The organism is Nostoc sp. (genome assembly GCF_036917275.1).
GTDB lineage: Bacteria > Cyanobacteriota > Cyanobacteriia > Cyanobacteriales > Nostocaceae > Nostoc.
On sequence record NZ_JBALDF010000011.1, the window covers coordinates 1 to 57,671 of the forward strand.

Annotated in this window: 49 protein-coding genes, 1 tRNA gene and 1 pseudogene (1 of these 51 running past the window's edge); 23 read left to right on the plus strand and 28 right to left on the minus strand. The window is 42.2% G+C overall.

Annotated features, from left to right (window positions below; all coding sequences use genetic code 11):
- Together V7K35_RS04705 and V7K35_RS04710 are read left to right on the plus strand one after the other, a co-directional pair.
- Window positions 1-2,782: HEAT repeat domain-containing protein (locus V7K35_RS04705; RefSeq protein WP_335076798.1), on the plus strand; the 2,782-nt coding region annotated here is incomplete at its 5' end.
- Between the two features lie 140 nt (window positions 2,783-2,922).
- Window positions 2,923-3,939, plus strand: a complete 1,017-nt coding sequence (locus V7K35_RS04710) for a sulfate/molybdate ABC transporter ATP-binding protein (protein WP_335076800.1) — start codon at window positions 2,923-2,925, stop codon at window positions 3,937-3,939.
- Window positions 3,940-4,346: 407 nt separating this feature from the next.
- On the opposite strand, the gene V7K35_RS04715 is transcribed toward V7K35_RS04710, so the two are convergent.
- The 6 genes from V7K35_RS04715 to V7K35_RS04740 all read right to left on the minus strand — a co-directional run bounded on the left by V7K35_RS04715 (window position 4,347) and on the right by V7K35_RS04740 (window position 9,777).
- Window positions 4,347-4,931 carry a Uma2 family endonuclease gene (locus tag V7K35_RS04715; protein ID WP_335076802.1) on the minus strand — a complete coding sequence of 195 codons (585 nt, stop codon included), beginning with the start codon at window positions 4,929-4,931 and terminating at the stop codon, window positions 4,347-4,349.
- A gap of 40 nt (window positions 4,932-4,971) precedes the next feature.
- On the minus strand, window positions 4,972-5,706 hold the full coding sequence (locus V7K35_RS04720; protein WP_335076804.1) for an HAD family hydrolase: 735 nt from the start codon (window positions 5,704-5,706) through the stop codon (window positions 4,972-4,974).
- Window positions 5,707-5,844: 138 nt separating this feature from the next.
- Entirely contained in the window at window positions 5,845-7,002 is a 1,158-nt protein-coding gene (locus V7K35_RS04725; RefSeq protein WP_335076806.1) for a 30S ribosomal protein S1, read from the minus strand.
- A 295-nt stretch (window positions 7,003-7,297) separates the two neighbouring features.
- Window positions 7,298-7,405, minus strand: a complete 108-nt coding sequence (locus V7K35_RS04730) for a photosystem II reaction center protein T (protein WP_084227385.1) — start codon at window positions 7,403-7,405, stop codon at window positions 7,298-7,300.
- 83 nt (window positions 7,406-7,488) lie between these two features.
- Complete coding sequence (psbB, locus tag V7K35_RS04735; RefSeq protein WP_334795136.1) at window positions 7,489-9,018, minus strand: photosystem II chlorophyll-binding protein CP47; 1,530 nt, start codon at window positions 9,016-9,018, stop codon at window positions 7,489-7,491.
- A 432-nt stretch (window positions 9,019-9,450) separates the two neighbouring features.
- Window positions 9,451-9,777, minus strand: coding sequence for a hypothetical protein (locus V7K35_RS04740; protein WP_335076808.1), 327 nt, complete (start codon window positions 9,775-9,777; stop codon window positions 9,451-9,453).
- A gap of 777 nt (window positions 9,778-10,554) precedes the next feature.
- Here V7K35_RS04740 and V7K35_RS04745 point away from each other — a divergent pair.
- Together V7K35_RS04745 and V7K35_RS04750 are read left to right on the plus strand one after the other, a co-directional pair.
- Complete coding sequence (locus V7K35_RS04745) at window positions 10,555-12,207, plus strand: ABC transporter substrate-binding protein (protein WP_335076810.1); 1,653 nt, start codon at window positions 10,555-10,557, stop codon at window positions 12,205-12,207.
- 194 nt (window positions 12,208-12,401) lie between these two features.
- Complete coding sequence (locus V7K35_RS04750; RefSeq protein ID WP_335076812.1) at window positions 12,402-13,427, plus strand: ABC transporter permease; 1,026 nt, start codon at window positions 12,402-12,404, stop codon at window positions 13,425-13,427.
- An 824-nt stretch (window positions 13,428-14,251) separates the two neighbouring features.
- On the opposite strand, the gene V7K35_RS04755 is transcribed toward V7K35_RS04750, so the two are convergent.
- Window positions 14,252-15,367 (minus strand): ABC transporter permease, encoded by a 1,116-nt coding sequence (locus V7K35_RS04755; protein WP_335076813.1) that lies wholly within the window; start codon window positions 15,365-15,367, stop codon window positions 14,252-14,254.
- Window positions 15,368-15,536: 169 nt separating this feature from the next.
- Window positions 15,537-16,418, minus strand: coding sequence for an Npun_R2479 family HD domain-containing metalloprotein (locus V7K35_RS04760; protein ID WP_335076815.1), 882 nt, complete (start codon window positions 16,416-16,418; stop codon window positions 15,537-15,539).
- A 264-nt stretch (window positions 16,419-16,682) separates the two neighbouring features.
- Here V7K35_RS04760 and V7K35_RS04765 point away from each other — a divergent pair, with 264 nt between their 5' ends.
- From V7K35_RS04765 to V7K35_RS04775, 3 genes are all read left to right on the plus strand, one after another.
- Complete coding sequence (locus V7K35_RS04765) at window positions 16,683-16,946, plus strand: hypothetical protein (RefSeq protein WP_335076817.1); 264 nt, start codon at window positions 16,683-16,685, stop codon at window positions 16,944-16,946.
- A 211-nt stretch (window positions 16,947-17,157) separates the two neighbouring features.
- Entirely contained in the window at window positions 17,158-17,634 is a 477-nt protein-coding gene (locus tag V7K35_RS04770) for a hypothetical protein (RefSeq protein ID WP_335076820.1), read from the plus strand.
- Window positions 17,635-17,814: 180 nt separating this feature from the next.
- Window positions 17,815-18,033: a hypothetical protein gene (locus V7K35_RS04775; RefSeq protein ID WP_335076822.1), complete on the plus strand. Its 219-nt coding sequence runs from the start codon at window positions 17,815-17,817 to the stop codon at window positions 18,031-18,033.
- An 83-nt stretch (window positions 18,034-18,116) separates the two neighbouring features.
- Here the strand turns inward: V7K35_RS04775 and V7K35_RS04780 are convergent, their stop codons facing one another.
- Entirely contained in the window at window positions 18,117-18,440 is a 324-nt protein-coding gene (locus V7K35_RS04780; RefSeq protein WP_335076824.1) for a hypothetical protein, read from the minus strand.
- 49 nt (window positions 18,441-18,489) lie between these two features.
- Between V7K35_RS04780 and V7K35_RS04785 the strand changes: the two genes are divergently transcribed.
- Together V7K35_RS04785 and V7K35_RS04790 are read left to right on the plus strand one after the other, a co-directional pair.
- Window positions 18,490-18,957: a DUF29 domain-containing protein gene (locus tag V7K35_RS04785; RefSeq protein ID WP_335076825.1), complete on the plus strand. Its 468-nt coding sequence runs from the start codon at window positions 18,490-18,492 to the stop codon at window positions 18,955-18,957.
- Between the two features lie 621 nt (window positions 18,958-19,578).
- Complete coding sequence (locus V7K35_RS04790) at window positions 19,579-21,249, plus strand: MBL fold metallo-hydrolase (protein WP_335076827.1); 1,671 nt, start codon at window positions 19,579-19,581, stop codon at window positions 21,247-21,249.
- 47 nt (window positions 21,250-21,296) lie between these two features.
- On the opposite strand, the gene V7K35_RS04795 is transcribed toward V7K35_RS04790, so the two are convergent.
- The 8 genes from V7K35_RS04795 to V7K35_RS04830 all read right to left on the minus strand — a co-directional run bounded on the left by V7K35_RS04795 (window position 21,297) and on the right by V7K35_RS04830 (window position 27,721).
- A complete protein-coding gene (locus V7K35_RS04795; RefSeq protein WP_012408115.1) occupies window positions 21,297-21,608 on the minus strand; it encodes a DUF6679 family protein in 312 nt (103 codons plus the stop codon).
- 218 nt (window positions 21,609-21,826) lie between these two features.
- The gene (locus V7K35_RS04800; RefSeq protein ID WP_334795121.1) at window positions 21,827-22,024 is read right to left on the minus strand and encodes a hypothetical protein; all 198 of its coding nucleotides are present in this window, start codon (window positions 22,022-22,024) and stop codon (window positions 21,827-21,829) included.
- Window positions 22,025-22,195: 171 nt separating this feature from the next.
- Window positions 22,196-22,405 carry a hypothetical protein gene (locus tag V7K35_RS04805; protein ID WP_273763352.1) on the minus strand — a complete coding sequence of 70 codons (210 nt, stop codon included), beginning with the start codon at window positions 22,403-22,405 and terminating at the stop codon, window positions 22,196-22,198.
- Between the two features lie 290 nt (window positions 22,406-22,695).
- Window positions 22,696-23,484: a Nif3-like dinuclear metal center hexameric protein gene (locus tag V7K35_RS04810; RefSeq protein WP_335076829.1), complete on the minus strand. Its 789-nt coding sequence runs from the start codon at window positions 23,482-23,484 to the stop codon at window positions 22,696-22,698.
- Window positions 23,485-23,573: 89 nt separating this feature from the next.
- Entirely contained in the window at window positions 23,574-24,323 is a 750-nt protein-coding gene (locus V7K35_RS04815; RefSeq protein ID WP_335076831.1) for a hypothetical protein, read from the minus strand.
- Window positions 24,324-24,618: 295 nt separating this feature from the next.
- On the minus strand, window positions 24,619-25,032 hold the full coding sequence (locus tag V7K35_RS04820; protein ID WP_335076834.1) for a secondary thiamine-phosphate synthase enzyme YjbQ: 414 nt from the start codon (window positions 25,030-25,032) through the stop codon (window positions 24,619-24,621).
- 205 nt (window positions 25,033-25,237) lie between these two features.
- On the minus strand, window positions 25,238-26,344 hold the full coding sequence (locus tag V7K35_RS04825; RefSeq protein WP_335076836.1) for a glycosyl transferase: 1,107 nt from the start codon (window positions 26,342-26,344) through the stop codon (window positions 25,238-25,240).
- A 186-nt stretch (window positions 26,345-26,530) separates the two neighbouring features.
- Window positions 26,531-27,721, minus strand: a complete 1,191-nt coding sequence (locus V7K35_RS04830; RefSeq protein WP_335076838.1) for an aminotransferase class V-fold PLP-dependent enzyme — start codon at window positions 27,719-27,721, stop codon at window positions 26,531-26,533.
- A 164-nt stretch (window positions 27,722-27,885) separates the two neighbouring features.
- On the opposite strand from V7K35_RS04830, the gene V7K35_RS04835 reads away from it, so the two are divergent.
- The 10 genes from V7K35_RS04835 to V7K35_RS04880 all read left to right on the plus strand — a co-directional run bounded on the left by V7K35_RS04835 (window position 27,886) and on the right by V7K35_RS04880 (window position 40,663).
- Entirely contained in the window at window positions 27,886-29,349 is a 1,464-nt protein-coding gene (locus V7K35_RS04835) for a TM0106 family RecB-like putative nuclease (protein ID WP_335076840.1), read from the plus strand.
- Between the two features lie 131 nt (window positions 29,350-29,480).
- Window positions 29,481-30,665, plus strand: a complete 1,185-nt coding sequence (locus V7K35_RS04840; RefSeq protein ID WP_335076842.1) for an esterase-like activity of phytase family protein — start codon at window positions 29,481-29,483, stop codon at window positions 30,663-30,665.
- A 395-nt stretch (window positions 30,666-31,060) separates the two neighbouring features.
- Complete coding sequence (locus V7K35_RS04845; RefSeq protein ID WP_335076843.1) at window positions 31,061-32,683, plus strand: serine/threonine protein kinase; 1,623 nt, start codon at window positions 31,061-31,063, stop codon at window positions 32,681-32,683.
- Between the two features lie 101 nt (window positions 32,684-32,784).
- Complete coding sequence (locus V7K35_RS04850; RefSeq protein ID WP_335076936.1) at window positions 32,785-34,311, plus strand: serine/threonine protein kinase; 1,527 nt, start codon at window positions 32,785-32,787, stop codon at window positions 34,309-34,311.
- Between the two features lie 114 nt (window positions 34,312-34,425).
- Window positions 34,426-34,499: transfer RNA gene (locus V7K35_RS04855), tRNA-Asp, on the plus strand.
- 138 nt (window positions 34,500-34,637) lie between these two features.
- Window positions 34,638-36,080, plus strand: coding sequence for a glutamate--tRNA ligase (gltX, locus tag V7K35_RS04860; protein ID WP_335076845.1), 1,443 nt, complete (start codon window positions 34,638-34,640; stop codon window positions 36,078-36,080).
- Between the two features lie 223 nt (window positions 36,081-36,303).
- On the plus strand, window positions 36,304-36,798 hold the full coding sequence (locus V7K35_RS04865) for a hypothetical protein (protein ID WP_334792840.1): 495 nt from the start codon (window positions 36,304-36,306) through the stop codon (window positions 36,796-36,798).
- Between the two features lie 291 nt (window positions 36,799-37,089).
- Entirely contained in the window at window positions 37,090-38,976 is a 1,887-nt protein-coding gene (gene ftsH2, locus V7K35_RS04870; protein WP_334792841.1) for an ATP-dependent zinc metalloprotease FtsH2, read from the plus strand.
- 395 nt (window positions 38,977-39,371) lie between these two features.
- On the plus strand, window positions 39,372-39,917 hold the full coding sequence (locus V7K35_RS04875; RefSeq protein WP_335076847.1) for a hypothetical protein: 546 nt from the start codon (window positions 39,372-39,374) through the stop codon (window positions 39,915-39,917).
- Between the two features lie 77 nt (window positions 39,918-39,994).
- Window positions 39,995-40,663: a hypothetical protein gene (locus tag V7K35_RS04880; RefSeq protein ID WP_442939688.1), complete on the plus strand. Its 669-nt coding sequence runs from the start codon at window positions 39,995-39,997 to the stop codon at window positions 40,661-40,663.
- A gap of 30 nt (window positions 40,664-40,693) precedes the next feature.
- On the opposite strand, the gene V7K35_RS04885 is transcribed toward V7K35_RS04880, so the two are convergent.
- Window positions 40,694-42,004: an aminopeptidase P N-terminal domain-containing protein gene (locus V7K35_RS04885; RefSeq protein ID WP_335076849.1), complete on the minus strand. Its 1,311-nt coding sequence runs from the start codon at window positions 42,002-42,004 to the stop codon at window positions 40,694-40,696.
- A gap of 462 nt (window positions 42,005-42,466) precedes the next feature.
- Between V7K35_RS04885 and V7K35_RS04890 the strand changes: the two genes are divergently transcribed.
- Window positions 42,467-43,708 (plus strand): FG-GAP repeat domain-containing protein, encoded by a 1,242-nt coding sequence (locus V7K35_RS04890; protein ID WP_335076851.1) that lies wholly within the window; start codon window positions 42,467-42,469, stop codon window positions 43,706-43,708.
- A gap of 403 nt (window positions 43,709-44,111) precedes the next feature.
- Here V7K35_RS04890 and V7K35_RS04895 read toward each other — a convergent pair whose 3' ends face one another.
- From V7K35_RS04895 to V7K35_RS04925, 7 genes are all read right to left on the minus strand, one after another.
- A complete protein-coding gene (locus tag V7K35_RS04895; RefSeq protein ID WP_335076853.1) occupies window positions 44,112-44,879 on the minus strand; it encodes an MBL fold metallo-hydrolase in 768 nt (255 codons plus the stop codon).
- A gap of 3 nt (window positions 44,880-44,882) precedes the next feature.
- The gene (locus tag V7K35_RS04900) at window positions 44,883-45,482 is read right to left on the minus strand and encodes an anthranilate synthase component II (RefSeq protein ID WP_334955911.1); all 600 of its coding nucleotides are present in this window, start codon (window positions 45,480-45,482) and stop codon (window positions 44,883-44,885) included.
- A gap of 416 nt (window positions 45,483-45,898) precedes the next feature.
- Window positions 45,899-46,354: a diacylglycerol kinase family protein gene (locus V7K35_RS04905; protein ID WP_335076855.1), complete on the minus strand. Its 456-nt coding sequence runs from the start codon at window positions 46,352-46,354 to the stop codon at window positions 45,899-45,901.
- 153 nt (window positions 46,355-46,507) lie between these two features.
- Entirely contained in the window at window positions 46,508-47,035 is a 528-nt protein-coding gene (gene ybeY, locus V7K35_RS04910; RefSeq protein ID WP_335076940.1) for an rRNA maturation RNase YbeY, read from the minus strand.
- Window positions 47,036-47,074: 39 nt separating this feature from the next.
- Window positions 47,075-47,230 (minus strand): DUF3285 domain-containing protein, encoded by a 156-nt coding sequence (locus tag V7K35_RS04915; protein ID WP_104904774.1) that lies wholly within the window; start codon window positions 47,228-47,230, stop codon window positions 47,075-47,077.
- 328 nt (window positions 47,231-47,558) lie between these two features.
- Window positions 47,559-48,681, minus strand: a protein-coding gene (gene prfB / locus V7K35_RS04920; protein WP_335076857.1) for a peptide chain release factor 2 whose coding sequence is annotated in 2 segments (ribosomal slippage) — window positions 47,559-48,608 and window positions 48,610-48,681 — 1,122 coding nt in all. Because the reading frame shifts where the segments join, the coding sequence is not laid out codon by codon here.
- A gap of 299 nt (window positions 48,682-48,980) precedes the next feature.
- Window positions 48,981-49,709 (minus strand): Bax inhibitor-1/YccA family protein, encoded by a 729-nt coding sequence (locus V7K35_RS04925; protein WP_229467698.1) that lies wholly within the window; start codon window positions 49,707-49,709, stop codon window positions 48,981-48,983.
- Between the two features lie 337 nt (window positions 49,710-50,046).
- Between V7K35_RS04925 and V7K35_RS04930 the strand changes: the two genes are divergently transcribed.
- Window positions 50,047-50,841, plus strand: coding sequence for an RNA polymerase sigma factor SigF (locus tag V7K35_RS04930; protein ID WP_335076859.1), 795 nt, complete (start codon window positions 50,047-50,049; stop codon window positions 50,839-50,841).
- Between the two features lie 51 nt (window positions 50,842-50,892).
- Here the strand turns inward: V7K35_RS04930 and bchD are convergent, their stop codons facing one another.
- Window positions 50,893-52,932 (minus strand): magnesium chelatase ATPase subunit D, encoded by a 2,040-nt coding sequence (gene bchD / locus V7K35_RS04935; RefSeq protein WP_335076861.1) that lies wholly within the window; start codon window positions 52,930-52,932, stop codon window positions 50,893-50,895.
- Between the two features lie 210 nt (window positions 52,933-53,142).
- On the opposite strand from bchD, the gene V7K35_RS04940 reads away from it, so the two are divergent.
- On the plus strand, window positions 53,143-53,751 hold the full coding sequence (locus V7K35_RS04940; RefSeq protein ID WP_335076863.1) for a hypothetical protein: 609 nt from the start codon (window positions 53,143-53,145) through the stop codon (window positions 53,749-53,751).
- Between the two features lie 459 nt (window positions 53,752-54,210).
- Here the strand turns inward: V7K35_RS04940 and V7K35_RS04950 are convergent.
- Both V7K35_RS04950 and tftA read right to left on the minus strand, forming a co-directional pair.
- Window positions 54,211-54,312 (minus strand): annotated as a pseudogene (locus tag V7K35_RS04950) (IS4 family transposase); the annotation flags it as partial.
- A gap of 255 nt (window positions 54,313-54,567) precedes the next feature.
- Window positions 54,568-55,920, minus strand: coding sequence for a hormogonium tapered terminus morphoprotein TftA (tftA, locus tag V7K35_RS04955; RefSeq protein WP_335076866.1), 1,353 nt, complete (start codon window positions 55,918-55,920; stop codon window positions 54,568-54,570).
- A 141-nt stretch (window positions 55,921-56,061) separates the two neighbouring features.
- Between tftA and dnaG the strand changes: the two genes are divergently transcribed.
- A protein-coding gene (gene dnaG / locus V7K35_RS04960) for a DNA primase (protein WP_335076868.1) crosses the window boundary here: on the plus strand, window positions 56,062-57,671 show its 5' portion. Its footprint extends 331 nt past the window's final position; 1,610 of the gene's 1,941 nt are visible here — the first part of the coding sequence; the start codon lies at window positions 56,062-56,064; its stop codon lies beyond the right edge, outside the window.

Consider the following 57,671-nt stretch of genomic DNA (forward strand, 5'->3'; position numbering starts at 1 on the left):
TGTCCGTAATGCAGCAGCACAGGCATTAGGGCAGATGCAAGCCAAGGAACAAGCTCCACAAGTTGCAAAACTGCTTACAGATTCTAACTTTGATGTCCGTAATGCAGCAGCACAGGCATTAGGGCAGATGCAAGCCAAGGAACAAGCTCCACAAGTTGCAAAACTGCTTACAGATTCTAACTTTGATGCTCGTTATGCAGCAGCACAGGCGCTAGGGCAGATGCAAGCCAAGGAACAAGCTCCACAAGTTGCAAAACTGCTCACAGATTCTAACTTTGATGTCCGTAAAGCAGCAGCACAGGCGCTAGGGCAGATGCAAGCCAAGGAACAAGCTCCACAAGTTGCAAAACTGCTCACAGATTCTAACTTTGATGCTCGTTATGCAGCAGCACAGGTACTAGGGCAGATGCAAGCCAAGGAACAAATTCCAAAACTTCTCCCCCTGCTTAATGATTCTGACCGTGATGCTCGTTATGCAGCAATACAGGCACTAGGGCAGATGCAAGCCAAGGAACAAGTTCCACAACTTGTCCAGCTGCTTGAAGATTCTCAACCGTCTGCCCGTTATGCGGCAATACAGGCACTATGGCAGATGCAAGCCAAGGAACAAGCTCCACTAGTTGCTAAACTGCTCCAAGATGCTGACGTTGGTGTCCGTTATGGAGCAGCAGAGGCATTAGGGCGGATGCAAGCCAAGGAACAAGCTCCACTAGTTGCTAAACTGCTCCAAGATCCTAACTCTGATATCCGTTATGCAGCAGCAGAGGCACTAGGGCAGATGCAAGCTAAACAACAAATTCCACAACTTGTCCCGCTGCTCATAGATGATTCTCACCCTACTGCCCGTAAAGGAGCAGCACAGGCATTAGGGAAGATGCAAGCCAAGGAACAAGTTCCACAACTTGTCCCGCTGCTCAAAGATCCTGACTCTGGTGTCCGTGGTGCAGTAGTAGAGGCACTCATGAAACTAGGGCAACAAGATTTGCCAGTTGTTGTACAAGTTCTAGATTCAGTTCATTCTTATCTTTCTGAGATTGGTCAAATGAGGTTTTTAGCTCATTTTTTGGGAGGTGGTGAACCACAAGTAGAAACTCTTATGCAATGGGTTGGTAAACCTAAAATGCCACCACAGAAACTGACATATAACCAGGGAGTCGAAACAATGAAAATTTTCGAGAAAGCCTGGAAAGATTGTGATTCTCTGCCAGACCTGCAAAGAGAACTAGCAGAACAAATTTCCGAAGTTGCCGCTAACAAAAACGTTCCTTGGAAATTACAAGATATTGTCTTACTGGAAAACCATTACAACAACCTCAAAAAAGTCTACCCTACTAATGCTAATGCTGTGCAGTCAGCAATAGATAATTTGGAGGGGTGGCGGTGGTTTATCCGTAGCAGAAACACCATCTTCATTCATGCTCTCCTTTGGCTAGCCCTAATATTCGCCTACCCCAAATTCCCCCAAGTCCAAGCCATCTTCTTCTGGAACCCTTGGGTACGCCGGATTCTCGGTGTCGGCTATGTCGGCTTTCTCCTCACTTGGGTTCCTTTCTTCCGGCGCAAATTATTTGAACCATTCAAACCTTCCCTATTAGCCGATGCCGGGTTAGATAATTTTTATGAGCAATCATACTTCCCAGAATCTAAAGTCAAAGTTCCCACTTCAGGAGACATCCTGCCGATTACTCCAGCCTTACCCAGTATTCAAGGACAAATTATCTTAGAAGGAGATTCCGGCTTAGGCAAGTCGATGTTTCTCCGTCATCTGTTGAAAAACTCCCAGCGCATCGTCGTTTATCTCCCCGCCCAGAAATGTCATAAAGGCGTAATTGAAGCCATCCAAGACAAGCTACACGGGCAAGCCCAAGATGCCGGCTTCCTAAAAAACCTGATTTACAGTGGCGCGATAGATATCTGCATCGACGGACTCAACGAAGTCACCGCCGAAACACGGGCAAAAATTACCCAGTTTGTCGAAAGCTATTTCCGGGGCAACATTATCATGACTACCCAGCCTTTAGAGTGGACACCACCCTCAACAGCAAAAACCTACTACTTGCAGCCCCTTGAACAACAACAAATTCAAGAGTTTTTGATATCCCGTCAGCCGCGACTCCCCAAAGATGCCAAAATTCAAGGTGCTGATTACGCCCAAGCTTGCACCAATTATTTAACAGAAGTCCTCAAAGAGCAACAAGCCAAAGAAGAGTTAGATGCTGTCCGCCGAATTCTTTCCAATCCAATGGATCTAACAGTAGTAGCGCTGATGCTATCACAAGGTAAACAGCCAAACTTGTTTCGCCTGCAAGAACAGCAATACAACCTGATGGCAACAGAATACCAGCAAGAATGGAAACAAGAATTTCCCTTAAAAAAATTCTGCGCCGCCGTCTATGAAATGCGACTCCAAGACGAACAAGCCTTACCCGCCGATAACTTCTCTAAAGTTGTCATGTCTTTAGCCGACGAAAAATACAAAATGGTAGTCAGCCGTCAATGGCAAGATGACAAACACGAAGCCAAGAAAGAATGGTCTTTCCGCCACGATAAAATCATGGACTTCTTCTTAGTGCAGAACTTTCTCGGTAAAAGTGATGAAGCGAAAAGACTAAGAGTTGATGTAATGAGCGACTCCCGATTTCGTGGTATTTACTTCTTGTTAGCAATCTTGCTGCCTTTAAACGAAGCCCAAGAACTGCGAGAAAATTTGATTCAATACGCCGCCGACACCAAAGACAATACGGTGAGTAATACCTTTGTGCAGTTGTTGCGAACTAGGTAAGTTTGCATGGAGCATTTATTTAGTGCGGGCTGAAAAGTGAGTCTAAATCTTGTTCATCTATAAATAATTATGTATGGTATATGTAAGACACAGTAATCCTACCAAGGATCTGTAGATTTAGTTGTAGAGGTATAGCAGCAGTGGGCATAGTAGTTGAAAATGTCTCCAAACAATTCGGGAGTTTCAAAGCAGTTGATGAGGTTAGCCTGGAAATTAAAAGTGGTTCGCTAGTTGCGTTGCTTGGGCCATCGGGATCAGGTAAATCTACGCTATTACGGTTAATTTCAGGTTTAGAAATGCCAGATAGCGGCAAAATCCTGCTTACTGGTAAGGACGCTACATACCAAAGCGTACAACAGCGCAATATTGGCTTTGTGTTTCAGCACTATGCCCTATTTAAGCATTTGACCGTCAGGCAGAATATTGCTTTTGGCTTAGAAATTCGTAAGGCACAGCCAAAGAAGATTAAGGGGCGGGTAGAACAGTTACTAGAATTGGTGCAATTGACTGGACTAGGCGATCGCTATCCATCACAACTTTCTGGTGGTCAAAGACAACGGGTAGCATTAGCAAGGGCACTGGCAGTAGAACCGGAAGTATTACTGCTAGATGAACCCTTTGGCGCACTTGATGCTAAAGTTCGCAAAGATTTACGAGCATGGTTACGCCGCCTCCATGATGAGGTTCATGTTACCACGGTTTTTGTCACGCACGACCAAGAGGAAGCAATGGAAGTCTCCGATGAAGTTGTGGTGATGAATAAAGGGCGTGTGGAACAAGTGGGCACACCAGCAGAAATTTACGATAATCCTGCCACCGCATTTGTAATGAGCTTCATTGGCCCGGTGAACGTGTTACCCAGCACCTCAAAGATTTTTCAAAGTAGCGGGTTTGATACGCCACACCCACAAGTATTTTTACGCCCGCAAGATGTGATTTTGGAAAAAGTTGCCAACGGTACCACTACACCTGCGACAGTCAGCCGATTAGTACATTTAGGTTGGGAAGTCCAAGTAGAATTAACTTTCGATGATGGACAAGTATTGACGGCGCATTTAACACGCGATCGCTTTAATGACTTAAAGTTAGAACCGAAACAGCGAGTGTATGTGAAGCCAAAGGATGCGAAGTCTTTCCCACTGTCTTATTCAATTTAAACTTTTGTCAGTTTCTCAAGGTTCAGAACCCTTAGTTAATCGCTGTTTAATTCAGCTATTCGCTAGAGATTTTAATCTTAAGTGGGCTAGAGAGAGCGTCACTTCACAATGCTAAAATTGCCTAAAATTGTGATGGAATAAAACAGCAGAGGCACAAATAACTACAAAAGAATAAATCCAAGCCGAGATAGACAGCCCTAACTAAAGAAGAGTATCTTGATGAGTTATATCTTGTAATTAAAGATTTAGCCCAATCTAAACAACAGCCTAAAAAGGCTAGCTTCATGTCTAGAAACAGATAAAAATAGAAGCGCCAGAGGATTCTACCGCCTATGTTGATTTAATATGTAACCGGGGAAAAGGTTGTCAAATAAGCTATTTGTTGATGTTGAAAAAATCGCTTTCAACTAAGATTCAGTTACAGGCGGTAATATTTCCAAAACCGCAATGCTCAAATCAGGAAACTTTAAAGGTGAAATAGTCGCATCTGCTGCCAAAATTACTTTGCTTTGATAGCCATCCTGAGTCGGTTCCCGGAAGACATGTAATTGACGACTAACTACATCTAGCACCCAATAATCTGTAATTCCCGCTTGGGAGTAGGCTTTAGCTTTGGTTTGGCAGTCTAATTTCAGGCTGCTATCTGCTACCTCAATAATCAGATAAACTTCTGAAGGGGTGGGATGATGGTCAGCATAATCTAGCGGATCTACTTTAACGACAGCAATATCCGGTTCCGGTTCAGATCGTTCATTTAACTTTACTGGGTCTTGAATAGATACCCAAGCCCTATTTGCTAATGTGTTTTTCAGTAAGTAATCTGTTCTCCCAACTGCTGACCTATGGGCTGTGCCTTTGGCAATCATCCAGATTATCTTCCCTTCTAAGAGTTCTACACGTTCATCTGCACCAAATATCCCAGCTTCAGCCATCCGGTGGTATTCTTCAACTGTCCACAGGCGAAGTTTTAACGTCGATTCTGTGTTTTGCATGGCTTGTTTAGCAAATGTGAGGAGTAATTAATATTTTAGGTTAATCTTCTAAAATCTGGATTTCATCAAGTTGATTAATCACCACATCCGCACCCCGAACATTATCTGACTTACCCACCCAAGTGATACCAATACAACCTGCGGCTTTGGCATTACGCGCCATTTGCATATCACCAACTGCATCACCCACCATCAATGTAGCGCCCGGTTCAACTCCCAAAGCTTGGCAAGCTTGCAAAAATAGAATTGGATCTGGTTTACTCGGCCCCTCATCTACTCCCATTTCCAACTGGATATAATCATTTAATTGGTGATTCGCTACAAACTTATTTACTTCATCAGTTGTTGCAGCTGAGAGGATACCAAGTTTCAAGCCCGCTTTCCGTAAGTATTTCAACAAGTCTAAGCTACCCACAAATAACGGTGAAGGAGTTTTTTCAATGTATTTCTCCGCTTCATCCAAAGCTTGACGGGCTATTTTTAACGATTCAAACCATCCTTTTCCGGTTTCGGCAATATATGCAGCAGCTGCAACTTCTGTTTCACGGCGACTCGCTACCGATATCAAACCCGCAGGATCTAGAAAGTTGCCATTGATGCCAAATGCCATTAATAGGGGTTCGCCAGTTCCAGGGATTTGAGCATCTATTAATCTTGTTGCCTTTTGTGCCAGCGATCGCAAATATGTTTCTGAATCTTCCAGAGTACCATTTTTGTCAAATAAAATTGCCTGGATATTATCAAAAGTGATGTTTCCACATTTAATAATTGCCACAATATTTCACCCCACTTATTTAGTTATGAGTTTTTATCCCTAACTTTGCCCAATTCTCCACATAAAAAAAGAGGGAAAAACCCTCTTTATATAATGATTTAATACTCTTACTTAAAGACAAGTAAAACTATAAATGTATTATTGTTCAATCGCTGCTGGAATTTCCTCTTCAGTTTCCGCCGCTGATGGAATCTCTTCTTCAAGTTCTGCAACTGGTGGAATTTCCTCTTCAGTTTCCGTCGCTGGTGGAATCTCTTCTTCAAGTTCTGCGGCTGGTGGAATATCTTCGTCAAGTTCTGCTGCTGGTGGAATCTCTTCTTCAAGTTCTGCTGCTGGTGGAATATCTTCTTCTGATACAACTTCCGCAGTTGCAGCCGCCGCAGCAGTAGCACCTTGTTGCTTGGCTAAGAGCTGTTCACGATACTTAGCAGCCATTTCTTCTGCCTTATCGTAGACCAAATCCCGGTTTTTAATCATGTCGCCGGGTTCGGGTTCTAACTGCTTGGTTGATAGGGAAATCCGACCCCTTTCTGCATCCAAGTCAATGATCATAACTTTCACTTCATCATTGACATTGAACACGCTATGAGGTGTATCAATATGTTCGTGAGAAATCTCAGAAATGTGCAGTAGGCCACTGACGCCGCCAATGTCGATGAAAGCACCGTAAGGTTTGATGCCACGAACTGTACCAATTACTACTTCACCAACTTCTAAGCGGTTCATCTTCCGCTCAACCAGCGCCCGACGGTGAGATAGAACTAGGCGGTTACGTTCTTCGTCCACTTCTAAGAATTTCAATGGCAGATCTTCGCCTACCAATTCTTCCTTAGGTTTGCGGGTACTGATGTGGGAACCAGGGATAAAGCCACGTAATCCCTCAATCCGTACTAATGCTCCGCCACGATTGGTTGCAAACACACCAGAACGGACAGTAGCATCTTCTGCTTGCAGCTGTCGCACGCGCTCCCAAGCCCGCATATATTCAATACGGCGAATGGAAAGAGTTAATTGACCATCTTCGTTTTCATCGGTAAGAATGAAAAATTCCCGCGTTTCGTTTGACTGTAAGACTTCTTCCGGGCTATCTACCCGGTTAATAGACATTTCTTGTATAGGTATATATGCTGCGGTTTTAGCACCAATGTCAATCAGAGCGCCGCGCGGCTCTATACTGAAAACTGTTCCTGGGACAACATCACCAGGGCTAAAATGATAGTCGTATTTGTCAAGTAGAGCAGCGAAATCTTCGTGAGTGAATCCAATTTCTGTAGCGGTTAAATTCTGATTGACCATGCTTATTTGTTCCCGGTTCTAGTCTCCGTAAAGGTTGTGCCACGAGCGCGATTATATTATACAAGCAGTTTTATGGCAGCTTATATAACACATCCTTTTTCATCCTAGCGCAGAAAAGCTAGTATTAACATATATCTACTCCCAAGATTGGAAATTATATCACAATATTAAAATGGTTGGTTATTTACTTAGTAATTAAAACCAACAAAGGACAAAAACAATAATATCCGTTGCTACCACAATTAGTAACAACGGATACTAACATTAAATCCGCTTCCAGGTCTGGTAATAGGCTCTACTTATCTTTTGGTTTCTCAAAACGAGGGGGTTCGCGAAATGCGATCGCAAAGAAGAGAGTACCTATACACAGAGTAAAAATCAAGATGTACGCAACGCTTTCCATATTTATAAATTCCTGCCTATCCAGCTAGTAATGAGGGATTAGGGATTGGGAAAACTTTTTCCCAGTCCCCAGTAAAGAGTCCCTTAAAGGGCTTCCTTGCGGCGGGTTGACTTGTCACCCACTTTCTGGAACAGACCCCACTCAACTTGCTCTTCTAGATCCGCATCAACACCAGCAAACACGTCTCGGTAGATTGTCCGAGCGCCATGCCAGAGATGACCAAAGAAGAACAATAAAGCAAATACGGCGTGTCCAAAGGTAAACCAACCTCTAGGACTGGTGCGGAATACACCATCAGAGTTCAAGGTTTCCCGGTCAAATTCAAAGATTTCACCGCCTTGAGCCTTACGGGCATACTTCTTCACATCAGCTGGTTCTGTAAAGGTCTTACCGTTTAGATCACCACCGTAGAAACTGACAGTGACACCAGATTGCTCAAAGCTGTACTTAGATTCTGCCCGACGGAAGGGAATGTCAGCGCGGACAATTCCATCTGCATCGGTCAAAATCACTGGGAAGGTTTCAAAGAAGTTGGGGAGACGACGCACGGTCAATTCCCGTCCTTCAGAATCTTTGAATACGCCGTGACCTTGCCAAGACTGGGCAATCCCATCACCCTTGACCATAGGCCCTGTACGGAATAGACCGCCTTTAGCGGGGCTATTACCGACGTAATCATAGAAAGCCAGCTTTTCGGGAATCGCCGACCAAGCTTGTTCAAGGGTTACACCTTGGGCAACGTTTGTTTGGACGCGGCGCTGAATTTCTTGACGGAAGTAATTCTGATCCCATTGGTAGCGGGTAGGGCCAAACAATTCGATGGGAGTGGCGGCGTTACCGTACCACATAGTACCAGCAACAACGAAAGCAGCAAAGAAGACTGCTGCAATACTGCTAGAAAGTACTGTTTCAATGTTCCCCATCCGTAGGGCTTTGTAGAGCCGTTCGGGGGGTCTAACTGTGAGGTGGAATAAGCCTGCAATAATACCAACAACACCAGCAGCAATGTGGTGAGCCGCAATGCCACCAGGGTTATATGGGTTAAAACCATCTGGGCCCCATTCCGGTGCTACGCCTTGGGCAGCCCCAGTTATTCCATAAGCGTCAGAAACCCAAATCCCCGGCCCAAATAGTCCGGTGACGTGAAAAGCACCAAAGCCAAAACAAAGTAGACCAGATAAGAACAGGTGAATGCCAAACATTTTTGGCAAGTCTAAGGCGGGTTCACCAGTGCGGGGATCTCTAAAGAGTTCCAAATCCCAGTAAACCCAGTGCCATACGGCGGCTAGGAACAAAAGACCTGAAAGAACAATGTGAGCGGCAGCAACGCCTTCAAATGACCAGAAGCCAGGATCGGTTGCTGGGCCACCAGTAACGTTCCAACCACCCCAAGATTGGGTAACGCCCAAACGTGACATGAAGGGCAGGACGAACATCCCTTGACGCCACATCGGGTTAAGAACCGCATCGCTAGGGTCAAAAACAGCTAGTTCGTAGAGTGCCATCGAACCAGCCCAGCCTGCTACTAAGGCTGTGTGCATCAGGTGTACAGAAATCAGCCGCCCTGGATCATTCAGAACGACTGTATGTACTCGGTACCAGGGTAGTCCCATTGACTACGCTCCTCCTCGATGAGTTAGTTTACAAAGCAATTTTCTTACTGAGATTCTGAGAAACGAAAGTCGCCACTCAGAAAACTGTCTCTTATTTTTTGTTATTGCCAGAGCCAGAGTTTTACCACAGCTTAATCTTATAAGTCAGACAGCGTGGGTGCTTTGGCAATGCTTACTCGCTTCGGGAGGTTTACCTTGTAGGGTAGCCACCGCCAAGCAAAAATGAGAATGTTTTAAAAAGTGTAACTATTGATGGAATTGTTTGCAAGCGTGTAAATTGATGCGATCGCGTAGCATCTCCAAGTTTTTTCGCTACCAATACCCATCATAGATTAAATTTGCTTATTTTTTCTTTACGAAGAGGCGAACAGGGAGAGAGGTGGAGGGAATAGGGAAGACCCTAAGAAAGTTCCCCTCTGCCCCCCTGCTCTCCTACTGAACCACCAATTGGATGTTTTGCAGTTGACATTTCGTCTCAGCTGTACCCAGGCGTTCAATTACCTGTTCAGCGCTCATCAAACGCTTGAGTACTACTTGACCTATAGTCTTACTGGCGATCGCTGGTGTTGTTGGTTTAACTTCCACGGTTAAAACGGCTTCTTCAACTCGATAAAGCCATAGCAATTCGTTTTGTTCCACTATGCAAATATTCATTCGCTGAATATCTGGTTGGCGTCGCCATGCAGCGATTTGCCAGAGTCCATCAGATGCCCAGACTCTAGCAACTGTCCATCCCTCAGATAGAAAGAAATACTTCACGGTTTTAGTCTCACTATTAGACTTTCAATCTGCTGTTCACGATGTCGCGATCGCTTGATTTCGCTGATGTATAAACACTAGATTTGTAAGTAAAACCATGCAGCCAATCTCTAAGATAAACCGCTAAAAAGGTAGTTATGTCCAAACATGCTCGCGTCTTAATGTACATTACTTGGACTAAGGTCAAAACTTAACAAATTTATTCACTAGTAACTATGAATTTTACGACAAATTCAACCAATGTTTAAAATTTTAATTAAATAAAAATTTTTCAGTATTTAACAAATGTAAGTTTCTGTATTTTTGTCAATGATTTTTTGTAACAAATAATGCGATCGCACAGTAGCAATCAATTTAACCATGAAGTTGAGCATCCGCCACAAACTTTTGATTTAGAAGGTTACGTAGTCATAATGTAGAACAAGTTTTCTCTCACTTGGCTGTGCAAATTCTGTTTTTTACACATATATAGAACTTACGCAAAAATCGCCCAAAAGCTTAATTTGTCGAACCGCCAAGACGAGGCAGTGCGTTGGGCGGCTCTGCCGACTTGAAGCAACTGCCGTGCCAAGAACGCTAAGAATTCGTAAGTGTGCGTAAGTCCTAGTATATACTAAGCCATAGGCATGGCAACCAAAGCGGGTGTTCCATCCATAGACACGTGACAGCTTAAGGCAGGGTACAAGAACCGGGAACCATTATATTTCATGAAGATTCAGCACAAGAGTCACAAATGTAGTAAGATTGCTGACCGCTGATATCAAAAATATTATTGCCATGACCTGGTTTTCCTTGTCCGTGAAACGGTGGGGTCGGATTACACAATTCCTATCTTTGTTCTGTGTATGTTTATTTTTAGTTGTTAGTTGCGCTCCTCGTCCTCAGCTTTCTACGCCACCATCTGGTTCTGTAAATAGCCCTACAGGTGATGGTCGTATTACTATAGGTACAACAGCAAAGCCGAGAACTCTTGATCCGGCTGATGCTTATGAGTTAGCATCCTTAGGTTTGGTGTTTAATATGAGCGATCGCCTCTACACCTACGAACCAGGAAGTATAGAAATTAAGCCCCAGCTAGCGACAGCATTACCCAAAGTTAGTCAAGATGGCTTAACTTATACCATCCCCTTACGTAAGGGAGTGGTTTTTCACGATGGGACTCCCTTCAATGCCCAAGCGATGGCGTTTACTATCAATCGCTTTATTCAAAATAAAGGAAAACCCTCATTTTTACTAGCTGATATAGTAGATTCGGTAAAAACTACAAGCGAGTATGAGTTAACAATTAAGCTGAAAAAGCCCTTTGCAGCGTTTCCCTCACTCCTGGCGTTTCCTGGGGTGTGTGCAGTTTCACCAAAAGCTTACGAACTCGGTGCTGGTAAATTTAAGCCGAATATTTTTGTGGGGACTGGCCCTTACAAATTAGGACAGTATGGTACTGATTCAATCCGATTTGATCCGTTTGATAAGTATTGGGGAGAAAAACCAGCTAACAAAGGTGTTAACCTCCAAATTCAAACTAGTCCGGTTAATTTGTTTAATGCTTTCCGTACAGGTGCAGTCGATGTAGCTTATCTATCCTTACAGCCAGATCAAAATCGCAGTTTGTCAGAAGGTGGTAAAAAAGGGGATTGGCAAGCGATCGCAGCTGAAGGTAGTGTAGTAAGTTATCTGGTATTAAATCGAAATCAAAAGCCTTTAGATAAATTAGAGGTAAGACAAGCGATCGCGTCAATAATTGACCGTCCACTTTTAAATGAGCGGGCGTTACTTGGTCAAGCAGATCCGCTTTATAGTATGATTCCCACGACGTTCAATATTTCCCAGCCATTATTTAAAGATAAATATGGCGATGCTAACTTTGAGCAAGCTAAAAAATTGTTAACTACTGCTGGTTTCTCCAAAGAAAATCCCGCAAAAGTACAAATTTGGTATCCTTCTAGTTCACCTACTCGTACTTTGGCAGCACAGACACTTAAATCCCTTGTCGATGTCAAAATGGATGGAATCCTACAATTTGAAGTTACCCCCGCCGAAGGGCCAGCCTTCTTTAAAGACATTACTAAGGGATTATATCCAGCAGCTTTACTTGATTGGTATCCAGACTTTTTAGACCCAGATAATTACGTGCAGCCGTTTTTGTCTTGTGATAAAGGTTCAGTTGCTAAGGGATGTGAAGATGGAGGCAGTCAAAGTCAGGGTTCGTTTTACTATAGCGAAGCCATGAATAAATTGATTGATCAGCAACGCAAAGAACAAAACCCCGAAGCGCGTCAGAAAATTTTTACAGAAATTCAAACGCAAGTAACTAGTGATGTACCTTACGTTCCTTTATGGCAAAGCAAAGACTATGTATTTGCTCGAAAAGGTGTGAATAGCGTACAACTTAACCCCACCCAAATTTTGATTTACCAGACAATTAAAAAGTAGTTAAAAAGTCAAGGGGACAAGAAATTACTCTTTAACCTCTAATTTCTATGTTATCTGCGCCTCTGGAGTTAATTTAATTACGTTTTAACCACAGAGACGCAGAGAGCGCAGAGAGAATAAAGAGATTTTATAAGTCACTTTGAAAGGGTTATGTTCAATATTTTGAATTTTGAATTTTGAATTTTAAATTGCTTATGTCTCGCTCTAAAGCTTTACAATATTACATTGTTTCTCGGTTGCTTCTTGCACCACTTCAGCTATTAACGATTATCACCATTGTATTTCTCTTACTAAGAGCAACACCAGGAGATCCAGCGGATGCAATTCTCGGTGGACGTGCGCCAGAAGCAGCTAAAGAAGAATTGCGAAAACAACTCGGTTTAAACCTTCCCCTATGGCTACAGTACCTAAATTATTTGGGAAGCATCCTGCGTTTTGACTTGGGAAGTTCTTTGTTGAGTCGGGGAGAGAATGTTTGGGACATAATTGGACAATATTTTCCGGCGACGGTGGAGTTAGCAGTATGTAGTATGGCGGTTGCACTCATCATCGGAATTGCGGTTGGAACTCTTTCGGCTTCTCGTCCTGGAACATATTTCGATGTCGGTGGGCGCTTATTTGGAATCATCACCTATGCACTCCCCATGTTTTGGGCAGGAATGCTTTTGCAGTTAGTTTTCTCAGTCCAACTGGGTTGGTTTCCTAATTCCAACCGCTTTCCGCCCAATCTTCCGGCTCCCACTCCTGTGACTGGATTGTATACAATTGATAGCTTACTCGGTGGAAACTTCACCCAGTTTTTCACATCTTTGCACCATCTTGCTCTACCAAGTCTCACACTAGGAATTTTGCTGAGTGGGATTTTTGAGCGAATTGTGCGAGTGAATTTAAAGCAAACCTTACAAGCAGATTATGTAGAAGCGGCTAGAGCCAGAGGTATTGGTGAAAATAAGATTTTAGCCTCCCATGCCTTAAAAAATGCGCTAATCCCAGTAATTACAGTCTTAGGATTAACCTTTGCGTCTCTGTTGGGTGGGGCGATTTTGACAGAGGTAACATTTTCTTGGCCTGGGTTAGCGAATAGATTGTATCAAGCGATCGCCGATCGTGATTATCCCACAGTCCAGGGAGTGCTAGTATTTTTTGGTGCGATCGTTGTCAGTGCAAGTATTTTGATTGATATTTTAAATGCTTATGTAGATCCGCGAATTCGATATTAAATTTCTTGAGAAATACCACTGGCTAAAATCCCCAGAATTTTATTCACATCTTTGAGATAATATTCGCTTAAATCAACTCTAGCCAACATTATCAAGGTAATGTTTGGTAACGCTTATGCTCAACCCAACAAAGCTATAGCGCTTCTCGTTTATATGCAATACACTTTGACCTCTGTCCAAACCTCTCTCCTAAAAAGAGAGAGGCTTTGAATCTTACCCCCCTTCCCTTGTAGGGAAGGGGTTGGGGGTTAGGTCTGTATTGGACTCAACCGAGAAGCGCTATATTCTTCTTACAGCAGAATTCAAGTATTTGAACCACATCTATCGTAGGGGCACAGCATTGCTGTGCCCCTACCGCGTGGTCTATTTACCTGAAAATAGCTGTAACCCAAGCGTATTGTACTAAGACCAATTCTCTATGAAGATGCACAGAATATTAAACGAACCGCCAAGTACGCCAAGAGCGCCAAGAGCGCCAAGAATGGAGAGTTACTCATTTAATGCAGCTTCACATTAAATTGGTATAAGACTGCCATTGTTATTTGAGCCATACCTACAGCTGGCTACGCCTACGCATTTGTTATTTCGGCGTTCGCATTTGCTATTTCGGCGTTCGCATTTGTTATTTCGGCGTTCGCATTTGTTATTTCGGAGTTCGCATTTGTTATTTCGGAGTTCGCATTTGTTATTTCGGAGTTCGCATTTGTTATTTCGGAGTTCGCATTTGTTACTTCAGCGTTCGCATTTGCTACTTCGGAGTTCGCATTTGTTATTTCGGCGATCGCAATTGCTATTTCAGCGAGCGCATTTGCTATTCTGAGAGCCTATCTTCTCAAACTACGAGGGTCGAGGGCATCTCTTAATCCATCACCGAGTAAGTTGAATGCTAACACTGTGAAGATAATCAGCACAGCCGGCGGCCAGATTAACCAAGGTTGCAGTACCAAAATTGAAGCATTACTAGCCAGAGAAAGCATATTGCCCCAAGAGGGGTCTGGTTGTTGAATTCCCAAGCCGATGAGACTCAGTATCGCTTCTGATTCAATAAAGCTAGGAATTGCAAGAGTAGCAGAGATAACTATATAACTAGCCATTTGCGGCAAAACGTGGCGAAGGATGATATAAAGTGGGTTCCCGCCCATTGCGCGTGCCGCTTGCACAAATTCTCGCTCTTTAATTGATAGTACCTGTCCGCGAATCACCCGTGCTAAACCAGCCCAGCGAATAACCGAAGTAATCACCACAATCAGCAAAAAGCGCTGGGTACTGCTTAAACCAGGTGGTAAGACTGCTCCCAAAGTCACCAAAAGATAAATACTAGGGAAAGTCATTACTACTTCTGCCAAGCGCATAATGATGCTATCAGTCACACCGCCGAAATAGCCAGAAATTCCCCCGATGAGCAAACCGAGGGGATAGGCAATGATAATACCAAAAATCCCGATAAACATACTGATCCGACCGCCATGCAGCAGGCGACTAAATTCGTCGCGGCCTTGGTCATCAGTGCCCAAGATGTTGAATTTTGCCCCACTTGTTGTGCCAAACAAATGCCAATTTAAGGGAATACCAGGAAAGATTGTGACTTCATCCCACTTCGGGGGTAATGGCAAACTCATCTGCAACAATCGGTATTCTGGCCCGGAGACAAATAGACGCAGGGGTGAGGGTTTTTTGAAGTCTACAACGAGTTGGCGATCGCCTGTTTCTAAATTAGTATCTCCCTGAGTCGTCGGATAAACATGGGGCCCAATAAACTGTCCTGACTGAGAAACCCAGTGTATCTTAGTTGGTGGCAGCAGTGAACCATTGGCCTGTGAAGCATAGGGATCATAAGGAGCCACGAAATCGGCTGCAATTACTGCTATGTAGAAAACTAACAGCAAAATTGCCCCAAATCGTGCCAAAGGATTTTTCTTCAGTCGTCGCCACCAATCCATAGTAGTTAGGAGTTATAAGTTATGAGTTATGAGTTATTAAACTTTTATCTTAATTTATAACTGATGATTAATAATTCTCAACTTCAAACTCCAAACTCCTGTACAGACAGACGCGATTAATCGCGTCTCTACTTCTAACTCCAAACTCCTAACTCTTAACTCCAAACTCTCAACTCCCCACTCCTAACTTCTCTAAATACCGCTGCTGTTCTTCTTGTTGTTTTTCATGTTCTACAACAAACACATTTGAGTAAAGATTAGCGAGAATTTGTTTTCCCTGTTGTGTCAATGATAGATAATGTAGTCCGTCTTGGATATAGGGATAGACGCCATTCCAGTAAAATTTAGCGTAGTTATTCCGTAAATCGGCAGGGGTTTTATAGCCCAAAACTTTATTTACACCAGTTTCTTCAAACTCGTAAAATAAAGAAGTAATTTTCTTCAGGTAACGTGGGTCGCTTAGTTGACCAATTAAATCAGCAGCCCGGACTAATCCTGCAAAGCACTTTGTATCTTGATGATCTTCTGCCGCAGGCACGGGAAATCGAGTCAATTCAATATTGCTCTTAATTGCCTGAGCATCTATCAACTTGTGACCTCCAAAACGCTCATCAATAAAAAGCTTGGCTCTATCAACATGATACGGCGTCAGGCTGGCATCAGAAGCGCCAGGAGCTACAGAAATCATTTTGCCATTTTTACCCGTGGCATATAAGCCTGCTGTTTCTTGGTCTTGTCGGCAAACTCCCTTAACGTAGCCAATATCATGACTCAGTAAGGAAATGATACAATGCAACCAGTCTTCACTGGAAACACCGCCTTCTCTAATGTGTTTGCCACGTAAGATTTCTTGCCCTACCAGGGTGACAAGGACAGTGTGTTCAACATTGTGGTAAAGGGCGTCGCTATTAGCAATGTTTTCCAAAGCCATGTTACCAGCCCAGGCGATAATGTCCTGATAATCATTTTTGAAGCAGCCATAGGTGCGACGGTAGCCTTCTCGAATTTCATTTACAAAGGCATCAATTAAAATTTCAGTGGCATTAAACATATCTGGTTACTTTGGTAAATACCAATGGTGTGTGACCTAGAGTAGCTAAATGAGATTAGACAATTTTATGTATCATAATCTACATAAAACTTTTTCGCATTCTTTAAGTAATTACTCTTATTAAAAATGTTGTATTGTATACTATTTTATGTAAAGAACATTTACTAGAAAATGCGCCACAGTTGATATAAAGTAAATAAACTTCAAGTTTTCTTAAGAAAGTACCAAGATTGGTATGCATAGACAGAAAGTGGAGGTGGGGGTGTGAGCGATGAAAGTGTTTCAGAAGTCGAGGTGGAAGAACCTGTAACCTTTGAAAATACTAGCTTTTTGAGCAAACTAGAGCAAAAACCAACAATAATCAATTTTGTTTTGGGTACAAATAGCGATCGCACCACCAATGATGTCCGCAATGCGATCGCTCAAATTCGCCAAGACTTACCCCAAGATATCAACGATCCCGAACACCTGGAATTTTCCGGCGACTCCGTGATCACCTATGCAGTTCTAATTTTTCACGCCATCTGAAAAAGCCCACAAAAAACCTAACCCCTTTCCCGTGTTGGGAAAGGGGAAAGTTCAAAATCTCTCTCCTAAAAGGAGAGAGATTTAGAGAGAGGTTTTCCAAATACCGTGAAAAGTCAGGTTGACGTTGAGATGTGCGTAGGCGTAGCCCGTCGTAGACATCGCATTTACCAGTGGGAATCATAACAAACAGATTCACTACGGTAAATATCCAATGGCTTACCAAAACATCACCGCTTCCCTTTCTCCAGCAGATATCCAAGAAATTAAAGCAGCCTTTGCAACTATCCAAGCAAAGATGCCTTTTCTCGTAACCCTGAGTGTAGAAGAACGACGCAAGTTATTTAAGATGGGCGATAAAAGCCTAGCTTTCGTCAACACCAGCCTGACTGCTGCCCAGTCTAACCGAGAAATTCTCCCAGCCAGCTTTGATGTAGATGAGTTTGTCCAAGATTATCAACTAGCAGCGACGCTTACTGAGCTTTTGATTGGATTGCGACAACTGACAGAACAAGTAGATGATACCCTAATGGCAGTCGGCAGCGAAGCAATGGGCAGCAGTTTAACAGTTTATGATTACGTGAAGACTGCTGCTAAGAAAACTCCAGCGTTAAAAACTATTGCTGAACAGTTAGGCGATCGTTTTAAAGCTATCAAAAATAAACCTGCTAAAGCTGCTTCTGATTTATAGGCAAATTATTGCCAGAGGTTTATAGCCGTTCTCGCTTGCGTCAAATGCAAGCGTTCGTAGGGGCACAGCATTGCTGTGCCCCTACCGCGTATCTGGTGTACTGCATTCAAACAATAAGTGCTGTAATCTTTGAACTCCGTGAATGAGTAGTTAAACCTCATTAATGAGTCTTTTATACTCGTGAGCGAGTCTTTTATACTCGTGGACGAGTCTTTTATACTCGTGAGCGAGTCTTTTATACTCGTGCGAGAGTCTTTTATACTCGTGAGCGAGTCTTTAATACTCGTGGACGAGTCTTTAATACTCGTGGACGAGTCTTTAATACTCGTGAGCGAGTCTTTTATACTCGTGAGCGAGTCTTTTATACTCGTGAGCGAGTCTTTAATACTCGTCAATTAAAAATATTTAACTATTCTTGTGAGATGGACATCTCGCCCATCCTATGAACTGTAGAGGTTAGAAAGCTTGTCCCCTTGTCTACCTCATCTTTTGGATGTGCGATCTGCTTTCATCGCTATGACTCGTTCCCAGTCTCCGACTGGGAATGCCAGTTCGGAGGCTCCGCCTCCCTCTCCTAACGGCAGAGCCGCCAGGGTGTACATTTCCAGCCAGAGACTGCAAACGAGATTTTCCGAAGGTTGTAGCTTAAGTTGACACGTATGAGCATTGCTGTACCCATACAACATATGTGGTTCAATTAAATGAAAACTGCTGTAATTCTCTCTCACTCCCCCTGCGTGCCAAAACATGAGGTTGGCGTTGGATGTGCGATCGCTTTCATCGCTATGATCATTGAGTAAGTGCAAGATTTAGAGTCCAGCTGGAATGTTAAATAACTGGGAGTTGATCTGAGGAATGCCTAACACGCTATACGATCAAGATTTGCAATTATGGATTCAGCAAACCATTCAACAGCTACAAAATCATCAATTTGAGGCATTGGATATTGAGCATTTGATTGAGGAGCTAGTTGATTTGGGTAAGGCAGAGAAAAATGCGTTCAAAAGCAATCTGACAATTTTGCTGGCGCATTTACTCAAGTTACGGGTTCAGTATGATGTACCCGATAGCATGAAAGTCAGCTGGTATAGCTCAATACTTGAACATCGTCAGCCAGTTCTCAATAATTTAGCAGATACTCCTTCTCTAAAAAGTTTTCTGTTAGAGGCAGTGGAAAAAGCCTACCCAGATGCTCACAAGCTAGCGATTAAGGAAGGTAAGCTGGCTAAATTTGGGGTTCGGATACCTCAGGAAAGTGAGTATCCCACGGTTTGTCCTTTTTCCATTAACCAGATTCTAGATGAGGATTTTTACGGGCTGTAGAGGATTGCTCCTGTTGTCATATTGTTTCACATCTAGATGGATAGACAGGTGAACCGAAAAGTTCTACAATCTGACTGATTGCGGTAAATTTACCTATTGCCCAATCCACATAAGCATAGTGAAGATTTTCTAGTGATTGCATTTGATTGCGGAAGCACTAAATTAATATAGGAAAGTCTTTAAGTACGGGGCAGCAAAAAAATGGATGTAAAGCTGATTCTAGCCGGATTAACAGTTATATTTACGCTTTCGTGCTTATTTTTTGGCACGAAAAATGGATTCTATGATTCAGATAACTATCACGGCAATGGCTCCGCACATTGAGATAAATCTGTAGACGTTTGGGCGACTTTTCGTAGGATGAGTTGGCTAAGATAGCTCAGAATTTGCAAAGGGAAAACAAACAAGAGGCATCTTTAGCTTTTAGTTTGTTTGCTTTTCGTTAATCCACCTTTCCGAACCAGTGCGGGTTCGGTGGAGGCGTCCTCCCCAATCAAAAATCTGTATTCTCAGGGTTAGGGGCGCACAATAAAACTTACCCCTAAGTCACAAAACCAAAATTTGTGTAATTTTTGGATTTTGGGATATGTCTATGATGATGAGGTTTGAGGGGAGGAGAGCATGAGGAATAATCTGTCAGCATCCTCTCGCGTAGATGCTGGGGAAGCGGGTAGTGAATTAGAATGTTTGCCCTATAGTGTCCAGCATGACGATGAGGGCATGTGTCTATTGGTGAAAATGGGCCCACACCGCATCCTGTTAGACTGTGGTTTAGAGGATATTTCATCGTTAGCTAAGGGGCTTACTAAGTCGGGACGGGGAGCTAGTTCGCCTCTACCAGCAGATTTAGTTTTGATTAGTCACGCCCACCCAGATCACGCCAGAGGCTTACTGGCACTGCATAAAGCTTTTCCAAAGTTACCGATTTATGGTAGCGAAGTAACCAGCAAGTTATTGCCGCTGAATTGGCTAGACCAAGATCCTCAGGAGATTTCCCAATTTTGTCATGCTTTGCCGTTGCGATCGCCTGTGGAATTCCAAGATGGTCTGGTAGCAGAATTATTTCCCGCAGGGCATCTACCAGGGGCAGTGGCAATTCTGCTCACCTACACCACCCAGCAGCGTACTTACAAGCTACTCTATACAGGGGACTTTTTCTTGTCAAACTCCCGCCTGGTAGAAGGTTTACGCTTAGAGGAACTGCGGGGCTTAGATTTGGATGTGCTAATCATTGAAGGCAGTTATGGCACATCCCGCCATCCTCACCGCCGAAACCAAGAAAATCAACTAGCAGAGCGAATTAATCGAGCGATCGCTGACAATTGTTCTGTAATCCTTCCCACCCCGGCTTTAGGATTGGGTCAAGAATTATTAATGCTCCTACGGTCTCATCACCACTTCACCGGACGAGATTTAGATATCTGGGTAGATGGTGCTGTCGCCACTGGGTGTGATGCCTACCTAGAACTGCTAGCCCACCTTCCCCCATCCGTACAAAACTTCGCCCGTCATCAACCCTTATTTTGGGATGAACGGGTGCGTCCCCGCGTGCGTCGTTTGCAGCCAGAACATCGTGCTATTGTCGGCAAATCACCTTGTATTGTCCTCACTGACTCCACAACTGATTTGGGTAAACACTGCCAATTAGATACTGGCCCTTGGCTGATCCTTTTACCAGAAAAAATTGATATAAAAGTTAATAAAGAATATTTAGCACCCACTACTGTTGAAAGCTATCTCCTGGCTCAACATAGTGATGGCCCTGGTACTACGCAGCTAATTCATAATTTGCGACCCCAGCACGTTATTTTTGTCCACGGTTCTCCTGCCTACTTGGCAGATCTGACTAGCTTAGAGGAGTTGCAAAACCGCTACCATATACATTCTCCGGCTGCTGAGACTTTAGTAGAACTGCCTATCGGTGATACATTTTTACAACCGGCAGCACCAGAAACTAACTACGAAGGCGAACTCACAGAGTTGGGAACAATAATCACAATTACCCTACCTAATGTGATTACTACCGATCCTCGTTGGCGGCAATTTGCCGATACTGGTTTAATCGAAGCTCGTTGGCAAGGGGAAGAACTAGTCTTAAGGGGATTGTCTCAACGAGAACTGCTCAACCAAAATAGCGATCGCTATACATGGACAGATGTAGACTGTTGCGGTACTTGCCGACATCAAAGGGGGCAGCGGTGTTGGAACCCAGCTTCCCCGTTATATAACTTTAAGGTAACTCTAGAAGGTTACTGTCCTGCTTTTGAAGGTTTATCTAATCCTGAGTCTTGAGGACTGAGTTAGGATTTATTAACTCAGCCCTCAGCACTCAGCACTGATTATTCTGGATTCGAGTCAGTGTAACGGTTGTGGATGCGCTCTGCCTCGGGACAGTCTTCAGTCATCAGAGGTTCCACATTCCCGCGTGGCACTGAAGCTAATTTTTGCGTTACAGCACCAATGCTCTCAAGGCGAACCATTTCTTCCCAAGAACAAACTTCGTCCTCTTCTTCTGTTTCATAGCGTAGGGTCACTAAATCTCCCTCTATGTCTATGATGCGGGCGCGTTCAATCCAGCGTTGCTGGTCCCGCAAGAAAACACATACCTCGCGCCCATCGCAACACAGTTGATAAATCTTGCGGTGTAGCATGTACTGTTTCTGCCTTTTTAAACAACGTAGTTAAACCTTTCAAAATCTGGGTTCTACCCCATTACATTACACCTTTAAGAGGTTAATTTCACCGTTCAGAACAAGTACGCTTTATAAACCAATCCCAATACTTGCTTGTAGTTGTCAAAATATTGGGAAATTTTGGGTCATAAATCAGTGTTTGCTCTAGCAATGAACTCAATCTCCTCCGGCTCGTTCTAAGGAATGTCTGCTTCATAGAAGTCAAACAATTCGGGATCTGCCCTAACCAGATTCATATATGCTGATGAGTCATTATTACCATTATGTAATAAACGATACTCCAAAATAATCGTTGATTGCGGTTGTTTAATTTGCCTACTTTTAGTCATTGGCATTACTGGGAAGTCCGGGGACTTGGCTTTACTTTTACCCATGTGTATCTGATCTTAACTCATTCTCTTGCTGACCTTGGTAATTTTCAACAACAACACCTAAAGAGTTTTAAGATTTTTGCCTGATCATGGCTAAAGAAAAGCCAAGATAGTGGGGAGTGCATCAGGCAGCTTCCCTCTGTTCCTCTGCTTCTTTTGGAGGATCAGGGAAATTTATATGGTAGGGCATAATTCCATAAGCTTGTTCGACGAAGACGCTTCTCGTTTAATTTTACCTGCGCGAACTGCATTGTATAGCGCTGCAAGGGCTGGTAAGTCTTCTGACTGATAGCATTTAGTAGCCACTACTTGATGGAGTAAACCCTCAGATTCAACACTAAGATATCCAGTTTGGAAAGCAGATTCAACGATTGTGCGAATCATCTTGGTTAGGGCAAAGTAAACAATTTGTTACTTCAAGTGTGGAACATTTACCGCTGCTACTAATTGATATGGAACATGAAATTTATGTGATTATAGTTACATTTAATTAGTGATATGCATCACAATAATGGGTTATGATAAGAGTTTGCGATGGGAGTACTAGTAGTATATTCAAAGTATTTAATACAATTTATTCAGTATTGATGTTGATCAGCTGGATGGTTTGACAATATTAAAATATAAAAAAACTTTTAGGCAAGTATCCAAAAAATATAGTGAAACATAAGCAATCAAGCAAAAAACTGGCGGAAATCCTCATCCTTTTGACTCAATTTCACCCAGTCTAGATTTAAGGACTGGAATTTTTGCACCAAGCGATCGCAAGCGGGACGTTCAGTAGCATAATGTCCAGCATCGATTAAAATTAAATTGCGCTCACGGCTTTCTTCAAACTGATGAAACTTACAATCAGAAGTCAGATAAGCTTGAGCACCAGTTTTAACGACAGATGAAATGTAACTAGCCCCCGAACCACCCAAAACGGCAACTTGTGAAATTGTTTGCTGTAAATCAGCAGTTGGGGAAAAAATCAAATGAGGGGGAGCAAGTCGGGTTTGAATTGCTGCGAGTAATTCCTGTAATGTCAGAAATGGTTCTAGCCAACCAACACGACCATATCCTAACCCTGCTTGTGTAGGTACTATGGGAGTAACTTCCTTTAGTTCTAAAATCTGAGCTAAAACGTCAGCAGTACCATCCTGTACTTGGTCAAAATTCGTGTGAGCAGTGTAAATACCAATATTGTGGGTAAAAGCTAACCGGATCATTTCTGCCATCGCTTCACCACTGCGTAATGACTTGGGAGGAGTAAAAATCAAGGGATGATGGGCAAATATCAGATTAGCATTAAGAGCGATCGCTTCCTGCATTACTGCCAAAGTCGGTGTCAAACACACCAAAACCCGTGTTTTTTCGTGCAAAACTCCTGGTTCAATCTGCCAGCCACAATTATCCCAGCTTTCACACCAAGCAGGATTTGCCCATGCTTCAAACCAAGTAATTAAATCACCAATTTTCATCCTATTTTTCCAGCCAATTATTTTGTATGCAGCAAGTAGCTAGATACTTGCCTTGTAAAGGGTTACATTTTTGATTTTTGAATTTTTGATCAGTGTCTCTGTGGTAGAATACTTAATTTTAATGCTAATTGCTGGCGCATTTCTTGAAAAGGTTTATTCCATACTGGGCTAGCGTTCCAGTTCCACACTGCCACTGGAATAAGTTGTTCTTCAGCAAGATAAGTTAGCAGACGGTATTCATCTTCTGGTTCACGAGAAAATGTGAAGGGATTGCGATAACCTGTTTCACATAGTTTATAAGATGTGATCTGACCGTGACTAATACGTTGTAAAAGTTCCTTGCCTTTGACGAGCAAATAATCCAAAAAAACCAGACTAAAAGGCTCTATATGTGCCCGATTTTGTGGTTCTTTTTGTACCCATCTTGCCCAATCAAATCCATACATAAAATCGTGAACGTAACGGAAGCGCATTTGCGTTTTACTTCCGAACATCTCTGTCAGTAAAACCATTTTTTTACCAAAAGCTTTTAAAAAAGGAATAGCACCCTCATCTGCCACTAAAGCCTGTCTAAGCATACTACTTACCAGAAAATCAAAATCCCAGAAGATATTTCCTGGAAAATTTTCTAACTGAGTATAGACTATAGATTCGAGAGTTTCCTGAAGGGTTGTAATAAATTCAATGTCGGTATTTTGTTCAGTAATAAAATTTCCCAATTCTGCAAAACTGGTAATTAATCTCTTTTGGGGATTAAGTGATAACATGTTAATAGACTGCTGGGCAAGGATTTCATCAATAAATTGAAAGGTATGAGTTGGTGTTAGTTCTTGCTTCATAGTAATTGAAATAGCCCAGACAGCTTACACTAAATATTAGTTTAAGCTCGAAAAATAGATTATTCAAGAATCACAAATAAACTTAACTTTTGAATTTACAAATTTTCATAAATTCTTCATTGTGTATCTGGTCAATTTTACATCAATAATTTTTGTAAAAGAGCGATTACAGCGAAATTTATTTAATGCATATAACTGCGAAGTTTACGAGATTTTACCCAAAAGTTACACAGTATAAATAAGGCGTTTCAACTCTACAAAGTCACACCTTAAATGAATCAAATTTGAGAATTCACTATCCCGAAATGTGGATAACTAATTCCCTCGAATGACTGCGCTGGCGATGTTCCCAAATATAAATTCCCTGCCAAGTTCCTAGCACCAAATGACCGCGATTAATAGGGATATGTTCAGAAGTATGGGTGAGTGCGGTACGAATATGTGCCGGCATATCATCAGAACCTTCTGCATCGTGGATGTATTTGCCTGATTCTGGCACGAGTTTTGCCATAAAATTAGCTAGATCCATAAGGACATCGGGATCAGCATTTTCTTGGATCACTAAACTGGCTGAAGTGTGGCGCAAAAATAGAGTACAAAGACCAGTTTCCACTCCCGACTCTGCAACTATAGCTTCAATTTTCGCGGTGATGTTAGAAAAAGATTTGCCTGTGGTGAAAATTTTCAGTAACTTTTGGTAGTGAGTCATCTGTAATTTGATTGATTATTGATTGACTAATAACCGTTGATTTTTTAGTTTGGATGATTTGCCTCACCATATAAATAAAGTTTATAGCGGTTTTCGTTTGGATGCAATACGCGCTTTGGGCGCACATCTGCGCGTCCCTATTGTATTTTACATAATTGAAAACAGCTATAACCTTCTGAGCAGATAGCTAGTAGCCTATGAGACGCTAATTACTGCGAAAATAGTTGACAATAGCATGAGCGATCGCTTCATTACCATCCTTGGCAATTGGTTGAGATTGCTTTGGTGGTTGAGGTAACTCACGCAGAAAATCCCAAGTCCCTTGAAAAAACTCAGAAGGGGTGATGATTTGGTGCTGGTTATAATTAATTATGCCTTCTAGTATAAAATTCGCTTCAGCAAAATCCTCCCGTGGAAGAGTAATAATAGGCACTTGTAGTATTGTTGCTTCAGAAAAAGTACTGTAACCAGGTTTAGAAACGACTCGTCCACAAATAGGCATAAAATCTACAGGGCGGTATTTGCGTAGCGCTTCGCGCTTGCCGTTGGCATCGCTAATTTTCACTAAATTAGGTAAATCAGGAGCAGATTGATCAAATACGATAAATTGCCAATCTGGAAATCGCCGTAAGTTATCATAGGGGATTTGCTGTAAACCCAAGCCGCCAAAGGTCAACAAAATAGTTTTTTCAACTGCTGTAGTTATTCCCCAAAGAGAACGTAAATCATCAGCAGAGTGACGGGGGGAACCGCCTGTTAAGCCGACATCTGTGATATTGTTAAAAGCCTGCATCGGTTCATGGAAGGGTAGACGAAACAGGCGATCGCACTTTGAATACCAATCACTAATCCAATCGGCAACTGCGGTAAATTCACCTCCCCAATCTCGGTAGATCAAGTCCCAGCCAAAGTTACTCATCATCCAGCAGGGAATATTTGCAGCTTTGGCAAATCCGGGAGCCAGGAAGGGAATATCTGCCAAGATGAGATTAACGCGATTTTGGCGGATAAAATTGACTTCTGAGGCAATCAGCGAATTTTGATGCTTCTTAATATCCAGCAACTTTTCTAAAGTCGCTACTTTATCCATTGTCAAACTATCAGTTTGCACCACACCCAAATCAAATGCACGGGGACGATAGATAAAATCGCCTTCTATATAGCACTCTAGCAACCAGCGTGGGGCAGTACTCACCATAATTAGCAGAACTTCTGGACATAATTTTTGAATTGTCGCAGCGACAGAAGCCGTGCGGGTAGCATGACCAAAGCCGTGGTTAGTTATGGCTAAATATAAGATTGGGCGTTCCATTTTTAAGTTAGGAGTTATAAATTATTAAATGTAGAATGTAATTGAGTCTCTAGCCAATCTTTGATAGTGTATTCATTATTGAATAGCAAAATATTTTCATTTAATTTAGCAGAGTTAAGTACAGCCTCTTAGCTTGAGATAGCATAACGCACTAATAAAAGTGCGTTACAACACACCCTACTGATCCTACATTTGGCAAAAACTTTGAATCGCCTCAATCAATTGGTCGATTTCCGATTCTAAAGTAAAGTAATGAACGCTGGTGCGTATACAGCTAGGGTCAGCAATTGTCCGAGTTAATATTTTTTGCGAGTCTAAAAATTCCACCAACTTCAAATGAGCTTGGGGCTGATTCTGGGTGAGTTGAAAGGAGACTATACCGCTTTCGGGTAGGGAAGTTCGTAGACATTTGACATCACGTAACGCTACTAACCGCCGCCAGAGGTACTCACTGTTATGGCAAATTTGCTCGTAACGTTCCTGTGATGTTCCCCATTGCTGATGGATTGCGATCGCCTCGCGTAACCCAACATACAACGGATAAGCTAATGTAGACACTTCATATCGTCGCCCATCTGGAAGCCAATCCACAGGCTGAGATTGGCTATCCACAACAATGCCATTCAGGCCAATAAATGTAGGTTTTAGGCTTTCTCGGGCTTCTGGTCGAACATACAAACCACCAGCACCCGCAGGGCCACATAGCCATTTGTGACCAGTGAAAGCATAAAAATCTACTCCCAATTCAGTTAAGTTTAAAGGCAACAAACCAACAGATTGGGCAGCATCTATCAGTAGTAAAGAATGATTATTTCTGCATACTTCGGCAATTTTATCAAGAGGTAAAACTTGACCAGTATTCCAGAAAACATGACTTAATATCACAAGACGAGTATTAGGGTGTAAGTGCTGGATAATAACTTTTACGGGGTCGCCCTCATTTAAAGTCGCTTTTAGAGGACAGGTAGTAACTTCCACAGCAAATCTCCGCGCGATTTCTTGTGCTGTGGCAATCACACCTGGATGTTCGCAGTCTGAGAGCAGCATATGGTCGCCAGCTTGCCACTCAATGCCCCACATGGCGATATTACAGCCAACAGTGACATTCTGGCTGAGGGTAATTGTTTCGCTTGGTGCATGTAACTCCGAAGCGATCGCTTCTCTTGCAGCTTGAGTCTGTGGCGCTATCCAGCCATACGCCTCATTGCCAAAGGGGCCTATGTGCTGAACATGAGCTTGAGTTTGGGTGATAGCATCCATTGCCCTTTGGGGCATCGGCCCTTGTCCCCCATAATTGAAATAAGCCTTATTCGCTAAAGCGGGAAATTGCTCTCGATGGCTATGCAACCTGGTTTGTGCGACAGAAGTACTGGTCATACCAATTTTATATTTTAGATTTTGGATTTTGGATTTTTGATTAGTCAAAAGCCATTAGTCATTGGTCATTAGTTTTTCATCTCCCTGATATCTCGTTTCGCCCACTCCATTATTAATTGTCTGAGTTACTCCCAGAGTGTGCTAATTCTTGTTAACTTAAAAGGATGCTAATTAATGCTGAACTCCTACTGCAATACCAACGCTGTAAACGCCGGCCTTTTCTAGATATCCACGGTGACAAAAGTCAACGCGATGATGTTAATGAGTTGCTGCAAAAACTACAACAGGACAAAATCGCCCATCAGCTGAGTTTTCTAGCACATCTGACCTATCACCAACCAGATTATCCATACGGAAACTGGGAGAGGGGAGAGGCGGCAACTTTAGAATTGATGCAGCGTGGGGTGGACTACATTTATAAAGGAATACTGCTAGCAACTTATTCTGAAGGATACACCTTACTGAGTCGTCCCAATTTACTCGTCAAACAGCCAGGACAGTCCCGTTTTGGAGACTGGATGTACGTTCCGGCTGGTATTGAACTGGGTAAGCGCCCTAAGCAAGAATATCAAGTTGTCGCCGCATTTCATGCCCAAGTTTTGGCGACAGTGCAGGGAGTTATACCAGAAATAGCTTGGCTTTTATTGCGGCGAACCAATGACAGAAGTTATGCGGTGGATCTTTTTAAATGGATACCACGGATGCAGCAGATTCTGGAGGAGTTTATTCAAGTTTTAGAGTTACCGAATCCGCCAGAGGTGTTTATTTCTCGGCAAAAGTGCAATCTTTGCCATTGGTATAGTCAATGTTATGCCGTTGCTCAATCTGAAAAACATCTCTCACTGTTACCAGGCGTAACACCGATTCGCTATACTCAACTGCAAGCCCTAGCTATCACTACACTGGAATCTCTCGCCAACACCAGTCCTAGCACCTTAGAAAACCTACTTGGTTTCGACAGGGTAGTAGCGCCCAAGCTAGTAGTGCAAGCTCAATCTGCACTGGAAAGACGACCCATAATATTGCCCTACCCGCTACCAATTAAAGATATTACATTCACAGCACCCATAGAGCTTTACTTTGATATTGAGGCACAACCAGACTTGGATTTAAATTATCTTTTAGGGGTTTTGGTAGTTGATAAACTTGCCAACACAGAACAGTTTTATTCATTTTTAGCAGATAAACCAGAAGACGAAGAATTAGTTTGGCAGCAATTTTTGGATTTAGTTTGGCAATATCCCGAAGCGCCAATTTATCATTTTTGTGTCTACGAGTTTGATACAGTCAAACGGTTGGCAAAGCTTTACAAAACTCCCTACGCCTCAGTGCGTCCTGTACTGAACCGATTTGTGGATGTGTATGAACAATTAACCCAAAGTGTAGCATTGCCTGTAGAAAGCTATGCCCTGAAAGCCATCGCTCGTTGGTTAGGATTTGAGTGGCGGGAAAAAGAAGCTAGTGGCGCTAAATGTATTTACTGGTATGATCAGTGGCTAGAAACAGGCGATCGCACCTTATTGGAAATTATCCAAAGCTACAACGAAGATGATTGCCGCGCTACTTACAGAGTGAAAGATTGGCTTGTCAACTTTTTTCAGGATGAATACGGTTTGCGACTAGCTTAAGTAATTTCGGATTTTCTAAAGGTTTTCAATTGGTTGGAATACATCTTATTTATAGTGGCGCACAGATGTGCAGCCCTAATACATGTTGCGATATCTTATTCGTAATTTTTATACTTTAACAAAAAAATTCTATGCAGCTGATTAAAAAAATATTCGCAATCCCACGAATTATTTATTTCTTAATTGCAATTATAATTATTATTTTTTTATTCAAAAACTTATATACAAATGCCGTTGAAGTCAGTAGCATAGACTTTATTGGAGAAGCAACTTTACCGAAAGGTTTAATCTTTAAAAACACTGAAGTTGGAGGTTTATCTGGAATTACATATGATGCCAAAAACAATCTTTATTATGCTATTTCTGATGACCGAGGAAAAAAAGCTGCTGCCCGTTTCTACACTCTGAAAATTGACTTAAGCAAAGGTGATCTACAAAAGGGTAAAGTTCTTCCTGTCAGTATAACCACATTATTAAATGAAAATGGTCAAACATTTCGCCCTGGTGAAAGTGATACAGAAGGTATTGCATTAACTAATAAAGCAACTGTGTTTATTTCTTCTGAAGGCGATGCTGGAAAATTAATTAATCCTTTTATTAAAGAGTTCTCACTCTCTTCTGGCAGAGAAATTAAAACACTTCCCATATTAAACAAATTTTTGCCAGATAAAAGTAGTCAAAAAGGTATCCGAAACAATTTAGCTTTTGAAAGCCTCACTATCACACCCGATAAAAAGCATCTATTCACAGCTACCGAAAATGCTCTAATTCAAGATGGTGTCGCAGCTAAACCTAACATCGGTAGTCCTTGCCGGATTTTGCAATACAACTTGCTTAACAACCAGCCAGAAAAGGAATTTCTTTACCAAACTGAAGCAGTTTCACCCTTTTTGAATTTGACTGGCAAATTCGCTAGTGGATTACCTGATTTACTTGCTCTCGATAATCAAGGACATTTCCTAAGTTTAGAACGGTCTTTTACTGGTCTAGGATTTGCTATTTTCCTGTTTCAGGTTTCTTTAGAAGGAGCCGATGATATTCATAAGATTGATAGCCTTTTAACAATTAATTCTAAAAATATTAAACCAGTTGCGAAAAAACTGCTGTTAGATTTGAGAACCTTAGATGTACTGCTAGATAACATCGAAGGCTTAACTCTTGGCCCTAAACTACCCGATGGACAACAATCATTAATTCTCATCAGTGATAACAATTTTAACTCCCTGCAACGCACTCAAATACTAGCCTTTAAAATTAAAATTGAAACACCACTAATCAGATTATTGCACCGTTTACTCCCGAATCTCAACCGTTAACTGTACAGAGGCATTGTACCTTTACTGCTATTCACTTGTTTGAAGCTTATTCCTGTGTATTCACGGAATTTACTAAGCAACTTTATCTTGCTTATTTGTAGTTTACGTGTAATTTCTCAAACGTATTCATTAATAAATATGTTACATAATAATTAGGGAATTTTGCAGAGAGATTAACCATGATTAGAGCAAAGGATTAATATTCTAAAAATTAGGATGTTTTTTTGTATTTAAATAGGACTTACGCAAAAATTGCCAAAAAGCTTAATTTATCGAACCGCCAAGACGCCAAGAGCGCCGAGAATTCGTAGAGTGTGCGTAAGTCCTATTAAATTTAAAAATTAGCTAGACTTATTAAAGTATTTTACTAACAATGTTTTTCATAATTAATTCTTATGTCACAAAATCAAATTGAGAGTATGGTAGGGCAAAAAGCAGAATTAGATGATTACATTGGAAAATTTTTAAATAATCGCTATTTAATCATAGATTTAATTGGTAAAGGGGGGATGGGTAGAGTTTATTTAGCAGAAGATACTGCTAAAGGTGGTATGCCGATCGCAGTCAAAATTTTATCACTCAGTTTAGCGAACCAGCAAATGTCCCAACGCTTTGCCAGAGAAATTTTTATTGGCGCTCAATTAGGTCGCAAAAGTAAACATATTGTTCGTATTTTAAGTTATGGCGTTACTGAGGATAAGACTCCCTTTTATGTAATGGAATACCTCCAAGGAAAAAATCTCAAACAAATTCTAAAAATTCAGCCCTTAACAATATCAAAATTTTTGGAGATTTGTAATCAAATTTGTTCAGGCTTAAAATGTGCCCATGAAGGTATCAGCCTCAAAGGAGAGATTTATCCCATTGTTCACAGGGATATTAAACCAGAAAATATATTCATTAGTGAAGATAGTAAACAAGGAGAAATTGTTAAAATACTAGATTTTGGTATTGCCAAATTTTTAACAGAGCGAAGCGGGATGACCTTGACAGATTCTTTTATTGGCAGTTTACCTTACTGTTCTCCAGAACATATGGAAGGGCGAAAATTGCTAGATGTCCGCTCTGATATTTACAGTTTGGGAGTATTAATGTTTGAGATGCTGACAGGAAAACATCCATTTCAGACAAAAAGTAACTCCTTTGGTACTTGGTATCAAGCGCATCGCTTTCAAATGCCACCTACAGTTGAAGAAGTGAATCCACAAGTCAAAATACCGCAGGTATTAGAAAAATTACTGATGAGTTGTTTAGCAAAAGAAATAAGCGATCGCCCTCAAAATATCAACCAAATATTAGAAGATTTAAAAAAGGTTAATCTTGAGCTTAATGATGTTATTTCTAGCAAAAGTACTGAGATTATTAACCTCTCGTTTCCAGTTCAATTAGTCCCTGCAACTTTATTATCAGAAAAAGAGTGTTTACAGAAAATTTGGCCTAAAAATAAACCAATTGCACCAATTGGTTTTCCTCATTTACTACATACTCATCAAAGACTTATACCAACTTTTTGGTCAATGTTGCCCCAACAAGAGATTACAAAATATTTGGATAAAATACATGGTACTGAATTTATTAATAAAATGAATGTATACCCGATGCTATTATGGGTAACAGTACTATATAATGCCCAACCTTCTCTGACTAAGTGGCTACCTTATTTTCTGGATTTGAAAGATAATAAAGGGGAGAATATAGCACGTAGTTTAGCAGAAGTAGGCTACTATCATCTACTATTTTTTACCTTAGAAGAGCCAAACCGTTGCTCTCATGTAACGACTTTAAAGCTTACAGCTAATCAGCGCCAGCAACTTGCAGATTGCTTAGATATGAGTCAACAATCAAATGAATTAATTTTGCCTAATGAAGCTAAAAATCTTCTAAAAACAGATTATGAAAAGCTGAAACTCGACATTTTGCAAAAGTTAACTGTAGATCAAAAAACTGAAAATGAAGGTCTCAAAAAATGGATGAATAAATTTTTACAGACTTTTTTTAAACTTTTATCACGTCCTTGAAAGTCTGCTATCAAAATAAAAATGCTTACCACCATTACCCAATGATATTCTTATGTGTCTACTGCTAACTTTAAATCGACTCAGCAGCAGAGGTGAACAAAGTGAATCAAAGCCGATTTACATCTCCAAGTAGTATGGGCTTGCTTGCCAATCGTTATCAACTCAAGCAATTAATTGGTAGTGGTGGCATGGGTGAAGTTTTCTTAGCAAATGATATTTTGTTAGGAGGGACACCCGTTGCTGTCAAGTTTTTGACTAAAACTGTTGTCGATACCAAGATGCAACAAGACTTTGTTCGTGAAGCTTTAATGAGTGCAGCTTTGAGTCAAAAGAGCTTACATATAGTGCGGGCGTATGATTATGGCGTGAATGAGAAAGGAAAACCATACTACGTCATGGAATATCTATGTGGAAAGAGTTTAAAGGATTTAATTCCGCTGCCTTTGTCCATGTTTTTGACTCTCTCCCGCCAAATTTGCTTGGGCTTACAGTGCGCCCATCAAGGCATTAACATTGACGGCAAAATTTGTCCATTAGTTCATAGAGATATCAAGCCTGCCAATATATTAGTTATTCCTGATCCAACATTGGGTCAGTTAGTTAAAATTCTCGATTTCGGGATTGCTAAATTTTTAAATTATGCATCAACAGCTAGTACAAGCAGTGGATTTAATGGCACTTTACCCTACTGTTCTCCAGAACAGCTAGATGGGGAAAAATTAGATAGTCGATCTGATATTTATAGCCTGGGTGTGATGATGTTTGAAATGCTCACAGGCGAAAAACCTTGGCAACCAGAAACTGATTACTTTGGTGCTTGGTATAAAGCACATCACTTTGAAGAACCAAAAGCGCTCGCAGATGTTAAACCTACTCTTAAATTACCTCAGAAGCTAAATAATTTAATCATGGCTTGTCTTGCTAAAAAAGCAAGCGATCGCCCACAAAATATCGCTCAAATTCTGCAAGTCTTCAACAGTTTAGAACAGCCCGATAGTCCCCGTTTACCTACAACATTAGCCTCTGATTCCATTCTTAACTATCCTTTAGATTCTGGATTACCAATCACAGTAGAACAAAAGTGTCGGCAACTTTTATGGCCTGAAAATAAACCAATTAAAGAAATTGTTTTTCCCCAGCTTCTAGACATTGCACAAGCATCTATGACAGCACTATGGTTGATGTTGCCTAAACAAGAAATCAAAAACTATGCGGTTTCTACCCGTTATAACCAATTTATCTTCATAACATCCCCTCACCCAATGCTGTTGTGGGTGAGTGTACTTTACAATCGGCAATTAGCTCCTAAGTGGCTACCCTGCTACCTAGATATGCAAAATCCCCAAAATCTTAGGATGGTAAGTTTCCTGGTTAAAAATGAACACTATCCTTTGATTTTCTTTACTCTAGAAGCACCACATTCCTGCACCAACGTTCTCAGCAGTCGCATCGAGCCAACTCAGCGGCAAATGTTGAAAACCTGGGTGCAACAGAGTCATAGTCTACCACCCGCTTCTCAACCCCAGTTGAGCAAACAGCTATTAAAGCAGCAGTATAAACAAATGCAATCCCGGATATTACAGCATCTGGAATCAGAGCCACAGGTTGTATTATCAGGTTCTATTTAACGAAAAATTTCCCCCAAGGAGCGATCGCTCAGGAGACGGGCAAAAATAATTCCTAACTCCAAAACACTTGACAAGTAGAAAATAAATAGCGATAATAGCAAAGTTGCCAAACAAGGGACTGTAGTTCAATTGGTTAGAGCACCGCCCTGTCACGGCGGAAGTTGCGGGTTCGAGCCCCGTCAGTCCCGTTCTAGATTTATGAATAGTGAATTACCGAAGTTCAGTTCGGTGATTTTAGATTTTGAATTCCCCAAAGGGAATGACTCAGGATTCAGGGTTTAAATATAAGCTACATTTATCAAGCTTTGCGAAAGAGAGAATCAACTGTGACTGTCAGAGTCCGTATTGCGCCGAGTCCAACCGGAAATTTACATATTGGTACAGCTAGAACGGCTGTATTTAACTGGTTATTTGCCCGCCACCACGGCGGTAAATTTATACTGCGAATAGAAGACACAGACTTAGAGCGATCGCGTCCCGAATACACCGACAATGTTCTTGAAGGACTGCGCTGGCTAGGACTTAACTGGGATGAAGGACCATTTTTTCAATCTCAACGCCTGGATCTCTACAAAGAAGCAGTACAAAAACTGCTAGATCAAGGATTAGCCTATCGCTGCTACACCACTTCCGAAGAACTAGAGGCGCTAAGAGAAGCCCAAAAAGCTAGAGGCGAAGCTCCTCGCTATGACAACCGTCACCGTAACCTCACCCCAGAACAACGCGCCGCATTTGAAGCAGAAGGTCGCTCCTCTGTGATTCGCTTCAAAATCGAAGATGGACGGGAAATTGTCTGGAATGACTTAGTAAGGGGAAAGATGTCTTGGCGAGGTAGCGATTTAGGTGGTGATATGGTCATCGCCCGCGCCTCAGAAGAAAGCAGTGGTCAACCTTTATACAACTTTGCAGTTGTAGTGGATGACATCGATATGCAAATCACCCATGTTATCCGGGGAGAAGACCACATCGCCAACACCGCCAAGCAAATTTTACTGTATGAAGCAATGGGTGCAAAAATCCCAGAGTTTTCGCACACGCCGTTGATTTTGAATTTGGAAGGGCGCAAGCTTTCTAAGCGAGATGGTGTTACTTCCATTTCTGACTTTCAGCAAATGGGCTTTATTGCTGAAGGCTTGGTGAATTACATGACATTGCTGGGTTGGTCGCCACCAGACTCGACGCAAGAAATATTTACCTTAGAAGCAGCAGCCAAAGAATTTGGCTTTGAACGTGTAAATAAAGCAGGTGCAAAATTTGACTGGGCAAAACTCGATTGGTTAAACAGTCAGTATATCCACCATATGCCAGTAGATAAACTCACAGATTTACTCATACCTTATTGGCAGGCGGCTGGGTATAAATTTGATGGTGGAAGAGAACGCCCCTGGTTAGAACAGTTAGTAACTTTAATTAGCCAGAGTTTGACTCGTTTAGTAGATGGAGTAGCTCAAAGCCAACTGTTTTTTAGCGACATTGAATTTAGCGACGAAGGTAGTACGCAACTGAAGCAAGAAGGTTCTACTGCTGTGCTTGAGGGGATTGTCACAGCTTTAGAAAATCAGCCGCAACTATCGGAAGCCGCCGCCCAGGACATTATTAAACAAGTGGTGAAAGAGCAAAAAGTCAAAAAAGGCTTGGTGATGCGATCGCTCAGAGCAGCTTTAACTGGAGATGTTCATGGCCCCGACCTTATCCAATCTTGGTTACTACTAAATCAGATTGGTTTAGATAAGTCGCGCTTGAGTAGGGCAATAACAGAAGCTAATTAGCGATTACTTCCAGATTTTAGAAATATTTGAGATTTTAGGGGCGCACAAACGTGCGCCCTTATCCATAAGGTAGAGCAACTATCGGCACAAGAAATTATTGACTAATTACTAATGAATTATCCCCAATTGTAAATCTAAAATAGGTAGTCAATTCTCCTCAGGTCGGGAACTTGGTGTGTAAAATTAATGTCTTCAAAAACACTTAGAAGAGAACGTAATTACAATGCCGACAAAAGCGCTCAACAGAGGAATGAGATTATCGTTGATGATAGTTACGCTCTTGATTACATTGACAGTTAATAGTGTGACTGATGCTCAGGAAGCGCCAACGATATTTGGAGATGTCACCATTAGCCCCCAGTTTTCGCCAGACCCCCAGACAGTTCGCGGCATGAGTGGTGGTTCAATATCTGGGAGTCAAGTAGCCGCCAGAAGCGAAACAGCCACTGGCCCTTGTACCGGATTTGTTGATGAAACACCAGATCACACATTAGTGCTAACAAGTAAATTTGACTACCTAAAGCTGCAAGTGCAAAGTCCTGAGGACACCACCTTGATTATCAAGGGGCCCGGTGGTACATGGTGTAATGACGATGTTGACGGTAAAAATGCTGGCATTGTTGGTGAATGGCTGGCTGGAAATTACCAAATTTGGGTTGGTTCCTACGAAAAAGGTAAGTATCTTCCTTATACTCTACAAATTACAGAAGTTAAGTAAGTAAAGTCCTCGATTGAAGAGACACACCAGAGACGAGAAAATTTCTTGGCGTCTCTCCTTTGTTGGCGCTCCCTTTTCTCGTGCAATATTGTATTAAAATTAAGTTAACTTTGATTAAGATTCTTGTTGGCATCGCCATAATGCCCTAATTGCCTTATGACAGTGCATATAAGAGATCAAATTAAACAAAATGGATTTATAGACATCCGTTTAACAGCTTAAAGTGACAGAGTGATGAACATTCGGTTGCTAAGGCTGATGACTTGTATAGGTATCTAGAGGCAAATTAACATGAAATTCTCTTGGAAAGTCCTAGTACTCTGGACATTGCCGGCTTTGGTAATTGGCTTTTTCTTCTGGCAAGGGGCCTTTGCAGGCGCTCCTGCTGACATGAGTAAGAATGCAGCCAATACCCGCATGACCTATGGTCGCTTTCTAGAATACTTGGACGGCGATCGCGTCAGCAGTGTGGATCTATACGAAGGCGGTAGGACAGCAATTATAGAAGCCCGCGATCCAGACATCGAAAATCGCGTCCAAAGGTGGCGGGTGGATTTGCCTGTTAACGCTCCTGAGTTAATTAGCAAGCTCAAAGAAAAAGACATTAGTTTTGATGCTCACCCCATGCGGAATGATGGCGCAATTTGGGGATTGTTGGGCAATCTCATATTTCCAGTTTTATTGATTACTGGGCTGTTCTTTTTGTTCCGGCGTTCTAGCAACCTCCCAGGCGGCCCGGGTCAAGCGATGAACTTCGGCAAATCGAAAGCGCGTTTCCAAATGGAAGCAAAAACTGGGGTTAAATTTGACGACGTAGCCGGGATCGAAGAAGCTAAGGAAGAATTGCAAGAAGTTGTCACCTTCCTCAAGCAGCCAGAAAGATTTACCGCTGTAGGCGCACGGATTCCCAAGGGAGTGCTGTTAGTTGGGCCTCCTGGAACTGGTAAAACTTTACTAGCAAAAGCGATCGCTGGTGAAGCAGGTGTACCTTTCTTCAGTATTTCCGGTTCAGAATTTGTGGAAATGTTCGTTGGTGTCGGTGCATCCCGCGTCCGCGATTTGTTCAAAAAAGCTAAAGACAACGCCCCCTGTATCATCTTCATCGATGAAATCGACGCCGTTGGACGCCAACGGGGTGCTGGTATCGGTGGCGGTAACGACGAGAGAGAACAAACCCTCAACCAACTCCTCACCGAAATGGATGGGTTTGAAGGTAATACAGGTATCATTATTATTGCTGCCACCAACCGTCCCGATGTACTAGACTCAGCCTTATTGCGTCCCGGCCGCTTTGACCGACAAGTAACTGTCGATCCACCCGATATCAAAGGACGTTTGGAAATCTTGCAAGTCCATTCGCGGAACAAGAAACTAGACGCTAGTGTATCCTTGGATGCGATCGCTCGCCGCACTCCTGGATTCACTGGGGCTGATTTAGCTAACTTACTCAACGAAGCGGCAATTCTCACCGCTAGAAGACGCAAAGAAGCTGTCACCCTCCGCGAAATTGATGACGCTGTGGATCGGGTAGTCGCGGGGATGGAAGGTACTCCTTTGGTAGATAGCAAGAGCAAACGCTTAATTGCATACCATGAAATTGGACATGCTTTAGTAGGGACTTTGTTAAAAGACCATGACCCAGTGCAGAAAGTCACTTTAATCCCACGGGGACAAGCACAGGGTTTGACATGGTTTACTCCCGACGAAGAACAGGGGTTAATTTCCCGTTCTCAACTCAAAGCCAGAATTACTGGTGCTTTAGGCGGTCGCGCTGCTGAAGAGGTGATTTTTGGGGCTGCTGAAGTCACAACTGGCGCTGGTGGTGACTTGCAACAGTTATCAGGAATGGCGCGGCAAATGGTGACGCGGTTTGGGATGTCAGATTTGGGGCCGTTGTCATTGGAAAGCCAGCAGGGAGAAGTATTCTTAGGTCGTGACTGGACAACCCGATCTGAATATTCCGAATCTATCGCTTCCCGCATTGATGGACAAGTGCGAACGATCGTGGAAGAATGCTACGAAAACTCGAAAAAGCTTATCCGTGATAATCGCACTGTCACCGATCGCTTAGTCGATCTGCTGATCGAAAAGGAAACCATTGACGGCGAAGAATTCCGCCAGATTGTGGCTGAATATGTTGATGTACCTGAGAAGCAGCAGTACGTACCGCAACTGTAGTAGATGAATCTTTTCTGGGCTAATGTCTGGGAATGAGCAAATAGAAATCAAATGAGGATGGTCTGTGCCATCCTCATTTTTTTAGCTCTACCGTAAATTTTATGCAAAAAATCAATGAACAGTTATACAAGTATGATCCTATAAATACTGGCTCGTAGCTGGGATTTAGCGCCCAAGCGTAACTACAAACATCCCATCAATTATGTAAATAAACTCTATTCTTCTTAAAAGGAATCATCATCCTCTAATTGATCATAATATTCTATATAGGACTTACGCACACTCTACGAATTCTTGGCGTTCTTGGCGTCTTGGCGGTTCGACAAATTAAGCTTTTGGGCGATTTTTGCGTAAGTCCTACTATATAAATATTTACCCCTTCTTATTTGCAGAAAATGAATAGCAAAGCTAAATTGTTGACTTTTGGCATCGTAACACTTGCTCTTTCTTCTTTAACTGTCGGCACAGTGCTAGCACAAGCAAAACTGACAAATCAATCGAAATTGTTTATCAATGGTATTGGACAAGTACGAGTTGGGATGACTGTTTCCCAAGCGGCAAAGGCTGCTGCTACTAAGCTAGTGGGTGATTCCCCGAATAACAGTTGTTACTACGTTAAGCCACAAAACGAACCCAAAAATCTTTTGTTTATGGTTACAAAAGGTCGTATTTCTAGAGTAGATGTGCGGCAGAATACCCAGATTACTACCCTCAAAGGTGCAAAAATTGGCGACACTGAAGCGCAAATCAAGTCTCTCTACCCAGGACAAATTAAAGTCACACCTCATAAATACGTCCAAGGCGGACACTACTTGACATTTATCCCGAAAGATCGTGCTAACCAGAATTATCGTGTGGTATTCGAGACTGACGGGAAGCGTGTCACTCAGTTTCGGTCAGGTAAACTGCCAGAAGTTGAATTTGTTGAAGGCTGTTCTTGATCTGAGATATCATCAAACTTACTTCCTTAGCTTCCGCAGCTTCAGTTGGCTATGCCTGTCGTACCCCTACGGGGATCTTGCTACGCAAAGCGTCTGGTAGAGTTGGCATTGCTGCATACTCCCAAGATAATCCAATGCCGTACAGCGCCTTTAATCTTAGCAAAGTAAAAACCGACTTTAAATTAATCTTTGTTGAAAATAAAGATTTATTTGGGGATGTACAGGCCGTTTCTCCTAGTGAATATTTAAATTTGATTTTCTCTGAGCATCTACCATTAGTAACAGCAATAAATACAGAAAAAGCTCGTTTTGAACTAATTATTATGCCTGTTTTAATTGAAGTTAAACGCTTATTTAAATACCAAATTAGCATATTTTCTGGTTCAGAGTTTAATGTAGATGCTTCTAAAGGATTAGAAGGACGCTGTGATTTCATTCTCAATTGTTCACCAGAACAATATGATATTACTAGCCCTGTGGTGACTATTGTGGAAGCTAAAAATGAGAGTATTAAATCTGGTTTAGGACAATGCATTGCGACAATGATTGCATCTCAATTGTTTAACCAGCAACAAGGAAATATTATAAATGAAATTTATGGTGTAGTCACAACAGGAACAGATTGGAAATTTCTCAAACTTTGTGACAATACCATCTTTATCGATAAGAACGATTACTTTATTAAAGAAATAGATAAAATCTTAGGAATTCTGACAATGACTCTGATAGCTTGTCCGCAATTTTAGCTTAGGGATGGTACACACCATCCCCATTTTTTATCGTTCTACTTCATCCACTGCTTTGGGAACCCCCGCAGTTAACACCTCATGTCCATCAGATGTAACTAACACATCATCCTCAATCCGAATACCAATACCAATCCATCGAGGATCAGTCTCTGGTTGGTCTTCTGCTAATTTGGTGTCAGGCACAATATATAATCCCGGTTCCACTGTCAGAATTTGACCTGGTTGCAAAATCTGCGGTTTATCTTCACCGTGCTGGTAAACACCCACATCATGGACATCCAACCCTAACCAATGACTGGTGCGATGCATATAATATGGCTTATATTTCTCTTCCTCAATTAACTTGTCAATTTCACCTTTGAGAATGCCAAGCTCAACTAAACCTTCAGTGAGAACGCGCACTGCTGTATCGTGAACTAATTTGAAGGGATTACCTGGTTGCACTTGGGCGATCGCTTGTTTTTGGGCTGACAAAACAATCTCATACAGCATCTTTTGTTCTGGCGTAAATTTACCCCCGACAGGAAATGTCCGGGTAATATCAGAGTTGTAATAACCGTAAGCACAACCGGCATCAATTAGCAGTAATTCTCCATCCTGCATTTGACGATTGTTTTCAATGTAGTGCAGTACGCAAGCATTCACGCCAGAAGCCACAATCGAAGGATAAGCTGGCCCCATTCCACCCCGGACTCGAAAGATGCGTTCCATCTCCGCCTGTATTTCGTACTCATAACGTCCGGGTGCAGCAATTTCTTGTGCATAATTGTGCGCTTCGGTGGCGATCGCTACTGCTTGACGCATCAATCCCAACTCAGCTTCACTTTTAACCAATCTCATGCTGTTGAGGACAGGGCCAGTATCTTCAATGGCGATCGGCCCTGTTCCCCGCTTGGGATAAGTCCGCAGTAAACTCTGATAATGTCCCAGAATTTTGTCATTAAAAGTGCGATCGCGTCCTAAGTGATAGTAAATGCGGTTAGCTTTTTCCAAATACTGTGGCAACTTTTCATCTAACTCACTAATCGGGTAGGCTTCATCAGCACCATAAATTTCCTTGGCTGCATCTACCCCACAAAGATAACCAGTCCATACTTCTCTTTCCCGATCCTTCGGTTGGACAAATAGCACAAACCGATGTTCTGAATGATGCGGCGTTAACACTGCAACGGCCTGTGGTTCGTTAAAACCAGTCAGGTAGAAGAAATCACTGTCTTGGCGATAAACATACTCGACATCGTTGTGCATCACTGCCATTGGCGCACTGCGAAAGATGGCTGTGCCATCACCAATTTTTGCCATTAACTGCTCGCGACGCTGCCGATATTCTGCTTGCATAGCTGATGTATGTATTAAACTATTGTGTTATTTTACACTTTTGGCAACCAGCGGATGCACAGATTATGCTTTTCAGTAGTTGCTAATCTAAGTTATTCTAACCAATATTTGTTTCAACTCAAGTCATAAACTATTGATGAATAATCAATTATCTTGCGATTAGCATCTGGCGAGCCACTCTTGTTGCATCTGGCGTGGGGGGTCGCAACAATTTACAATTTTCACGAATGATTTAGGACTGCTATATAAAACACAAAAAGTATTTTGCAATTGCTTGTATAGAACTTGATATTTTTAGACAAATCGTATAAAACAAACATATATTTATCTTCAATTAATAACATTAATGAATAAAAAATATTTATAAAGAAATATTGAAACCCTGGTAAATGTTATTGGGTTACAGAAAGAGCTTATCAAAGAAAGTTAAAACAATATAACAACCAATCATAAAAATACACCATGTCTGGAAATTCAAATTTGTCACCCTTATCTTTGAATACATCTAAATGGGCATCAGACTCTTTAGCAAAATCAAGAATCTTGACATCTTCTTTTGAGGATTTGAATTATGATTTGGGATTTAGTAGTAAGAGTTCCTCATATGCACTACAAGATGAACCGTTGACCGAGCCTGCCAAAACGTCAGCAAATCCCAATCCTAATCCTTACTTAACTAGTGCGGCTATTACTCCTGACTTTAACGGTGATGGCAAAACGGACAAAGTTTGGGCCGATTCTAAAACCGGTGAGATTATCATTCGGTTAATGGATGGACCAAAAGTTCTCGACCAGGGTTCTCTAGGTAAATTCGACCTATCCGCCTATGATTACAAAATTGCTGACTTCAATGGTGATGGCAAAACCGACTTCTTATTACGCAATAAGACAACCGGTGAGAATACCATTGCGCTGATGGATGGAACTAAAGTTGCTAATTCGGCTGCTCTAACCAGCGTTGACCCAGCTTGGACTCCTCAGATTGGCGATTTCAATGGCGATCGCAAAACAGATATCTTCTGGCATAACAATACAACCGGTGAGAACGCTATTTGGGAGATGGATGGTACAACAGTTTTGAATGCAACTGTTTTAGATAAAACAGACCCAGCACTAACTCCTACCATTGTTGATTTCGATGGCAATGGCAAGAGTGATATTTTCTGGCGTAATCCGACAACCGGCGATAACACCGCTTGGTTTATGGATGGTACGCAAAAGACTGAACTTGCACTACAATCACAAGACGCCGCCTGGACTCCTACCCTTGGTGATTTTAACGGCGACTATAAGACTGACATTCTATGGAGAAACGCTCAAACAGGTGAAAACAAGGTTTGGACGATGAATGGGATTATAGTTACAGAGGGTGCTCTGAAGACACTTGACCCAGCCTGGACTTCTAAAATTGGCGATTTCAACGGCGATGGCAAGACCGACATCTTCTGGCACAATAGCACCACTGGCGAGAACACCGCTTGGTTGATGGATGGTACAACAGTTGCCACTGAAGCTTTCTTACCGACTAATACCGCATCCTTGACACCATCCCTTGGCGACTTCAACGGCGATGGTAAGACCGACATCTACTGGCGCGATCAGACAGCAGGTGCAGACAAAATTTGGACTATAGATGGGACTACAGCGGTTGAGACTCCCATCAGCGACGCAGATAAGCTTGGTGGAGAGTGGTATACGTTCTAAAACCTAGAAACAAAAGTCATTCGATTTTAGATTTTTCCTTCAATCTCAAATCCAAGTTGCGCTGTCAGCGCACCAAAGGTGCGACCCAAAATTTAAAATTGGCAGAGTCAGGAGTTCTCTTATAGCAAGGGACTGGGGACTAGGGACTGGGGACTGGGTGAAAAGCCTTTTTGTGTCTAAGTTTTATCATCTGTTAATGTCCTAACCACCTTGGCTGTTGCTATATGTCCGATTAAATACCCATAATAGCCGTGCTAACCCCACCCCGGCAAAGCTATACTTTTCCTCCCCAAAGCATTGGGGAGGAGGTGCTTTTATGATCGGCAATTAGATGGACATCATATCAGGAGGTAGGGGACAGGAATCATTGATTATTCTCCCTCATCCACTTATCCTCTGCTTCTCAAAACTTGTAACTCAAAACTTGAATCACGCTATTTTCCGGCAAATCTTTAGGGTTAATGGAAATAGTATCTGTGTTGCTACGCCGTACTGGTATACCTTGCATTAAGGTGAGAAAATTATCGAGTGGCGAAATATCGCACTTAGCAGCATCAGCTGCTTGTGTCCGGTAATGGGTGGGAATAATCAGCTTGGGATTTAACACTTGAACAGCCTGCTTTGCTTCCTCAGCATTGTAGGCTTTTGCACTGCCTCCCACTGGAATGAATGCCACATCAGGACGTCCCAGGAGGATTTTTTGCTCAATGGAAATGGGTGCAGCAGCTCCCCCTAAGTGGAGGATATTAATTCCGCTTTGCTTCCAACTCCAAGCGGTATTTAAGCCAAACTGCTTACCACCTTTGCGATCGTGGTCTATAGCAATTCCTTGGAACTTAATGCCTTTGAACTCGTAAACTCCTGGTTCGTAAATGAGTTTTGCATTTCCCGGTAGTACGTCCACAGCCCCTTCATCCAGTAGTTGACTGCTAATCAATACCAAATCTGCTGCAACTTTTGGTGGACGATATTTAGCAGTACAGCCGACCGCCCGAAATGGATTGACGAGAATTTTCGCACCGCCACCAGTAAAAAGAAAGCAAGTATGACCCAACCACTGAACTGATAAACCGCTAGATTGTGCGTCAGCTTGAGATTCAGAACTCAAGGTAGTAACTAAAGCTGTGACCAACCCCGCCCCAGCATAGCCCATCAACTGTCGTCGTTTCATTAATTATGCTCTTGACTGTAACTGTTCCAGAAAATTTCGCAATAACTGTTTTCCTGAAGATGTCAGGACACTCTCTGGGTGAAACTGGACGCCCTGAATGTGAGGATAGTTCCGGTGTCGCACTCCCATAATGGTGTTATCTTCAACCCAAGCGGTGATTTCTAACACATCCGGGCAAGTCTCACGTTCTATCACCAAACTATGATACCTGGTGGCGGTTAGAGGATTTTCTAATCCCCGGAAAACCCCCACCCCAGTATGAGACACCTGAGAGGTTTTGCCATGCATCAACTCTGGAGCAGAAATTATTTTACCACCGAATACTTGACCGATGCTTTGATGTCCCAAACAGACACCCAAAATTGGCAACTCTTGGCCTAGCTGTTCAATCAACTCTAGGGAAATGCCAGCATCTTCCGGGCGACCAGGCCCAGGAGAAATAACCACGGCTTCGGGCTTTAATGCCCGAATCTCATCTATGGATATCTTGTCGTTACGAAAAACTTTAATATCATCTGCCACTGAGAATTCTGCTGCCAATTCTCCCAGATACTGGACTAAATTATATGTAAAACTGTCATAATTGTCGATAACTATAATCAAAACTCATCACTCCTGGTTTTTACCACTGATCAATTGCAAAAAGCATAGACAAATATCTCATGCTATTTGTTTACTAGGTGTAAAAATAACGCTAACCTGGATGCATAAATATGAAGCGGCTACTCTGGGATCAAGCCACTTGCTAACGATAACCAAGTAACCCTTTAGCTAGGATGGTTGGCACGTAGGCGTAGCCCGTCGTAGACATCGCGTTACTTCAATTTTAAATTGCTGATAATGTGTTCTCCAAAGGTATCGGACAGAGGGTGATCCTCTTACCGACTCACTAAGCGATGCCTGCGGGTGTCACTGAGCGCCTGGTGAGCGCAGTGCGGACTATGACGCTCGTTCGCCTTTGGCGTCTCCCCTTGGGAGAAGACTCGCTAACGCTTCGCTATCGGCGTCGCAAATGATGTCTATAAAGCCGATACAATTAACCTTACCAGAGGAGGGAGCAATAGCGTACCAGCTACCAGCACCGCTACCAAAGCAGAGACAAGGACTGCACCAGCCGCACAATCTTTAGCGATTTTTGCCAAATCATGGTATGTCTGCTTAACGGTTAAGTCCACAAGAGACTCGATCGCTGTATTTAATAACTCTAATGCCAAAACTAAACCACTAGTTACACCAATTACCGCTATTTCCACCGCTTGCAGATGTAGAAAAACGCTGAAAGCGATCGCCATTGCACAAACACTTACGTGGATACGAAAATTACGTTGAGTTTGAAAACTATAGCTGATTCCGGCCCAGGCATATTTAAAACTAACAAATAAATTAGAGGCTACTTTCCAGGAGAATTCCCGTTCGTTAGACACCAGTGTTTGTAACGAGGTGGGCGTTGGTGATGGAGAAATTTTTTGGGACATACACTTAAAAACACAAAAACAGAGTTGCTACAGTGGGAATCTTCGCCGATATTAATGGTGCAATTAACTTTGAGACAATTTTTAAGCAATTTTGCACAGAAGTATTATAAAAGTATTACCCAAAATTAACACTAAGGGATACACAAGCTTCTGCTATCCCATGTCAATAGCAATACCTATTGCGTTCAGCAATCTCACTTGTTGTTCTAACATTCGCCCCAAACTTTCTTCATCAGGATGATCCCAGCCTAACAAGTGCAATAAGCCGTGAGCAGCTAACCATGCTAGCTCAGTTGGTAAGCTATATTCCTGCTGTTGAGCTTGACGTTGTGCTGTATCTACAGACACAATAATATCACCTAAATACAATGGTACAGAGGCAAGCATTTCTTTGCTTTGAGGAAAATCCACCTCCAAAGCAGCAAAGGCTAAAACGTCTGTCGGCTTATTTTGTTGTCGATACTGGGCATTCAGTTCTTGTATTTGCGAGTCATCTGTCAAACGCAGCCCAATTTCATAACTTGGGGCTGGCGGAATATGAGGGTGAAGTATTTCTAACCAGCGATTAAACCAATTTTCCCAAGTTTCAGGAGGAATTCGGGCATAAGTGTCCCCAATCTTTACAGATGTTGTCGGGGACAACTCGTAAAAATACTCTTCCACGTATAGTTCAACTCTCAGAGGCACACAGTCTCCTAGTCTGAGGTTTACAGTTTGTCGTTAGTGAGTTAGATAAGCAAGACCAACAAGGAGAGCTAAAAGCCCTACAGCAGTCAACGCAAAATGCTTCAGGGAAGTCCCACCCTTCCGCACCATGTTTCGCATGGCAAGTTTTACGTAGCTAGGTTGAGGTTCTGTTGAAGGAGAGTTGCTCATAGTTATTTGCCTACAGACTCTTTTATAACTGTAACAGTTGGTCTAGGATAGAATCGCGATCGCCTGTATATTGCTGAGGAATTTCTCTGAAACCGCCCCAATAATAGAGAGTGCTATGCGATGTTTACGACGGGCTATTCGGCGTCGCGCTAATCTAAAATACAAGAAAATAAATCATCAGTACTAAATAATGGTAAAAAAATCACTTAGTACACTATTGCGGAAGTTTACTTACCTTTAACAAGGGGATTTTACCCCAAATCTTGTTAATTGAGATGGTAACTGGATTTACACGCCCGCTGTACTAGTATTTATTGCCAATTTCAAATTATACCGGAGTGTTTTCTACTAATTTATTTTCTTGGCGCAGATAAGCTTGGATGAATGTATCAAGTTCACCATTCATCACATCTATAATCGTATTCGTTTCTGTATTTGTACGTAAATCCTTCACCATCTGGTAAGGGTGAAACACATAGTTACGGATTTGGTTTCCCCAAGAGGCTTCCACCATATCACCACGAATTTCGGCAATTTCTTGGGCGCGTTGCTCCTTGGCAATGACCAATAGCTTTGCTTTGAGACGATTTAGGGCTTTCTCTTTATTTTGCAGCTGCGATCGCTCTTCTGTACAGCGTACGGCAAGACCCGTGGGAAGGTGAACAACGCGTACCGCCGTTTCTACTTTGTTGACGTTTTGCCCACCTTTACCACCAGAGCGAGTTGTGGTGATTTCCAAATCCTTATCTGGAATGTCAAGCTGCACAGAGTTATCAATCTGCGGCATCACTTCCACCCCTGCAAAACTGGTTTGTCGCTTGCCGTTGGCATTAAAAGGTGAAATCCGCACTAAACGATGTGTACCCATCTCCGATCGCAAGTAACCATAGGCATAACGACCAGTAATTTCTAGAGTTGCCGATTTAATTCCGGCTTCATCACCCTCCGACTCTTCAGCTAAAGTTACCTTATAGCCATGAGCTTCGCCCCAACGGGTGTACATCCGCATTAGCATAAATGCCCAGTCTTGAGCATCTGTGCCACCAGCGCCAGCACTGATTGTCAGTACAGCACCTTCAGCATCATAGGGGCCAGAAAGTAACTGTTGTAACTCCCACTGGTCAAGGTCACGATTCAGCTTGGTGATGGTAGATTCTGCTTCTTGGAGTAGTGCCTCATCGGTTTCTAACTCCAACAACTCAACAACTGCCTTAGTATCTTCTAGATTGGCGTGCCAGCGATCGTATTGCTGAAGATGGGCTTTCAGGTCATTGAGTTCTTGTAGAGTTTGTTGGGCTTGGTTTTGGTCATTCCAAAATTCTGGTTGAGCAGATATTTTTTCCAGGTCTTGAATTTTGGCTGTCAGTGCAGGTACGTCAAAGATAGTCCTGGGTTTTACCCAGGCGGCCAGACAACGTTTCGATTTCGCGTTTGAGTTCTAGGACATCCATAATGCTTGTTTAATGAGAGATAGAGCGCTTTGGATTAAAAAATTGCTCTTTATTCTACTGATCTTTCTTGATTTTAGCTGTAATTGGGCAAATTTTTTCTGCACTAGTTACAAAAGTTGCTTGAAATTATCAAGTGCTTCTTCACCCACTGAAGTAGTGTGATTTAGCTGTTGCAGATAGGCTTTGATAAACCAATCAATATATTCTATTGTTAAGCAGATGAAAAAAACCGTGGTTGCTGAAAACTTAACCACGGTTTTATTTGATAAAACTTTACTTTTGTTATTGCCTACAGATAATTAATCGCGACCATTGATAGCAATTAGCAACCGCAAGATAAAGACGAACAAGTTGATGTAAGTGAGGTACATCGACAAAGCAGCAGGTAGATACTGGTCATCGCTGTAAGTGCGGGGCAAGATGTAGAAATCAACTACAGAAACCCCAACAAATAGAAACACCCCTAAACCGGAGATGGCAATTTCTAACCAATTTGGCGTGTAAACACCAAACATGGCGAACCCAAATTGTGCTAGACACACAACCACCAAGGCAATAACACCAAGATTAATGGTTTTCGTCAAAGCCATCCCGTCTTGTTCAGAAAGATTTGAACCAATTTGACGGGCAGCTATAAAGGTAACACCACAACCAAGGGCAGCTAACCCAATGCCTTGAATGCCAACACCTTGGGATCTCAAAGCGACAAATATTAAGCCACTGAGGGTATATCCAGATAACAGGCTGTAGGTTGCCAACAGGGGTAGTGCAAGTCCTTTATTACCTTTCTGGGCAACATTTTGGGCAACAAAGAACAAAATTAACTCCAAAATCACCGCACCAATGAAGGTGGGAAAGAATATTCCGGGGTTAGTACGGATAACTCCCAAACCGCCGTAAGTTCCTAATGCCGTTAGCACTAATCCACCGCCGACATAGGGGAGGGCGTTGGCAATCACATTTGGGCCAACGAGGGCGTGAGATTTAGCCTCACGGATAGCTTCACGAAAATTACTGGTATTGCTCATATTGAAAAACTGTTTTTTAGGAAAACGTTCTGCTTATTCCTATTCTTACCAAGATTTAGGGCGATAAACCAGGAAGGGGTTACGCAAGGTAGGAGACAACTAAATAAAAAATATTATGCAATGTTGAAATTTCTATCTAAAACACAAACATAACCTGCAACAAAGTGGTGATCAAAATCATGCGTAAAAATACTGAATTATCGAGTCCGACCACTCACAAGTTCAGTGAAACGACGATAGCTTATTCAGCCTTGACTAAGGAAAATAATGACAGCTTAAAAGAAAATATACGCAGCTCCCTTTTCTCAAGAATAGGAGTCATAACAAAGGAATGTATATGGCAACAAGTGAGTCCTCTTTACGAACTGATGGTATAGAATTATTACACTTGTACCACCAAAATCCTTCTATTAAACTTCGTAATAAACTTGTACAGTTACATACTGGCTTAGTGCGGAAGATGGCTCATAAGTTCAGCCATCAATGTAATGAACCTTATGAAGATTTAGAACAAATCGGTTATTTTGGTTTAATTAGGGCAATTGAGCGCTTCGACCCTAGCCAAGGATATGCTTTTAGCTCCTTTGCTGTGCCATATATTCGCGGTGAGATGCTGCACTTTTTGCGCGATCGCAGTACTCTATTAAAAATTCCTCGTCGTTGGCAAGAACTGTACAATGAAGGGCAAAAAATTCGCAAGGACTTGTCAATCTCTTTAGGTCGCCCACCTAAGGATGCTGAAATTGCCAGCCAACTTCGAGTATCTGTGCAAGAATGGCAAGAAACCAAGTTAGCTGCTCAAAACCGTATGCCTTTGAGTTTAGATGCAACCGCAGTTAACTATGTTGATTGCCAAATAACCTTGGGTGAGGCACTTCCTTGTCCTCGTTCTCATGTTCTGCTGCAAGAAGAAGAAGAACGGCAACAACTCCAAGGCGCAATCAATATGTTAGAAGAAAAGCCCCGCATGGCGGTTGAAATGGTATTTCTGAAAGAACTTTCTCGCAAGGATGCTGCTAAAAATATTGGCACTAGTCCAATGACAGTAACGCGGTATCTGCAAAAGGGAATCCAGGATTTGATTTACTATTTGCAACCACAGGTAATGCCCACTGGTTCTTCATATAATTAGTCAATGGTCAGTGGTTAGTAGAAAAGCAACTGACAAATGACTGATAACTAATTATCGAGATTTTAAATCAGCGATCGCACCTTTGGTCATGGCAGCAATAGCTTGATCTGTCGCTTTTGGCAAATGATAATATTTACCGCCTGCTGTTTGCGATAATTCTTTGGCAAAGCCAGTAGACACAAATTTACTTTCCGTATCAATTACTAATAGTTGCATCCCCAAAGCACGGATTCTGGCAGCAATTTCTAATAATTCCCCTTTGATATCTGGCTTTTCTCCTGGTTCTAGTTGTTCACCTAAAGAACGCGCTAAGGGAATATTACCCCGCCCATCAGTGATCGCTACAAGCACAACTTGCCCAATATCTCCACTCATCTGGGCATTTAAGCCGACGCGCACAGCTTGGGTTAAACCATGCGCTAAGGGTGAACCCCCACCACAGGGCAACCTTTCCAAGCGGTTACGCGCCAAAGCAATGGAACGTGTTGGAGGCAATAACACCTCCGCCTGTTCTCCTCGGAAGGGAATCAATGCTATTTGGTCACGGTTTTGATAAGCTTCTGTTAACAGTTGCATTACCGCACCTTTAGCCGATTGCATTCGATTCAGGGCCATTGAGCCAGAAGCATCTACCACAAATACTACCAACGCCCCGGCTTTGCGTACTAGGCGTTTCGACCGAATATCAGGCTGTTCGACAATAACTTTTCTGTCTGGGTGTCTTTCTCTTCGGGCTTTTTGATAAGGAGCCGCAGCTCTCAGGGTGGCATCTACTGCAATGCGTCGCGCTTTCCCTTTGGGCAACATCGGCTTAATGTAGCGTCCCCTGTCATCGGAAAATATGACACTGCGACTACCAGATTTACCTTGCCGCTTCGCCATTTGAGTAAAGTACAGCACGTTGTCATCAAGGATTACCCCTTCCGGATCAAAAATGAATTCTTCCGGGATGCTAGGGGGTTCTTGCTCTTGATTTTCTTGTTCTTCTTGTTCTTCTTGTTCTTCTTGTTCCTCTTCTGATTCGTCCTGGGGTTCTTCTTGATTCTGTTGCGGCGGTGGTGGCGGCGGTGGCGGTGCTTGTTCGGGTGGCGGTGTCTGCACAACTGTGGCACGTGGTACAATTACCAGTTCTACAGCACGGCGCAAATCTTCAGCATTAACTGTTGTTCGTCCCTCTAAAGCCGCAGCAGCTTTAGCAACCCGCGTGGCGAATAACTCGGCGCGATGTCCCTGAACTCCTCCGCGAATAGACTCATCCACCAAGTAGGCAATTTGTTCATGTGTGATGGTTACTTCTTTCAACCATTCCCGTGCCAAGATGATTTGGGTTTTGAGGGAGTCTAAATCTTCGTTGTACTGCTGAAGAAAGTCTTGGGGAGATTTAGAATAGGCGATCGCAACCTCAACTGCTGCTACTCTTTGATCTAAGCCGAGTACACCATCAGCAGAGAGGGCGATCGCAATTCTATCTAGCAAATGCTCCCGTAATCCACCTTCTTCTGGGTTGTATGTGGCAATAAACAGGGATTTACACGGATGCTGAAAACTAATTCCCTCCCGTTCAATCTGGTTGCGTCCCTCAGATAATACTGTTAACAGTTGATTTGATATTTGGTCATCTAATAAATTAATTTCATCTACGTACAGTACACCCCGGTTTGCTGTAGCGAGTAACCCCGGCTGAAAAATAGTATCACCTTGTTTTACCGACTTTTCAACATCCACTGAACCTAATAGTCGGTCTTCTGTGATACCTAGAGGGATTTGCAAAAAAGGCGCTGGGATAATTTCGACGGGAACATCTTGAATGTCTTTGTCTGCGGACTCCGCCAATAGTTGATCATCCCATTCTTCGGGGTGATTGGGGTCACAGTTGCTGATTGAACCTTTGACAACTTCAATGGGCGGTAGTAGAGCGTGGATAGCACGAGCCATTACAGATTTTGCCGTACCGCGACGACCTGCGATCGCTACTCCCCCCAAACCAGGATCAACTGCGGCTAGCAGCAAGGCTAATTTAATTGCTTCTTGACCGACTACGGCACTCAAGGGAAAGGCAGTGATCGTGGGATTGATAGTAGGCGCAGGCATTGTTTGCTTTCATAGCGAGTCTCGGTCTTTAGCATACCAATTTCTGGCACATTTAGAATATAAGGGCGATGTCTAACGACAAACCGCTACGCGTCTACGCATTTCCCTTAGGAGGAAGATTCATGAGTATTGCTCAGGCTAAACGCTTCACACTGGATGATCTAAACTTTATGATATAGGATTCAGTTATAAGGCAAAGAAGTAAGTTTGATGGCTTATAGTGATTTTAAACTTATTGAAACTATTGATTTTTTTGGTTTAGTCATCCACGAGTCATCTGGATTATTTGCAAGTGTACAGGAGCAAGAATGTAGTGATTTATTATCTACTATTTTGAAAGAAAATGTTGATTTAGCTATAGCAATAAGTACAGAAAAAGCTCGGAGTGAAATGATAATTAGTCCAATTTTATTAGAAATTAGACGTAAATTTAATTATCAAATAAGTTTGTTTTCTGGAGTTGATTTTACTGTTGATAGCCAACGGGGACTAAATGGGTTTTGTGATTTTATTTTGAGTCTTTCTTCGGAGCAGTTACTTGTCCGTAGTCCGGTGATTGTCTTAGTAGAAAGTAAAAATGAGAATTTGAGGTCTGGTTTAGCACAATGTATTGCCGAAATGGTAGCTGCTCAGTTATTTAACGAGAGAGGTGGAAATCAAATAAAAGCTATATATGGTGCTGTTACTATCGGTACTATCTGGCAATTTCTCAAACTTGAAGTTAATGTAGTTTCGATTGATTTGAGTGAATATTATATTAAGGATATTAAGAAAATTTTAGGTATTTTGTATAGTGCGATCGCGCAAAATATGCCATAAATTATTTATTAACTATAATTTTATTTAAATGAATAGTAATTTTTAACTAATACCTCTGTATTAATTGATTCAACGGATGATAAATCTTCTGGAATATTTCTTGATTTCGATGAGTGTTGGCTTTGAAAAAGGTGGAAATATATACATCAAATATTGTATTATTTAATCATAGGACTTACGCAAAAATCGCCCAAAAGCTTAATTTGTCGAACCGCCAAGACGCCAAGAACGCCAAGAGTTCGTAGAGTCTGCGTAAGTCCTAAATCAGTTAAATAAATCACAAATATTTGTTAAATTATTATCCAGTGTATACAGCATTTTGCATCTAAATGAAGTACATCCTTACCCCCCCCGATGTATTGGGGGGAAATTCCCAATCTAGTTCCCTCCCCTTTCTAAGGGGAGGGTTAGGGAGGGGTATTTTTGTACTTCATTAACTTGCAATCTGCTTTAAACGAACCAACACTTAACAAAAAGACAGCTATTCAAAACTGGATAATCATTTTTGAGCAAAAGGCTGAAGATATTTTTTAGAATTTTGGGAAATGAATTTATAATGATTATCTTTAGGCAGTTAACCCAAATTGTAAGATATGTTTAACTATTTTTATAGTAAATTTATTAATACTAAACATTTCTGTAACACACCCAACTTCAAGTTCAGATTTATATTGTTTCATATACATGGAATTTTTCTCACTGACTTACTTAAACTTTGGTAAATTGCATAAGGAATCTGTGCTGCATCCCCATAATCTGCTAAACTAGAGGTGAAACATAATACCCTAAAAATTGCTATAACAAGTTACTCAATACTCAAAGAAGTCCTGCTGATTCATATAATCGTTTGAGCATTGCTGAAATTTTTGTACCATAATCTATATCTGCTGACCACCGTCCTGATAACTGATCAATTAATGGCGCAATCCCGCGTGTGACAAAGCGAAACCGTGGATCTACTACTTCTTGTACCAAAGGTTCTAAACTAGCGTAAGCTTTCAAATGTTGGATGTGTGCCCTCACCCCAATTCTGGCACTTGCAAAAGATGCAGCCTCTGAACCACCACCGATCGCACCTAAGCCGGCAAAGTTATTTTGCTCAGGTTTAATGTCACCACCAAACCGTAAAAATCCAGTTTCTACACACATTTGGCAAAAGGCAATATCATAGTTTACTCCCTCTATGCTTGCTTCTTCCCGATAAAGTTTTGGGATGTCAGGAAACTTGACTAAAGCATTTTCATTATTGTTTCTAATAAATAATTGTAACTGGACTTCGGAAGTATTACCGTTCGACATCACCCGCGAAAATTGACCAGGGCAAACTACCAAATTTGATCGCAAGCTGACAGTACGAGTTGCAGCATCCCAAGTGACTGCAACATTAAAATCTCGCAGTTCGACCGCTTTGACATAAACTACTTTGTGATAGCTAATCCGATTGACATTAGCTGCTTTTGAAAGGTCAATCCGCAGAAGGTCTACTAAATCAATGGGAATGTAAGCATTACCATTAACTAAAACTCCTTGCTCTGAGTAATTTTGGCCATTAATATTGATATTAATTGCTGGATAATTTGGTTCTGCCGGAGTTCCAGGAGTGGGGTCAATCACACGACTCCAAGTTACTAGTCCATCGGCAATTCCCAAAGCAAAATCGCGGCGGCGAGTTTGCAGTAAAGCCCGATCCTCTGGATTGCTGAGAAACCCCACTTGCATCACCAAAGCTGGAAGCGTTGTCTGGCGACAGAATGTTAAACGACCCAATCCACTATCTGTATCTGGCTTGACTCCCCGATTCGGTAATTGGGGTACGCGGCGCAATAACCCCACTAGCAACTGTTCAGCATTGCTTCTGCGATCGCTATTATTAGCAATGTAGAAGACGCTAGCCCCACGCACAGAAGGGCTGTTAGCCGCATCAGATTCAATTTCTAGGGCGATATCACCCCGGCGGCCACGGGAATTGATCCAGGTGATAGTTTGGGCGGCACTCAAGTCATCAGGGACTGCTAAAATTTCCAAATTCCGCGCTCTTAGTTCCGTGACAATCAAATCCCGGAGCAGAATCATTTCTTTAGCTTCAGTTGTACCACCTGCGATCGCACCTGGATCGATTCCTCTAGCTTCTTTGCCTCCATGAGCCGCTGATATAAAAATACGTCCCATTTTCAGTATTTCCTCTGATCCAATTAAGTGTAAACAATCTTATACATTATTTTTGGTCTAGCAACAAGAATATAATAGCTATCAGTTGGGAAATGTACCGCAGTGTTAATTACCAACCCATGACTTCATAAATAGACTACAATGCAAATTCCCCGCTTGCACCCAGACACAATTGAGGAAGTTAAACTACGGGCTGATATTGTAGATGTCGTCTCAGAGTACGTAGTTTTACGCAAACGTGGAAAGGATTTTGTCGGTTTGTGCCCCTTCCATGATGAGAAATCTCCCAGTTTCACTGTTAGTCAGACCAAGCAAATGTACTATTGCTTCGGCTGTCAAGCTGGGGGAAATGCAATTAAGTTTGTGATGGAGTTGGGAAAGCGTTCTTTTGCTGACGTGGTGCTGGATTTAGCACGGCGTTACCAAGTACCTGTGCAAACACTCTTACCCGAACAACGCCAAGAATTACAGCGTCAGCTTTCTTTGCGTGAGCAGTTGTATGAAGTTCTGGCAATGTCCGCGCAGTTTTATCAACACGCCCTTAGACAATCACAAGGGCAAAAGGCAATTCAATATTTGCAATCTAACCGTCAACTTAAAGAAGAAACAATACAGCAATTTGGTTTAGGTTATGCTCCCGCAGGTTGGGAAACTCTCCATCGCTATCTAGTGGAAGATAAACGTTTGCCCGTGCAGATACTCGAAAAAGCGGGATTAATTAAGCCACGCAAGGAAGGGGGCGGTTATTATGATGTATTTCGTGATCGCCTAATGATTCCTATCCGTGATGTCCAAGGGCGCGTCATTGCTTTTGGTGCTAGAACCCTGACGGATGAGCAACCTAAATATCTGAATTCACCAGAAACCGAACTTTTTAGTAAAAGTAAAACATTATTTGCCCTCGATCAAGCCAAAGCTGGGATTTCCCAACAGGATCAAGCCGTGGTGGTAGAGGGATATTTTGATGCGATCGCTCTCCACGCCGCTGGTATTAATAACGCCGTCGCTTCCCTCGGTACTGCCTTAAGCTTAGAACAAGTGCGGTTAGTATTACGCTACACCGAATCGAAAGAACTAGTACTCAACTTTGATGCTGATAAAGCCGGAATCAATGCCGCCGAAAGAGCGATCGGTGAAATTGCCGAATTAGCATACAAAGGTGAAGTTCAGCTAAAAATTCTCAATTTACCCGATGGTAAAGATGCTGATGAATACTTGTATAGTCATACATCAGAAGATTATGGAGAATTGCTAAAGAATGCGCCACTTTGGCTAGATTGGCAGATTCAGCAAATTATTCAAGACCGCGACTTGAGACAGGCTACTGATTTTCAGCAAGTAACTCAGCAATTAGTCAAATTACTTAAAAATATAGCTAATAGCGATACACGCAACTATTATGTTTCTTACTGTGCAGAAATACTCAGCTTGGGAGAAACCAGACTTATACCTCTACGAGTCGAAAATCTGCTAACTCAAATTGCTCCCCCTGCGGCTACATACACTAAGCCCGTATCAGCGAAGAAAGCATGGGGAGGTAGCAAATCCCACTCCCCACTTCCTAGTGAACGCAGTCTTTTAGAACACGCAGAAGCCTTATTACTGCGAATTTACTTGCATTGTCCTGAACAGCGTCAAGCGATTAGTGACGAACTAGAAGAACGAGATTTGCAATTTAGTCTTTCTCACCACCGATTTTTATGGCAACAGATTTTAGAAATTTCATTTAGTGATGGAGAGACGAAAAATTT

Bases quoted from the DNA above. Each gene is read 5' to 3' on its own strand.
- V7K35_RS04715 (WP_335076802.1), bottom strand. From the start codon at position 4,931: ATGCAAAACACAGAATCGACGTTAAAACTTCGCCTGTGGACAGTTGAA.
- V7K35_RS04725 (WP_335076806.1), bottom strand. From the start codon at position 7,002: ATGGTCAATCAGAATTTAACCGCTACAGAAATTGGATTCACTCACGAA.
- V7K35_RS04730 (WP_084227385.1), bottom strand. From the start codon at position 7,405: ATGGAAAGCGTTGCGTACATCTTGATTTTTACTCTGTGTATAGGTACT.
- psbB (WP_334795136.1), bottom strand. From the start codon at position 9,018: ATGGGACTACCCTGGTACCGAGTACATACAGTCGTTCTGAATGATCCA.
- V7K35_RS04745 (WP_335076810.1), top strand. From the start codon at position 10,555: ATGACCTGGTTTTCCTTGTCCGTGAAACGGTGGGGTCGGATTACACAA.
- V7K35_RS04750 (WP_335076812.1), top strand. From the start codon at position 12,402: ATGTCTCGCTCTAAAGCTTTACAATATTACATTGTTTCTCGGTTGCTT.
- V7K35_RS04755 (WP_335076813.1), bottom strand. From the start codon at position 15,367: ATGGATTGGTGGCGACGACTGAAGAAAAATCCTTTGGCACGATTTGGG.
- V7K35_RS04760 (WP_335076815.1), bottom strand. From the start codon at position 16,418: ATGTTTAATGCCACTGAAATTTTAATTGATGCCTTTGTAAATGAAATT.
- V7K35_RS04770 (WP_335076820.1), top strand. From the start codon at position 17,158: ATGGCTTACCAAAACATCACCGCTTCCCTTTCTCCAGCAGATATCCAA.
- V7K35_RS04785 (WP_335076825.1), top strand. From the start codon at position 18,490: ATGCCTAACACGCTATACGATCAAGATTTGCAATTATGGATTCAGCAA.
- V7K35_RS04790 (WP_335076827.1), top strand. From the start codon at position 19,579: ATGAGGAATAATCTGTCAGCATCCTCTCGCGTAGATGCTGGGGAAGCG.
- V7K35_RS04795 (WP_012408115.1), bottom strand. From the start codon at position 21,608: ATGCTACACCGCAAGATTTATCAACTGTGTTGCGATGGGCGCGAGGTA.
- V7K35_RS04800 (WP_334795121.1), bottom strand. From the start codon at position 22,024: ATGGGTAAAAGTAAAGCCAAGTCCCCGGACTTCCCAGTAATGCCAATG.
- V7K35_RS04805 (WP_273763352.1), bottom strand. From the start codon at position 22,405: ATGATTCGCACAATCGTTGAATCTGCTTTCCAAACTGGATATCTTAGT.
- V7K35_RS04810 (WP_335076829.1), bottom strand. From the start codon at position 23,484: ATGAAAATTGGTGATTTAATTACTTGGTTTGAAGCATGGGCAAATCCT.
- V7K35_RS04815 (WP_335076831.1), bottom strand. From the start codon at position 24,323: ATGAAGCAAGAACTAACACCAACTCATACCTTTCAATTTATTGATGAA.
- V7K35_RS04820 (WP_335076834.1), bottom strand. From the start codon at position 25,032: ATGACTCACTACCAAAAGTTACTGAAAATTTTCACCACAGGCAAATCT.
- V7K35_RS04825 (WP_335076836.1), bottom strand. From the start codon at position 26,344: ATGGAACGCCCAATCTTATATTTAGCCATAACTAACCACGGCTTTGGT.
- V7K35_RS04830 (WP_335076838.1), bottom strand. From the start codon at position 27,721: ATGACCAGTACTTCTGTCGCACAAACCAGGTTGCATAGCCATCGAGAG.
- V7K35_RS04835 (WP_335076840.1), top strand. From the start codon at position 27,886: ATGCTAATTAATGCTGAACTCCTACTGCAATACCAACGCTGTAAACGC.
- V7K35_RS04840 (WP_335076842.1), top strand. From the start codon at position 29,481: ATGCAGCTGATTAAAAAAATATTCGCAATCCCACGAATTATTTATTTC.
- V7K35_RS04845 (WP_335076843.1), top strand. From the start codon at position 31,061: ATGTCACAAAATCAAATTGAGAGTATGGTAGGGCAAAAAGCAGAATTA.
- V7K35_RS04865 (WP_334792840.1), top strand. From the start codon at position 36,304: ATGCCGACAAAAGCGCTCAACAGAGGAATGAGATTATCGTTGATGATA.
- ftsH2 (WP_334792841.1), top strand. From the start codon at position 37,090: ATGAAATTCTCTTGGAAAGTCCTAGTACTCTGGACATTGCCGGCTTTG.
- V7K35_RS04875 (WP_335076847.1), top strand. From the start codon at position 39,372: ATGAATAGCAAAGCTAAATTGTTGACTTTTGGCATCGTAACACTTGCT.
- V7K35_RS04885 (WP_335076849.1), bottom strand. From the start codon at position 42,004: ATGCAAGCAGAATATCGGCAGCGTCGCGAGCAGTTAATGGCAAAAATT.
- V7K35_RS04890 (WP_335076851.1), top strand. From the start codon at position 42,467: ATGTCTGGAAATTCAAATTTGTCACCCTTATCTTTGAATACATCTAAA.
- V7K35_RS04895 (WP_335076853.1), bottom strand. From the start codon at position 44,879: ATGAAACGACGACAGTTGATGGGCTATGCTGGGGCGGGGTTGGTCACA.
- V7K35_RS04905 (WP_335076855.1), bottom strand. From the start codon at position 46,354: ATGTCCCAAAAAATTTCTCCATCACCAACGCCCACCTCGTTACAAACA.
- V7K35_RS04915 (WP_104904774.1), bottom strand. From the start codon at position 47,230: ATGAGCAACTCTCCTTCAACAGAACCTCAACCTAGCTACGTAAAACTT.
- V7K35_RS04925 (WP_229467698.1), bottom strand. From the start codon at position 49,709: ATGAGCAATACCAGTAATTTTCGTGAAGCTATCCGTGAGGCTAAATCT.
- V7K35_RS04930 (WP_335076859.1), top strand. From the start codon at position 50,047: ATGGCAACAAGTGAGTCCTCTTTACGAACTGATGGTATAGAATTATTA.
- bchD (WP_335076861.1), bottom strand. From the start codon at position 52,932: ATGCCTGCGCCTACTATCAATCCCACGATCACTGCCTTTCCCTTGAGT.
- V7K35_RS04940 (WP_335076863.1), top strand. From the start codon at position 53,143: ATGGCTTATAGTGATTTTAAACTTATTGAAACTATTGATTTTTTTGGT.
- tftA (WP_335076866.1), bottom strand. From the start codon at position 55,920: ATGGGACGTATTTTTATATCAGCGGCTCATGGAGGCAAAGAAGCTAGA.